This window comes from Exiguobacterium sp. s142 (genome assembly GCF_018618455.1).
GTDB lineage: Bacteria > Bacillota > Bacilli > Exiguobacteriales > Exiguobacteriaceae > Exiguobacterium > Exiguobacterium aurantiacum_A.
This window is the reverse complement of sequence record NZ_JACSMB010000001.1, coordinates 229,258-286,362: the sequence shown is the minus strand read 5'-3', so window position 1 is coordinate 286,362 and position 57,105 is coordinate 229,258. Positions and strand designations below refer to the sequence as shown.

Here is a 57,105-nt window from a genome sequence, read left to right as displayed (position 1 = left end):
GCTCGTCAGAAAAACTAGTAATGGGGGTGCCTCACATGGCAAAAGTAGCTGTCATTGGTGCAGGAAGCTGGGGAACGGCATTATCGCTCGTCCTCGCTGACAATGGACACGACGTCGTGCTCTACGGACGTGAGGAAGATCACGTCCATGAGATCAACACGTCGCATACGAATTCGACTTACTTGAAAGATGTGCCGCTTCCGGCGTCGATCCGGGCAACGACCGATTTGAAAGAGGCGGTTCTAGATTGCTCGATCATTTTCCTCGTCGTCCCGAGCTCGGCGATTCGTCCGGTTTCCCGTGAAGTGAACGATTTGCTCACGGAACCGGTCACGATCGTTCATGCCGCAAAAGGGATCGAACCGAAGACGCATAAGCGGTTGTCTGAGATCATCGCTGAAGAGATCGATCCGTCAAAACGTCGAGCCATCGGTGTATTGACAGGCCCGACCCACGCCGAGGAAGTGGCCGTCCGCAAACCGACGACGATCACCATCGCGTGTGAGGATTTATTTGTCGCTGATGAGATTCAAGAACTGCTCACAAACGATCAGTTCCGGGTCTATTTGAACTCTGACGTCATCGGAGCGGAATACGGGGGCGCGCTTAAAAACATTATCGCCCTTGCCGCCGGGATGACGGACGGGCTCGGATACGGCGACAATGCGAAAGCTGCCCTCATGACGCGCGGCATCGTCGAGATCGCTCGGCTCGGTGTCAAACTCGGCGCCAACCCGGCCTCGTTCTCGGGCTTGACCGGGATCGGTGATCTGATCGTGACCGCGACGTCACAGCACAGCCGAAACTGGCGAGCTGGTAACGCCATCGGACGTGGGGAGAAGCTTGAAGACGTACTCGATCAGATGGGTATGGTCGTCGAAGGTGTGCGTGCCTGTGAAGCAGCGCATACACTTGCCCGCGAAGCCGGCGTCGACATGCCGATCACGGAAGCGCTCTACAACGTGCTGTTCGAAGGAAAAAGTCCGCATGATGAAGTGAAAAAGTTGATGAGACGCCCGCAAAAACATGAAATGGAAGAAGTTTTCCATTTCGAGGGCGAATAACAGCAAAGGAACTGACGTTTTCGTTCAGTTCCTTTGTTTTTTTTGCTACACTAAATTACGGAGTAAGATTTATAGAGAAAGTCGAGGGGATAGACGTGACACCGTCACTCATCAAGATGTGGATTTCATTTGCGGGGATTGGGGCGTTTGCCGTCGCTGCGCTCATGGTGGCAGTCAGCCACACGAAACTTTCAGGCTGGTTTGCGGTGCTCATTCGAGTCGTCGCATTCGTGATTTTTCTATTCGGAACGATCATTATGATTTATGTGGTCGCTTCTGGACCGACAGGAGGGTAAACCGTGAAACGAATGTTTTTAGCCGTCAGTTTGGCGACGGCGACGCTGCTCGCCGGATGTATGTTCCCGGAAACAAATCGGGTCGACAACGTGCCTTATGAGGACCAGTTGCAATCGGTCCAGACGGCGGTCGACTCGTTCAAAGAGACGACCGGTGTCTTACCGATCAAAACAAAGCCGGCCGAGACGCCGCTGATGGAACGTTACCCGATCGAGTTTAGCCGCCTCGTCCCTGGTTATTTGGCAGATCCGCCGGCAAACAGTTTCGAAGGGGGCGGCTTGTTCTTGTACGTCCTTGTCGACGCCGAGACAGAGCCGACGGTCAAACTGATTGACTTGCGGGTGACCGAGCGCCTCCAACAACTGCAGACGAATATCAATTCGTTCAGAGTCAAAGAAGGGAAATATCCGTTCAAAGGATCGCTCGGAAAAAATCAGTTTACGATCGATTACGACCTCGTTTTCGTCTCCGAAGAACCGTTCATCCCGAGCCCATACACGGAAAACGAGTTGCCGATCTATGTGGATGGGACTGGTCAATTGTTCGTCGATTACCGGGCTGACATCGAAGCCGTGCTCGAGAACACGGATGCCGAGCCGAAAGTAGGAGAGGATATTCGTTATTTGCTCTACGATGACGCACCGTTCGCTCCGGCTTATTCGCAAGGGTATACGATTAATGACCAAGGTGAGGTCGAGTTTTTAAACAATTGAGTCGAGCAAGGTGTCCGCTTATGACCTTTTCGCTTAAAAAATGTTGTCATATCAACGTTTGTACGATATGATTAATCCCGTAAACTCTCTGTGAGAGGAGGTGAATCGTGATGAACAAAACTGAATTGATCAACGCAGTTGTCGAGAAAGCAGATGTGTCTAAAAAAGACGCAACGAAAATCGTAGAAGCAACGTTTGAATCAATCACTGAAGCACTCCAAAGCGGTGAGAAAATTCAATTGATCGGTTTTGGTACTTTTGAAGTTCGTGAACGTGCTGCCCGTAAAGGTCGCAACCCACGTACGAAAGAAGATATCGAAATCCCTGCAAGCAAAGTTCCTGCCTTCAAAGCAGGTAAAGCGCTTAAAGATGCGGTCAAATAATGAGCAATACATAAGTCGCCGAGAGGCGGCTTTTTTTGTAGTTGAAAGCAAGTTCACATGGCGTGAATGTGACAAAAATGTGCTATACTATGTCAGAATGACAACGAAGAGGACGAGGGGGGATAGCATGGAACAGTTGACAAACGAAAGCGTTGTCACCGACCTTGCTCGTCAAATCGAACAACGTATGACTCATCCGTATTTGACGAGACACGAGATTGTACCCGCAGTCGACATGCCTTTACTTCGTTGGATGATCGACATGATTGAACTCGAATCGCATCAACATCGACAGCTCGTGCTCGCGACTTATTTTGCCCATCAAGCACTCGAGCTGCACGATCAAGTGAAGGAGTGCCCGAACGGGTCCCTTGAACGGCAACTTAAAGTGCTCGCCGGAGATTACGCCTCGGCTCAATTTTATAAAATATTGGCGATGTTTCCAGCGGACTATAGCAACCGTTTCGGTCGAACCGTGCAGCTTGTGAACGGCGCGAAGTGCACACTCGCCTTGGGGACGGACGTCGCTGTTGTGACGTGGATGGAAGCGAACTTCGGATTAATCAAAACGTTTTCCGAACTGCTAGGTCAATCTTATTTGACATCGTACGGGAAAGAAATCATCGAACAGAAGGCAACAGAACTGCGCCAAGAAAAAAGAGAACAGCTATCGACACTACTCGCGCATGCTGTCGCTTAGAACGGAAAGGGTGTTACGTGTTGCAACCGAAAGAGAAAGAGCAAAAAGTATATGAAGTATTTCAAACGATCTCGCCAAGCTACGATACGATGAACTCGATCATCAGTTTCCGTCTGCATAAATGGTGGCGCAGAGCGACAATGCGGCGCATGCAAGTGTTCCCCGGCGCAAAATGTTTGGACGTTTGCTGCGGGACGGCCGATTGGACGATTCAACTCGCCGAGGCGGCCGGAAACACCGGGGTCGTCAAAGGACTCGATTTTTCTGAAAATATGCTCGCTGTCGGACACGAGAAAGTGGCTGATTATCCGATGATCGAACTCATTCACGGGAACGCGATGGAGTTGCCGTTCGGAGATCATTCATTCGACTATGTGACGATCGGATTTGGCCTTCGGAACGTACCGGATTATATGACGGTCCTCCGGGAGATGCACCGCGTCTTAAAACCGGGCGGGACAGTGGTCTGTCTCGAGACGAGCCAACCGACGGCACCACTATTCAGCGGGCTCTATAAATTTTACTTTGGATCAGTCATGCCGCTATTCGGCAAAGTGTTTGCCGGGTCGTATGATCAATACAAGTGGCTGCAAGAATCGACGGATCAGTTCCCTGACCGGTTGACGTTAAAGCGCATGTTTGAAGAAGCCGGGTTCGAGCAAGTCGAAGTCAAGGCGTTTTCCGGTGGTGCGTGCGCCATGCACCTAGGAAAGAAGTGGTGAACGATGTCTTTAAAGCGACTTTATCGCCACATGAACCGAGAAATCGAACAGATTGATCGGTTTTTGTCGACGCGGGTCCACACGGAACATCCGGTGATCGAAGCCGCATCGAAACAATTGCTAGATGCTGGGGGGAAGCGGATCCGTCCGGCGTTCGTATTGCTCAGTGCCGGATTTGGGACTGGGAATGATATTCGTCTGACGAAAGTTGCGGCGAGCCTCGAGCTGATTCATATGGCGTCACTCGTTCACGATGATGTGATCGATGACGCGACACTGCGCCGCGGAAAACCGACCGTGATGGAACGATATGACGAGAGCGTCGCCATGTATACCGGTAATACGTTGTTCGGGGAAGCGATTCGGCTCGTGTCCGAAGTCGATTCCCCGGAAGTGATGCAAATCATGGCGGAGACGATGGAACTGATCTGTATCGGCGAGATCAATCAAATTCAAGACCAATATGACTGGGCGCAATCCCCGAAGCGGTACTTGGACCGGATCGCCCGGAAGACGGCACTCTTGATCGAGACGAGTTGCGCGGCCGGGGCCGTCGTCTCCGGGGCGTCACCTGACGTCGTCAAACAACTTCGGTTGTTCGGCTACGATATCGGGATGGCGTTTCAGATGACGGATGATTTGCTCGATTTCACGGCGAAGAGTTATCAACTCGGTAAGCCCGTCGGTGAAGATTTGAAGCATGGGCATAAAACATTGCCGCTCTTCTATTCATCAGAAGATCCTGTGTTTTATGAGCGGTTGCAGCAAGTCACGAACGCCTCGAACGATGAGATGACCCGGACGCTCGTCCGCGAAGTGCAACGGAACGGTACGCTTGAACGAAGTCAACGCACGATCGACCGTTACGTGAACCGGGCGATTCAGCGACTCGATTCACTGCCGGATATTCAAGACAAACGGTCGTTGATTGAGATTGCCGAATATATCGGCAAACGAAAATGGTAGTTCACACCTTGTAAACCCTTTCAAAAATGAAGATGACCGTGTAAACTGATAAAGTACATGGTACACATATTGATTTAGGGGGACTAGGGGTATGGAAAAGACATTTTTAATGGTAAAACCTGACGGGGTGAAGCGTGGTTTGATTGGGGAAATCATCACACGTTTCGAGAACAAAGGGTACACGTTGAACCGTCTCGAAATGCTGACGCCGTCAGTTGAGGTTGCAAAATCGCACTATGCGGAACATAAGGAAAAACCGTTCTTTGGAGAACTCGTCGCATTCTTGACGTCAGGTCCGGTCGTCGCGATGGAGTGGGAAGGCGAGAACGTCGTCGCCGTGTCTCGGTTGATGATTGGCAAGACGAACCCACTCGACGCGCAGCCGGGAACGATTCGTGGCGACTTGGCCTCGACAATGTCACAAAACGTCATCCATGGTTCAGACAGCGTGGAAAGTGCCGAGAGAGAATTATCGCTCTGGTTCGCCACTGAAACATCACACGTTTGATGACGATAAAAGGGACGGGGCCTCCTGTCCCTTTTTCTATTTGCATTAAAGCGCTTTCGTATGTTCGGACACGACATGATCTAGGATAAGAGAAAGAATTGAGGTTAGAACTGGTGATAAATGATTATGCGATCTTCGTAAAAAAGTTTTATTTAAAGTCTGGAATCGACTTGAATTTATACAAAGAAGCACAAATGAAAAGACGAATGGTCGCGCTCCGCGAGAAGAAGGGCTACGCCACATTTATCGAGTATTTTAAAGCGATGGAGTCAGACCGAGGTTTGTACGACGAATTTTTAGACCGGATGACGATCAACGTCAGTGAGTTTTATCGAAACCCGGTCCGCTGGCAACAGCTCGAGACGGACGTGTTGCCTGAGCTCATTCGTAGAAGCCAAGGGAAACTCCGGGTCTGGAGCGCGGCTTGTTCGACGGGAGAAGAACCGTATTCACTTGCGATGTTATTGTCGAAGCATTTGTCACCCGCCCAGTTCACGATCACAGCGACTGACCTAGATGACTTGGTGATCGAAAAAGCGAAACAAGGCAAGTATCATGAACGGGCGCTCGTCGATTTGCCGCCTGAGTTTCGAGATCGTTATTTCACCCGTCGAGATGACGACTATTTTGTCTCGGACGAGATTAAAAAACTCGTGACGTTCAAAAAGCACAACTTGCTCGCTGACGTCTACGAACGTAACTTTGACTTGATCGTCTGTAGAAACGTTTTGATTTACTTTACGGAAGAGGCGAAAGAGAAAGTGTACAAGTCGTTCCACCGCTCGCTTCGTCCGGGCGGGGTCCTCTTCGTCGGAGGGACTGAACAAATCTTCCAGCCGAAGCGTTACGGATACAAGATGAAACAAAGTTTCTTCTACGAAAAATTTGAGGAGTGAGGTGGCGCATATGCGTTATTTGACAGCGGGAGAGTCACACGGACCGGGATTGACCGTCATCATCGAAGGAGTCCCGGCCGGCTTAAGCGTCGACGTCGAGGCAATCAACGGCGAGTTGGCGAAACGTCAGTCGGGCTATGGCCGTGGACGCCGAATGCAAATTGAATCAGACAAAATCGAGGTGAGGGCTGGGGTTCGTCATGGGATGACGACCGGAGCCCCTGTTTCGTTTTGGATTGAAAACAAAGACCATGCGCATTGGCGGAACGTCATGCAGGCAGAGCCGGTCGACGACGAGTTTGAAATCAAGCGCCGGGTCGTTCGGCCTCGTCCGGGACATGCTGACCTTGTCGGCGGTCTTAAGTATGACCACCGAGACCTTCGGGACGTGCTCGAACGTTCGAGTGCACGCGAGACGGCGGCCCGCGTCGCTGTCGGTGCGCTCAGCAAACAGTTGCTCGACGCAGTCGGCATGTCGCTCGTCAGCTATGTGAAAGTGATCGGCGGCATCGAGTCCGCGCCGAAGCACTACGCAGCACTCGAAGAACTACGGACCGTCATCGAGGCGTCACCCGTACGCACGACTGACGAAACGTCCGGTGAAGCGATGATGCGTTTGATTGATGAAGCGAAAGCGGCCGGAGATTCACTTGGCGGCGTCGTCTGCACCGAAGTGCATGGCGTCATCCCAGGGTTGGGTTCTTACGTTCAATATGATCGCAAGCTCGATGCGGCCATCGCTCGCGCCGTCATGAGCGTCAACGCCATCAAAGGGGTTGCCTTTGGCGATGGATTTGACATGGCGTACCGTCCAGGATCGGAAGTGATGGACCCGATCGCCTATGACGAGTCCGGGTATACGAGACTGAGCAACCATTTAGGCGGTTTTGAAGGAGGGATGACGACCGGGATGCCGATCGTCTGCAGTGCCGTGATGAAGCCGATTCCGACGCTCTACAAACCGTTGCAATCGGTCGATATCGATACGAAACAGCCGTTCCTCGCTCAAATCGAACGAAGTGACGCTTGTGCTGTCCCGGCTGCGTCACTTGTCGTCGAGGCGGTCGTCGCGTTCGAACTCGCGCGTGAGTTGTGTGAGACGTTCGGACACGACACCGTCAAACGAATTCAGTCGCGGGTCGAGTCGTATCGTGAGGAAATCCGGTCGTGGTGACGATTCATGTTGACGCATCAGTCCCTTATGACGTGTCGATTGAACACAGCGACGCCTGGTTGGACCGCGTGGATTATTTCCCGGCTTGCTCGACGGTATGGGTCATTACAGACCGGACGGTGGATGCGCTACACGGTAAGGTGTTCAAACAACGTCTAGCCGGCATCCATCCGCAGATCGTTTGGTCGGTCGTCACGCCGGGTGACGGCTCGAAATCACTCGAGACCGTTGAAAAACTCGTGACAGATGGGTTGACCGCACGTTGTGACCGCGACACGCTCGTCGTCGCTTTTGGCGGGGGCATGATCGGGGACTTGGCCGGTTTTCTTGCGAGTGTGTATATGCGAGGGGTCCGTTACATCCAAGTACCGACGACGGTGCTCGCCCATGATTCAGCGATCGGTGGCAAAGTCGCCGTCAACCACCCGCTGTCTAAAAATGCGATCGGTGCGTTTTATCAACCGATCGGTGTGCATTATAACGTGTCCCGTCTCGAGACGCTGAGCAATCGTGACGTCTTGAGCGGCCTCGGTGAGTTGATTAAACATGCTTACTTGTCACGTTACGTCCTCGCTGCTTCATTCGAGGACGAACTGTTTCAGGCGTTGTCAGTTGGTACGCTAGACTGGGAAATGTGGCTTGCGCGCGGGATTGAAGTGAAACGTGTCGTCGTCGAGGCAGACGAACGGGAACGCGGTGTCCGGGCGTGGCTCAATTTTGGTCATACGTTCGGGCACGCTTTAGAGTCGGTCGAACGGTATCGACTGTCACACGGGGAGGCGGTGCTGTACGGCATGGTATACGCCTTTCTCGTCGGAGGAGACACGGATCGGGCCAGTAAGCTCGCCGCTTGGATGCGGGCGCGCCGCGTCAGCCCGGTTGAATGGAAACCGTTCGAGACGTATTTGACGGTGATGGGGCTCGATAAGAAAAATCGGGATGGACAAGTCCGTTTCGTGTTGCTCGGTGAAGCGGCTACCGTTGAGGCGGTGCCGTCCGAGCGGCTTGCTGAAGCATACATACAGTTGAAAGGGTGGTTCTGATGGGGTTGAATGGATTGATTCGCGTACCGAGTGATAAGTCGATCACGCACCGCGCGATCTTATTCGGTGCGATAGCGAGCGGGGAGACGGTCGTCATGAATCCGCTCCTTGGGGCAGATTGCCGTTCGACGATCGATGCGGTCCGTAGTCTCGGGGCAAGCGTCGAAGAACTCGACGAGCGGCTCCGGATCGAAGGTGTCGCGTCAGTCGTTCCGGCCACGCTTGACTGCGGGAATTCGGGGACGACGATGCGCCTGCTCTCGGGTCTCGTCTCCGGATATTCGGGTGAGTTCACGCTCGTCGGAGACGACTCGCTCTCGAAACGGCCGATGCGTCGCATCACCGAACCGCTTCGACAGATGGGGGCCGACATCGACGGCGAATTCGCCCCTGTTCGGATCAAGGGGCGGCGCTTGAGCGGGATCGATTACACGTTACCGGTCGCGAGCGCGCAAGTGAAGTCGGCTATCCTATTGGCCGGTCTTCGCGCTGACGGGCCGACGATTGTCCGTGAACCGATGCTGTCACGCGACCATACGGAACGGATGCTGCCGCTGTTTGGTGGACGCGTCGAGATCACGAACGAAGATGGCGTGCGGACGATCCGGCTATCGTCAAGTCACCTCGACGGGGCGACGGTCGACGTGCCAGCCGACCCGTCGTCGGCTGCTTTCTTCTGGGCCGGGGCCGCCATCGTCCCAAACAGCCGCGTGACGACGACCGACGTCTGTTTGAACGAGACGAGAATCGGCTTTTTACGAACACTTGAGCGTATGGGAGCGAACGTCGAGATCACTCGGCTGCGACCACTCGGGGAAGAGACGGTCGGAGATGTGACGGTGACGACGAGCGAACTTCAAGGGGTGACGCTCGAAGGCGAGGCCATCCCACGACAAATCGATGAACTCCCACTCTTCGCTCTCGTCGCGTCGCAGGCGTCGAGCCCGTCAGTCGTAAAGGATGCGGGTGAACTGCGTGTGAAAGAGACCGATCGGATCAAGACGGTCGCGAGCGAGCTCGCGGCGCTCGGTGTCGATATCCGCGAGACCGAAGACGGGTTCAGCGTTTTCCCGAGCCGGCTTCAGGCTGGTCATGTGTCCTCGCATGCGGACCATCGTCTATCGATGATGCTACAAGTGGCAGCTTTACTGATCGACGAACCCGTCGTCATCGACGGGATCGAAGCCTCTGAAATCAGTTACCCTCATTTTCGTGACGATTTACAACGGCTCGGTCGTGAGATAGAATAACGGCAATACCTGAAAGTGGTAGGAGGAAATTAATTATGTTAGACGAATCAGTATTAAACCATATAATCGAGATGCTCGAAAAAGGTGAGACCGAGCACGCCTTGGCGCACCTTGAAGCGCTTGAGACAGAAGGTTCGGACGAAGATCGGTTGGCGATTGCCGACCTATATCTCGAACTGGGCCTCGCCGACCGGGCTGTGAATTTACTGGCAGCACTGTATGTCGACTACGCGGGCAACCCGCACGTGGCGCTGTCGCTCGCTGAAGCGTATCTCGACAGCGACCGGGAAGAAGAAGCGATCGCCGTCCTTGAAACGATCGATGCGAGCGACAAAGAGGCGCACATGAGAAGTCTCGTCTTATTAGCTGATTTGTATCAATCGCAAGGACTTGACGAAGTCGCGGTCAAGAAATTGATGGAAGCGTTACAGGCGAATCCGGACGAGCCGCTGCTCGTCTATGGGCTGGCCGAACTATACGCCTCGATCGGTTCGTTTGAACAGGCGGTACCGCTCTATGCGCGCTTACCGCACTTGCGATTGCCCGAAGAACTCGACTATCAAGCCGATTACGCTGAAGCACTGACGATGATCGGCTCGTTCGAAGAAGCGCTCGATGAATTCGAGAAGACAGAGAACCGCAATCTGAACACCGTGTTCGGACATGCGATGACGGCCCACCGTATCGGGCGTGATGAGGTCGCCATCAAACAGTTCGAAGAGCTCCGCTTGATGGACCCTGACTTTACATCGCTTTACTTGCCGTATACGGAAGCGCTCGAGGAACTCGGTCGCATCGATGAAGCGCTCGAAGTGATCGATCAAGGGATCGACCGTGACGACTATAACGATGAGCTGCGCACTGTCAAAGCGAAGCTGTTCTTGAAGCAAGGCCGCACAGACGAAGCGGTCAATGAACTCCGCGAAGCGCTCGCCTTGAACCCGGAATCGCTTCAAGCGACCGAACTGCTGTTGTCAATCTTGTTCGAAGCGGGAGACATGGAAGCCGTGCTCGAGACGATCGATGCGCTCGAGGAGCACTCGACGTCGACGCTCATGACGTGGTACAAGGCGAAAGCCGCCTATGAACTCGAGGACTATGAGCAGGCTGTCAATCTATACACCTCGATCGAACAAGTTTATAAAGAGGACGTGTCATTTTCGACTGAATGGGCTACACTATTGGTAGAAGAAGGACAGCGTGACAAGGCGCAGCGTGTGCTCGAGCAAACGCTTGCGCTCACCGTGGATATGATCGACCGCCAAATTCTCGAAGAGCGGATCGACTTGTTGACGGATCGCGATTAATCAATATAAAGGAGATGGGGTCATATGGTCGAGCGGAAAAAGAATTTTTTAAAGCGATTCCTCGCTCATCATACGCTTCGTAAGCGAGAGGCCAAATGGATCATTGATTATTGGCTTAGACATCCTGAAAAACTTGGGAACGTTCATTTCGTGACGAACGCCTCGGTTTCACCGCGCAGCCTCGTCATGACGGCGTACGGCTTCGAAGGGGAACCGTTCCGTTACCGACGAGGTGACCTCATCACGGTCAATCCGGAAAAGGCGTACCATGACATTCGGCTCCACGACGGGACGATTTATGTCGAACTAAACTTTCAAGGGATGATGATTGATGAGAGTTGGATCGACATCGTCGAGCTCAATCCGTTTGAGCCTGTCGCCGAGATTAAAGACGAAGTGACGAACTCGGCCCAGACGGTCATTCGAGCATCGGTCGCCCAGTTCGAGGAAGAGCGTCTGCTCGTCGAGATCGACGAGGCGCTTGATCGCCGGGACGAGAAGCTGTTTCGTAATTTGACGAGCAAACTTCATCAAGTGAGAGCATCGAAATTATTTTAGGAAAAACAAGCGCTTCCGTTATGGAAAGCGCTTGTTTTTTGGTATATTAATGACGTAGGAATACACAATAATTTCACATTTCGTTCATAACTTTCGAGAGGAAGCGAATGTAGGTACGCTACAATGGACATGATGATGTATGTCTTCTAAAGAGAGGAGGAGGAAGATGAGGTTCGATGGCATGGATGCGTTGAAATCGCTGACCGAACGCCAATACGTCGATACGCTCATCGTCCCACTCGTCGAACTGGCGTTTGATGAGGAGATGGTGCGTAAAGCCGAAAGCTACGAGGTCGTCCAAGCGGTGGCGCTTGAAACCGAACGACAGCTGTCTGGACGGACGATGCTGAATCCGACGCTTAGCTATCTCGATGTCGAGGCCGGGTACGAATTTGCATGCGCAGTCATGACAAAAGCAACGACGGCCGGGTTTGCCCACGTGTTGTTCATCTCTTCAGACGTTCGCTTCAAAGCGTTCGAGTTACCGGTCATATTCGTTCCGCCGCTTGCCTTGAAAGGCATGTCGGGGGAGCAGTCGCACACGATGGTCCAAAATTTTGCGACGCAAGTCATTACAGAGCTTTCGGGCCGTTGGATGGCGACATGAAGCGGTTGACGTAGAGGTTTTATTGATATACTATTTTGGTGAGTGAGAAATTTTTGTGAAGAATGCATAAAGAATTATGGGGTTATGCACACGAATGAGGGGGGAACCAAATGGCTCAAAATGGGTCAAAAGTCACGCGCCGTCAGTTCTTAACGTATACGTTAACTGGTGTAGGTGGCTTTATGGCGGCAACATTGATCAGTCCGATGGTCAACTTTGCGATCGATCCGGTCTTGAAAAAATCGGGTGCGGGCGACAAAGTGAAGGTCATGAGTCTTGACGACATCACGACTGAGCCGCAACGTGTCGACTTTAAAAAACAAACGCAAGACGCTTGGTATGAATTTGAAGAAACACTTTCAGCATGGGTGTTCAAAGACGAGAACGGTGAAGTAATCGCACTCTCTCCTATCTGTACGCATCTTGGCTGTCAAGTAGGTTATGGTGGAGATCCGACAAGACCGTCAGAATTTTTCTGTCCGTGTCACTTCGGGCGTTACGAAAAAGACGGAACGAACATTCCGGGTACACCTCCGACATCACCGCTGGCACGCTATGAAAAAGAAGAAAAAGACGGCTTCCTATACTTGGGCAGTCCAGTCGCACAGTTGTGAGAGGGGGAAATAGTCGATGTTACAAAAAATTTATGATTGGGTCGATGAACGCGTCGACATCACGCCGTTATGGCGCGACATCGCTGACCATGAAGTACCGGAACACGTCAACCCTGCCCATCACTTTTCAGCATTTGTTTATTGCTTCGGCGGTCTGACATTTTTCACGGTCGTGATTCAAATTCTGTCAGGGATGTTCTTGACGATGTACTACGTTCCAGATATCATCAATGCCCACGCATCAGTGTATTACTTACAGAACGAAATCGCACACGGACAAATCGTTCGTGGGATGCACCATTGGGGCGCATCGGTCGCGATCGTCATGTTGTTCTTACACACGCTCCGCGTGTTCTTCACCGGGTCGTATAAGAAACCACGCGAACTCAACTGGGTCGTCGGAGTCCTCTTGTTCTTCGTCGTCTTGGCGCTCGGTCTTACAGGTTACTTGTTACCTTGGGATATGAAAGCGTTGTTCGCAACGAAAGTTACGCTTCAAATTGCCGAAAGTGTTCCTGTCATTGGTGGAATCGCCAAGACCCTTCTCGCCGGTGGTGAGATCGTCGGGGCACGGACGCTCACGAACTTCTTCGCCATTCACGTCTTCTTCTTACCGGCGGCCTTGTTCGGACTCCTCGGAGCCCACTTCCTGATGATTCGTAAACAAGGAATATCTGGACCGCTATAAGCCGATTCGAAGACAAAAAGGAGGAGAAACGATATGCATCGCGGTAAAGGGATGAAATTTGTAACCGACTCTCGAGTAGGAATCGGGAATCGGAAACAAAATATTGCAAAAGACTATTCTGAATATCCAGGACGCACAGAAGCGTTCTGGCCGAACTTCTTGCTTAAAGAGTGGATGGTCGGTTCGGTCTTCTTGATCGGATTCATCGCCTTGACGATCGTCGAGGCAGCACCGCTCCAAAACATCGCCGATCCAACGAACACGTCATACATTCCGTTACCGGACTGGTATTTCTTGTTCTTGTATCAATTGCTCAAGTATCAATTCGCGGCGGGGGACTGGATCCTTCTTGGAACGGTCATCTTGCCTGGGGTCGCGTTCACGGCGCTCTTGATCGCACCGTGGCTCGACCAAGGAATCGAGCGCAGGCCGGCCAAACGACCGGTCGCGATCAGCTTCATGCTGCTCGGGATTCTCTCGATCATGTACTTGACGTGGGAATCTGTTCAAACGACGCATTGGGATCAAGTTCATGAGCAAGGAATCTTAGTCGTACCGGGTGAAGGTCCGGAAATCGATACAGCCGCACCTGGCTATGAGATTTATGCAGCCCAGTCTTGTGTGAACTGTCACGGTCAAAACCTCGAGGGCGGGGCGGCAGCTCCAGGACTCATCGGAACGGCCTACACGGCTGAAGAGATCGCGGAGATCGCGGTCAACGGTGTCGGCACGATGCCGGCCGGTCAGTGGGACGGTTCGGATGAAGACCTCCAAGCCATGTCCGAGTTCCTCGCCTCATACGGTGAAGGCGGCGAAAATAACCAGTAAGCAATCGAGTGTAGTCCCCTATGGGCTACACTCTTTTACTTATCGGTCACGCAAGCTACAATAAAGAAAAAAAGGACGGAATGATTTCATGAACTATACGATGTGGCTTCCCTTTCTAAAACATAAAGCCGTTTTAACATTCCTCTTCATCGTCAATCTGCTCGGCACGATTTACGGATACGTCTGGTATGAACCACAGCTTCGCGACACGCCGCTCATCTATTGGCCGTTCGTACCGGACAGCCCGACGGCGTCACTATTTTTCACAATCGTCCTGGCGCTGTGGCTGCTCAAGAAAAACTCACCGCTCATCGAGACACTCGCCTTCATCACACTCATCAAATACGGGGTCTGGGCCGTCGTCATGAACGTCTTGTTCCTCATGAAGCTAGGAGACGACGCGGACACGTTCATCGTGCTCATGGCCGTCATGCTCATGCTGTCTCACGGTGCGATGGCGGTCCAGGCGTTTCTATACGCCCCGTTCATGCGTTGGACCGTGTCGTCGTTCGTCTTGACGCTCATCTGGGTCATCCATAACGACGTCGTCGACTACGTGCTCGGACAATGGCCGCGTTATCCGTCGCTCGCCGAGCATATTATGTGGATCGGCTACGGGTCGTTCTGGTTGACGGGAATATGTTTTTTTGTGGGATACCGACTCATCCTGCGCGCTTCGCTTGATAATAAGTTCATAAGAATGTAAAATCGAGATATCAAATATACGCAGAGGTGATATAGAAAATGTCATTAGGTGGCTATATTTTCTATCTCGCGCTGATCATGCTCATCCCGTTATGGGCCCAGATGCGAGTGAAAAGTACGTACAAAAAGTTTTTACAACAACCACTTCAAAGCGGTGTCACCGGCGCTCAAGTCGCTGACTTCATCATGAAACAAAACGGTGTGCACGATGTCCGCATCGAGATGGTCGACGGTTTGATGAGTGACCATTACGACCCGACGCATAAAGTCGTCCGCTTGTCGCGCGAAGTGTATCAAGGATCAACGATCTCGTCGGCAGCGATCGCGGCCCATGAGATCGGTCACGTCGTCCAAGACGCGACGGACTATAAGATGATGCGTGTCCGCCATCGGCTCGTGCCGGTCGTGAACATCACGTCAAACTTGTCGTTCCCGCTGCTCATAGGAGGTTTCCTCTTAGGTGCGATGGGACTTGCCCAGCTCGGTGTCGTCATGATGCTCGGGGCGGTCTTGTTCCAACTCGTCACGCTCCCGGTCGAGTTTGACGCCTCGAAACGCGCCATGGCCGAACTGACGAGCCACGGGATCGTGACCGCGACGGAAGAGTCAGGTGCCCGTAAAGTGTTGAACGCGGCTGCTTGGACTTATGTCGCAGCGACACTTGTCGCGGTTGCCGAACTGATCCGTCTCGCACTGATCGTCTTTATGCCACGCGATGAATAGAATCGATCCCGTCGACTGACGGGATTTTTTTGTATGAGGAGGGGAATTGTATGGCAAAACCACAGTTGACGAAGTCAGGCCGTCTTCGTCTCATCGAACAGCTCGAGTCGCTCCGCGGAAACGGTCGGAGCGAGGCGCTCGAACGAGTGAAGACGGCGCGCAAATTTTGTGACTTTAGAGAAGACGTGACATACTTTGAGGCGATCCGGGAACAGGAGCGCATCGAGGCGAAAATTGTTGAACTCGAGCGCGTGCTTGCCGACGCGATGATCGAGGATGATGCGCCAACGGATCGCGTCGGTTTCGGAGTGGAGGTATGGATCAGGGAACTGCCGGACGGTGAGGACGAGACGTATCAGATCGTCGGTGAGCTCGAGGCTGATTTGGCGAACGGGACGATCTCGGTCTCGTCCCCGCTCGGAAGCGGCTTGCTCGGAAAACGAGTCGGGGAGACGGCTAGTATCGATTCGCCGGGCGGTGCCCTTTACTTTGAAATTAAACGGATCGAACGATAGAGAGGGCGTCCGCACAAAAAAGACGAACACATCTCCAAATTAGGGATGTGTTCGTCTTTTTTATTTGAGCGGGACGCGATTCTCGTCGAACGTGAACCCTTCGCCGCCGACTTCGTATACGTGATGGAACGTGACGAAAGCGTGCGGGTCGATCTGTTTGACGATCGTCTTGAGGCGGTTGACCTCGTTGCGTCCGACGACGACGTAAATCACTTCGAGCTCTTTATTCGAATAGCCGCCTTTCGCGAGCAGACGGGTCGTCCCGCGGTTCATCGTCGCGTGGATGCCGTCGGCGATGGCGGTCCGGTGGTCGCTGATGATCATCGCGGCCTTACCGGCATATGTGCCTTCCTGCATCGAATCGATGACGCGGGCGCCGATATAGACGGCAAGGAGCGTATACATCGCCTCGCGGATGTCGAGATAAGTCAAACTGAGGACGATGACGAAAAAGTCGAACACGAGGAACGTCTTGCCGATCGACCAACCGACGTAACGTTGGACGAGGCGAGCGATAATATCGATGCCCCCGGTCGTCCCGCCGTTGTTGAAAATGATACCGAGACCGACGCCGATGAACAGACCTGCGAATAAACTCGCGAGCACCATGTCATCGGTCAAATCGATGACGAGGTTCGAGTACTTAGCGATCAGCCCATACCAGAGCGAAAAGCTGAACGTCCCGACGAGCGTATAGATGAACGTCGTCCGCCCGAGCAGCTTGTAGCTGACGAAGAAGAGCGGCAGATTGAGCGCCAAGTTCGTGATCGATGGCGACCAACCGAACAAGCCGCGCAGAATCAACGTGATCCCGGTGAAACCGCCTTCGGCCAAGTTGTTTTGGACGTTAAAATGAAACACGCCGAATGCAAAAATGAATGAACCGATGAGAATAAAGAATATATTGCGAAACCGAATCGGTAATTGTACCGTCATGTGGTTCACCTCCCATCCATAAGCGTACTCGAAAAACCTGTGGATTGCCTACCCTGAACATATGACATTCGACAGTGAGTCCGATATACTTTTCACAGAAGAGGTGATTTTTTATGAAAATAGTAGCAATCGGGGCCCATCCGGACGATATCGAAATCGGCATCGCCGGCATGACGGCCCAGTGGACGGGTGATCGCATCCCAGTCCTGTACGTCGATTTGACGCGGGCCGAACTGTCGTCGAACGGCGATGTCGTCACGCGGGCACAGGAAGCGGCAACAGCCGATAGAATTCTCGGCGTCCGTCGCATCAATCTCGGTTTCCCTGACCGTGGCCTGCTCGGGACAGCCGACCAAATTGAAACGCTCGTCCGCTTGATCCGGACCGAACGACCGACGCATCTGCTCTATCCGTACGGCGTCGACCGCCATCCCGACCACGGGGCGTGCGCCCGTCTCGTCGAAGAGGCGCTGTTCAACGCCGGGATTCGCAAATATATGTCCGACGTCCCGGCTTACCGTCCGGACAGCGTCTATCAATACATGATCAACGCCCACGTGCGACCGGACGTCTGCATCGACATCACGGCGACGCTCGATAAAAAAGTGGACGCGTTGACGTCATACGCAAGTCAATTCACACCAGTTGACGGCGTCGACACACCATTGACCGATGCGTACGTCGACCGCGTCGTCGCGCGCGACCGTCACTTCGGTAGCTTGATCGGCACGGACTACGCCGAAGGGCTCATGACCGTCAAACCATACGTCGTCACGCAGGCGGGTGAGCTCGCATGAAGCTACGTATCGGAGTCCTCTGTTATCCGTCGGTCGGAGGTTCAGGCATCCTCGCGACCGAGCTCGGGATGAAACTCGCCGACCGGGGGCACGACGTCCATTTCATCACGTCGAGCATCCCGTTCCGGTTGAATGCGTATCATCCGAACATCACGTTCCACCAAGTCGAGATCAACCAGTACTCGGTGTTCCGCTATCCTCCGTACGATATCACGCTCGCCTCGAAGATCGCGAGCGTCATCCGTGCGTTCGGCCTCGACGTCATCCACGCGCACTATGCGGTGCCCCATGCGGTTTGTGCCGCGCTCGGACGCGAGATGGCCGAGAGTAAGACGCCGATCGTCTCGACGCTCCACGGCACCGATATTACGGTGCTCGGGGAAGATGAAGAGTTGAAACCGGCGATCCTGTACGGTTTACGTCAGTCGGACGCGATCACGGCCGTGTCCGACAGTTTGAAGCGCGAGACGCTTGAGCGGATCGATGCAGGCCTTGAGATCGATGTCATCCATAACTTTATCGACGAATCGGTTTATCAGCCGCAAGCCGAGCCGTCGCTCCGTGAACGTTACGGCTTGTCAGCAGCCGACCGCGTCGTCATCCATATCTCGAACTTCCGACAAGTGAAGCGGATCGACCTCGTGCTCGAGGCGTTCCAGCGGATGAGCGTCCCGGGCAAGAAGTTGCTCCTCGTCGGTGACGGACCGCTCATGGGGGCGATGCGTCGACTCGTGAGCGAGATGGCGCTCGAAGACAGTGTCATCTTCGCCGGGAAACAAGAGCAAGTCGCGGCGTTGTTATCGATCAGCGACGTCCATCTTCTGTTGTCGGACAAAGAGGCGTTCGGTCTCGTCGCTCTCGAGGCGTTAGCGACAGGCGTCCCATCGGTCGTCAGCGATGCCGGGGGCTTGCCGGAAGTGATCACGGACGGAGTGGACGGTTTTGTCGTCGCGCGCGGCGACGTCACAGCGGCCACGACCGCGCTCGAAGCGATCTTGCTCGACGATGCGCTCCATGCGAAACTGCGTGCCGGCGGTCTCGTGAAAGCGAGACAGTTCGCGTCTAAAGACATCGTCACGCAATATGAACGACTATACGAACAGGTGGTGCGCCGATGACAGAATGGGAGTATGCGAAACAAATCATAAAAAAAATCAACGACCACGGGGGCGAGGCGTACATCGTCGGCGGTGCCGTTCGTGACTACGTGCGCGGCACGCTTCCCGACGACATCGATATCGCGACGTCGTTGTTCCCGGAAGACGTCATGAAACTGTTCCCGAAATCGGTCCCGACCGGAATCGATCACGGGACGGTCACGGTCATCCTCGATCATCATCCGTTCGAGGTGACGACGTTCCGTTCGGAAGGGACGTATTCGGACTCGCGACGCCCCGACCACGTCTCGCTCGGCGTCACGCTCGAAGAGGACATGTTGCGCCGCGACTTCACGATGAACGCGATGGCGTTCCATGACGGCAACGTCGTCGACTTGTTCGGCGGCCGGCTTGACCTCGAGGCGCGGATTATCCGGACCGTCGGGAGCCCGTACGAACGGTTCGGGGAAGACGCGCTCCGGATCATGCGCGCGTTTCGGTTCATGTCCCAGCTCGACTTCACGCTCGCTGATGATGTGCGGAACGCGGCGAGGACGCTCGGCCACAAATTGCAAGACATCGCGATGGAACGCATCGCCATCGAGTTCGAGAAGTTGATGACGGGACCTGCTTACCGCCGAGCGCTGACCGACCTCGTCGAGCTCGGCATCCATCAGTACTTACCGGACGTGTCCAAACAGCTCGTCCATCGTGTTATCGCTGACAGACGGACACCAATCAACGCGGTCGGAGGCTGGGCGCTATTCGTCTATCACGCCGGAGACATCCGTTGGCTCTCGCCATGGAAGCGTTCGAACGCCTTGAAGCGGGAAGCGGGCGTATTGGCCAACCTGTTCGACTCCGGGCTCGATACGTTCACCGTATATGAGACGTCTCAAGCGACGCTCGAGACGTATTTGCGGATGACCGGGAGCACGGAATCGTCCGACGCCTTGAAACGTGTGCTCCCGATCCAGTCACGGCGGGAGCTCCGGTTCGACGGTCGCGATGCGCTTCAGGTCGGGGCGAGCGGCGCACGGATCAAGCACTTGCTCGCCGACCTCGAACGGCGCGTCGTCCTCGGCGAGTTAGCTAACGAGGAACAAACGTTACGAGAGGAGGCGGTCATGTGGCTTCAACGAGAGGAAAGGTCTTAAACTTGCTCCAAGACGGGGCGGTGTGGAGCGGACAGGAATTGGCCCGCCAATTAAATATTTCACGTACCGCCATTTGGAAACACATCGAGACGTTAAAACAAGACGGTTACGACATCGAAACGATCCCGCGTAAAGGGTATCAACTGTTCGGACGGACGGACCGGCTCGATGAACCGGCGTTCGTCTCGTTCCGGCACGGCCGGTTCGGGCAACACGTCTACGCCTACGACCAAGTCGACACGACGCAGCGCATCGCCCACGAACTCGCCCAAAAAGGGGCGCTTGAGGGGACGCTCGTCATCAGCGAAGAACAGACGGCAGGGCGCGGCCAACTCGGGCGCAGTTGGCACAACCCGAGCCACGTCAATATCGCGGCTAGTATCATCCTTCGTCCGGCGCTGCCGATTCGGGAAGCGTCGAAGCTGACGCTCATGGCGGCGAGCGCTTTCGCCCGGTCGTTAAGGCAACAAGGCGTCCCGGCATTTATCAAATGGCCGAACGACCTTCTCGTGAACGGGAAGAAGATCGGCGGGATTTTGACCGAGATGCAAACTGAAGGCGACCGCATCCAAGCCGTCATCCTCGGCTTCGGATTGAACGTCAATACGGAGTCGATCCCGACTGACCTGGTTCACCGGGCGACGTCGATCAAATTGGAGACGGGCGTCGCATTACGACGCAGTGAAGTGCTCGCCGATCTATTGGCCGAGCTCGAGACCGAATATGACGCGTTGCTCGAATCCGGGTTCGGCCCGGTCCGCGACAACTGGCTAGAGCACGCCGCTTATTTGAATGAAGAAGTGACGTTGACCGCCTCGGGGGAGTCTAAACGCGGTATCATGCGCGGCATCTCAGAACAGGGGGCGCTCCTGCTTGAGCGTCATGGTGCCGTCGAAGCCATCTATTCCGCTGAAATCGCAGTCTGGAATGATTGATGGAAACGTATTCGTGGTCTATAATGAACGTGTCGGACGCTATCGCAAGAAGTGTACCGGAATTGCAGACCGTCGTTTTAGTTAATTGTCTGCCTTGATCATTTTGACAGGGACAGAAGGACACTCAACCTTGAGTTCGTTTTCGTGCGCCTTCTTGCCAATCGTGTAAGAAGGCGTTTTTCCTTTCCTGTCTCCACATTTAGGAGGAGAGCATATGCATACGATGACTTCATTATTGAAAAAGATGAAGCAAGAAGAGAAGTTGGTCATGTTGACCGCTTACGATTATCCGTCGGCGAAATTGGCCGAAGCGGCGGGAGTGGACATCATTCTCGTCGGAGACTCACTAGGAATGGTCGTGCTCGGTTACGACTCGACGATCCCGGTGACGATTCATGATATGGTCCACCATGCCAAAGCGGTGCGCCGCGGGGCGAAGGACACGTTCGTCGTCGTCGATATGCCGTTCGCGACGTATCACGGTGATTTCGACCGAACGCTTCAAGCGGCGGCGACATTGTTCCAAGACGGACATGCCGACGCCATCAAACTTGAAGGGGCTGGTGAAGTGCTCGAGACGATCGAACGGTTGACGAAAGTCGGCATGCCGTGTGTCGCCCATCTCGGGCTCACGCCACAGTCGGTCGGCGTGCTCGAAGGCTATAAAGTCCAAGGGAAGTCGCTTGAGGATGCCGAGCAACTGATCAACGACAGCCTCGAGGCCGAACGGGTTGGGGCGAAAATGCTCGTCCTCGAGTGCGTGCCGCATCAACTCGCTAAAAAAATCGCCGAAGCGCTTCACATCCCGGTCATCGGGATCGGTGCCGGTGCCGACGTCGACGGCCAAGTGCTCGTCTACCATGACGTCTTGAAGTATGGCGTCGACCGTCTCCCGAAATTCGTCGAGGCGTACGCCGATGTGAACGCGGTCGCGACGAGTGCCATCGGCTCTTACGTCCAAGCGACGAAAGACGGCTCGTTCCCGCTCGAACGCCACACGTTCACGATGGATGAGACGCTGCTCGACACGTTGTACGGTGGCAAAGCATGAGGATCGTCACCGATCCGATGTCGTTACGTGAAACTCTGTCCGACGGGTTGACCGTCGGCTTTGTGCCGACGATGGGTTACCTGCATGAAGGACACTTGAGTCTCGTCGAGGCGGCCAAACGCGAGAATGATCGCGTCGTCATGAGCATCTTCGTCAATCCGACCCAATTTGGGCCGAATGAAGACCTCGATCGTTATCCGAGAGATTTTGAACGGGACGAACAGTTGGCGCGAGAAGCGGGGGTAGACGTACTATTTTATCCGGATACCGCGACGATGTATCCGCTCGATATGGCGCGCGTGACGGTGCGTACCGGAGCCGACGTCTTATGCGGCGCCAGCCGGCCCGGTCATTTTGACGGTGTGTTGACGGTCGTCTCAAAACTGTTCAACTTGGTGCGGCCGACGCGTGCTTACTTCGGCTTGAAGGACGCCCAACAAGTCGCACTGATCGAGGGATACGTCCGGGACTATTTCGTGCCGGTCGAGATTATCCGCTGTCCGATCATTCGTGAGGACTCGGGACTCGCCAAGTCGTCGCGTAACGTCTACTTGTCTGAAACGGAACGGATTGACGCGAGCGACATCAATCGAGCACTCATCGAGGCGCGTGACGCGTTGACTGAAGGGGACGCGATCACGTCGGTACAAGAACGACTCGTCGAACGGCTGTCGGCAATCCCGAACAGTACGATCGACTATGTCGAACTAGTCGACTATCCGACGCTTTCGCAAGTGACAGACTCGTCGACAGAACTGTTGATTGCAGTGGCGGTGCAGTTTGAACGCGCCCGCTTGATTGATAATACGATTTGGAAGAGAGGGTGAATCAAATGATTCGAACATTTATGCACGCCAAGCTACACAAGGCGACCGTGACCGAGGCGAATTTACACTACGTCGGCTCGATTACGATCGATGAGGATTTGATGGACGCGGTCGGGATTATGGAAAATGAGCACGTCCACATCACGAACAACCATAACGGCGCCCGCATTGAGACATACGTCATCAAGGGTGAGCGCGGTTCAGGCGTCATCTGCCTAAACGGGGCAGCGGCCCGCCATTTCCAAGTCGGCGATGTCGTCATCATCATGGCCTATGGTCAGATGACGGCTGAAGAGGCGAGATCGCATCGTCCGAAAGTTGCGGTGTTGAACGATCGCAACGAAGTCGATCAACTGTTGTACGAAGAAATCGCACATACGATTCTATGAACAGAGCGGGGATGCCCTTAGAGGCAACCCCGTTTTTTCGTGCATCGTTCTATGGTAAGATGAGACAGACAGAAAGAGACAGAAAGCACGAGCGTGCCGAAGATGGGATGGATGTTATGGACACTTATGTGATAGTGGATTTAGAGACGACCGGTCATTCCGTCAAATCCGGCGATGAACTGATTGAATTCGCGGCGGTGGTCGTACAAGGTAGTGAAGTGATTGAGCGCTACAGTACGTTGATTCGACCGAGTCGTCCAATCCCTCCTTTTATCACGCAGTTGACGACGATAACAGATCAGGATGTGGCGTCTGCTCCGGCGTTTGAAGACGTTATCCCTGATATTTGGAAGATGTTAGATGGGCGAGTGTTCGTTGCCCACAACGTTTCGTTTGATTTGAATTTTTTAAATGAGAGTTTAGAACTGGCAGGATATTTACCTTTCCAAGGGCGGGCCATCGATACGGTCGAACTCGCGCGCATCTTGTATCCGACACTTGAAAGCCACGCGCTCGAGTCACTCGCCGACACGTTCGACTTGGTGCACACGGACGCGCACCGCGCCCTCAGCGACGCCGAGGCGACCGCGGAGTTGTTTATTCAACAACTCGATCGTCTGCGGACGCTACCGGTCGTGACACTAAAACAGTTGCGCCGTCTGTCCGAGTCGTGGACGAGCAACATCGAGCCGTTGCTCGATGATCTCATCGTCGAGATCGGTATTCGGCCAGATGACGAGACGACGTACGATATCCACCGGAAAATCGCACTCCGTCGCCTGACTGATTCGTTTGAGCCGGCGATCGAGCGCGAACCGTTCGAACCGTTTCTTCATCGGACGATCGAAGAGACGCTTCCGTCACTGTTCGACCAATTCGAACCGAGACAAAGTCAATTCGAGATGATGCGGCACGTCTATAAGGCGCTCGACGATGAGGCGACGCTTCTCATCGAGGCCGGGACCGGCACAGGCAAGACGTTAGCCTACTTGATCCCGAGCGCGCATCACGCCCTTGAGACGAAACGCCCGGTCGTCGTCAGCACGCATACGATCCAATTACAAGAACAGCTGCTCAACCGGGACTTGCCGATCTTAAAAGCCATCTTCCCGGAAATCGAGTTCACGCTTTTGAAAGGAAGACGCAACTATATCGATCTCCGGAAGTTTGAGATGGTGCTCGAGGAGACGAATGACGGGATGCTCTCGGCGATGTGCAAGGCGATGGTGCTCGTCTGGTTGACCGAGACGGAGACAGGGGACTTGGAAGAGTTGTCACTCCCTGGAGCTGCGACACAAGGACCGGCTTCGTTCAAACGGCTCATTCAAGCCGACGCGGCAACGGACTTCGGCCGCTTCGATCCTTGGTATAGCCGTGACTTCTTCACGCGGGCCGTCCTGCGTTCGAAAGAGGCGGACATTATCGTCACGAATCACGCGTTGCTCTTCTCGGATCTGCAGCATCAGGCCGGGATTCTCCCGACCGACACGCCGCTCATCTTGGACGAGGCGCACCAAGTCGAAGAGGTCGCCTCGCATCATTTCGGCGTCACGTTCGACGCGATCCAGTTCGATCGCTTATTCAAATGGTTCGGCTACGGGGCCGACGGAAAGTTCCATTCCCGGCTGCTGCAACTTGCCGACTTGACGTCCGTGTCCGAAGAGACGGAAGCGTTCAGTAAAGAGACCGACCAGGCGTTAGCCCAAGTCGATGTCGAACTAGACGACCTGTTGACGGCGCTCCAGTCGCTCGGCAAGAAAAAAGATCAACGGCAAACCGTTCGCTTCGAACGGGAAGGTGACGTGTTCCGACCAATCCGTGAAGTGGCGAAGCGGCTTGAGAACCGTTTGCGGACGCTTAGGATGTCGCTCCGGCAGATGCTTCGTCTTCTCGATGAGCATAAAGAGCATATGACGTTCAAGCAACGCGCCGTGATCGGTGACTTGAAGGCGTTCATCGGTGACGTGCGGGAGATTGAGAGCGTGCTGTATGAAACGATGCTCACCCGCGACGATGACGCTGTCAGTTGGGTCGAGTTGAACTTGGCCAACCGCAAATTGACCTCGGTCTATACGCAACCGGTCGAAATCGGACCGTTGCTCCATGAGCGCTTGTTTGCGAAACGGCCGACGATTTTGACGTCGGCGACGATGACCGTGTCCGGTCGCTTCGGTTTTATCGAGCGCAGGCTCGGTCTCGACGGTCAGGATGTGAGACGGGTCGTCCTCGCTTCGCCGTTTGACTTCAAGAAACAGGCGAAATTGTTCGTCCCGTCAGACATCCCGTTGATCAACGAAGTGCCGTTACCGCATTTCGTCGATCAAATCGCCGCTTCGATTGCCCGGATTGCCAACGTGACGAAAGGACGCATGCTCGTCTTGTTCACGTCGAACGAGCTGTTACGTTTGACGCACGAGGCGGTGAGACATCAGCTAGACGACGCGTATACGTTGCTTGCCCAAGGCGTCAGCGGCGGCTCGCGCAGCCGTTTGACGAAGCAGTTCAAACGAATCGATCAGTCGATTTTGTTCGGGACGGCCAGCTTCTGGGAAGGGGTCGATATCCCGGGCGAAGCGCTCACCTGCCTCGTCATCGTGCGTCTCCCGTTCGCCCCGCCCGACCAACCGGTCATTCAGGCGCGGTCCGAAAAAATTGAAGCGACCGGGAAGTCGTCGTTTTTCGAACTGTCACTTCCGCAAGCGGTCATCCGCTTCAAACAAGGCGTCGGTCGCCTCATTCGCTCGAAAGAGGATTACGGCGCTATCTTCGTCTTCGACCGCCGTGTCGAGACGACGCGTTACGGGAAACAGTTTCTCAATAGTCTCCCGGCTGTCGACCGGATCGAAGGATCGCTCGAGACGTCACTGGCCGAGCTCGAACTGTTTTTAGATGAGAAAGAAGAGACGACTCTAGGAAATCAGAGATAACGCTAGGCAGCGTGAAATTATCGCTTTATAATGATGGGTATAGTGTTTTGAAGGAGGAGTAAACATGAATTCGAATATTGAGACGCTCGCGACCGTTCGGATCGAGCCGACGGCAGACGTGTACAAAATCGTCGACCTATTGAATCGTACACTGAAGAGCCAAGATTTGATGTTCGGTCTTGCACTAGAGAAAAAAGTGAATGATCCGAAGAAAGAAGAGATGGTGTTCACCATCTATCGGACAGAATGACGCGGAAGACAAAAGTAGTGGTTGCTCTTATGACGGCACTCATCGGTGTCGTCATCGTGTTTAGTGGGATTTATTGGTTCACGGTCGGTCATACGGAACGGACAAAACAAAACATGATCGCGGAAGCGCGCGATCGTCTTGAGGCCGAACAGCCGACGGTCCGGATCGAACGGGCTGAGCTCTTTAACGGGACGGAACCGTACGTCGTCTTCGAGGAGACGGACCGCGTCCTGTTCGTGCCGGTCGACAGTAAGCAACCGATCGAGACGCGTGAGATCGAGTCGGTCGACTTAGATAAAGTCTGTGCCGATTCGCTCGAGGAGACCGGTGGTACGCTTGTCAGTTGTAAGTACGGGTTTGACGAGCGTGCGCTCATCGAAGTCGTGACGAAATCAGGGGCGACGTATACGTATTCCTATTACACGCTTCAAACCGGAGACTTTATAAGACGGGTCCAACTGGCGGATTCGAACTGAACGAGATTAGAGGAGGATATCGATGGAACATCTATTGGCAAGACGTGTAAAACAGTTAACACCTTCGACGACGCTCGCGATCACGGCGAAAGCGAAAGCATTGAAAGCTTCGGGACAAGACGTCATCGGGCTCGGGGCCGGTGAGCCGGACTTCAATACGCCTGAACGAATTATTGAGGCCGCATGCAAGGCTGCACGTGACGGCGATACGAAGTATACGCCTTCAGGCGGAACGGTCGCTTTAAAAGATGCCATCATCGAGAAGACGAAACGCGACAGCGACCTTACGTTCGAGCGTAACGAGGTCATGGTCGCCTCAGGGGCGAAACATGCGTTATACGCCTTGTTCCAAGCGATTCTCGACGAAGGTGATGAAGTCATCATCCCGGTCCCGTATTGGGTGAGTTATCCGGAACAAGTGAAACTTGCCGACGGTGTCCCGGTCTATGTGGAGACGACCGAGGCGACGACGTTCAAACTGACGCCAGAATCACTTGAAGCCGCCATCACAGACCGGACGAAAGCGGTCATCTTGAACAGCCCGTCCAACCCGACCGGTATGATCTATACGGAGTCAGAGTTGGTCGCGCTCGCCGAAGTCGTCAAGCGCCACGACCTGCTCGTCGTCAGTGACGAGATCTATGAGAAGCTCATCTATGGCGATAGCGAGTTCGTCTCGATCGCCACGCTTCCTGACATGCGTGAGCGGACGATCATCATCAACGGGGTCTCGAAGTCACATGCGATGACCGGGTGGCGCATCGGGTACGCGATTGGAGACAAGACGATCATCGAAGCGATGACGAACCTCGCATCGCACTCGACGTCGAATCCGACGTCGATCGCCCAAGCGGCGGCCGTCGAGGCTTACAACGGCTCGCAAGATGATGTCGAGATGATGCGGGTCTCATTTGAAGAGCGCCTTGAGATCGTCTATGAGCGATTGATCAACATACCAGGCATCACGTGCCTAAAACCGCAAGGGGCATTCTACTTATACGCCAACGCCAAACAAGCCGCGTCGATGAGCGGCTACGACTCGGTCGACGCATGGTGCGAAGCAGTGCTCGGTGAAGCATTCGTCGCGCTCGTGCCGGGATCGGGCTTTGGGCAGGATGATTACGTCCGCTTGTCTTATGCAACAGAATTGAAGCGAGTACTAGAAGCGCTCGATCGAGTGGAAAACTTTATCAAGAGTAGCGCTCGATAAGCGAAAGGATGGATATGAACATGACAACTATTTCAATTAGCCAATTTAAAGATTATGAAGGACAATCGGTCCGGGTCGGTGCCTGGATCGCCAACAAACGTTCGAGTGGTAAAATCGCCTTCCTTCAACTCCGGGACGGGAGCGGGTTCGCCCAAGCCGTCGTCGTCAAAGCAGAAGTCGCGGAAGAACTGTTCGCCCTCGCAAAAGGCGTGACGCAAGAGACGTCAGTCTGGGTGACGGGTAACGTCAAATCGGACGGCGGCCGGACGCCGCTCGGCTTCGAACTCGAAGTGACAGCGATGGAAGTCATCTCGGAATCGATCGACTATCCGATCACGCCGAAAGAACACGGGACGGAGTTCTTGATGGACAACCGTCACCTCTGGCTCCGGTCGCGTCGCCAGCACGCGATCATGAAAGTCCGGAACGAATTGATCCGGGCCACATACGAGTTCTATAACCAAGAAGGATTCGTCAAGATCGATCCGCCGATCATCACGTCGAGCGCGCCGGAAGGGACGACGGAGTTGTTCGAGACGGACTACTTCGGTCAACCGGCCTACTTGTCGCAAACAGGTCAGTTATATATGGAAGCCGCAGCGATGGCGCTCGGCAAAGTGTTCTCGTTCGGTCCGACGTTCCGCGCTGAAAAATCGAAGACACGTCGCCACTTGATCGAGTTTTGGATGATCGAGCCGGAGATGGCATTCTTCGACCATGATATGAGTCTTGATCTGCAAGAGCGTTACGTATCGTACATCGCGAAGTCAGCGCTTGACCATTGCCGGAACGAGCTTGAGTTGCTCGGACGCGACTTGGAGAAACTTGAAAAAGTTCAAGCGCCGTTCCCACGTATTCGTTATACGGACGCGATCAAGTTCTTGAAAGAAGAAGGCTTCGATGACATCGAGTACGGGGATGACTTCGGGGCGCCGCACGAGACGGCGATCGCCAACGCGCATGATTTGCCGGTGTTCATCACCCATTGGCCGAAAGAAATCAAGCCGTTCTACATGAAAGTCGACCCAGAGAACCCTGAACTCGTCCTTTGTGCCGATTTGATCGCACCTGAAGGTTACGGCGAGATCATCGGCGGTTCGCAGCGTGAAGACGACTACGACCGCTTGAAAGAAGAGATCGTCAAAGAAGGACTTGATGAGACCGATGCGTATGACTGGTATCTTGAGTTGCGTAAGTACGGCTCGGTCCCACACTCGGGCTTCGGGCTCGGTCTTGAGCGGACCGTCGCTTGGATCAGCGGAATCGAACACATCCGTGAAGCGATTCCGTTCCCACGTCTATTGAACCGAATTCACCCATAATCGCCAATCGGGGATGACTAATTGTCTTCCCCGATTGATTTGTCTAGAAAGGATGTGCGACATGGATGCACATAATCTGATCAAGCTGTTTGAACAAAGTCCGGTCGTCGTTCCGAGGAAGCTGTTCACCGATGCACGTCGTCTCAATCTCAACCCGGTCGAGTTTTGTCTCGTCGTCCACTTGTTGGAGTTGACGGGAGAAGGCATCGAGATGCCGCTTCCGAGCGAGCTCGGCGACCGGATGAACGTTCCCGAGAGCGAGGCACGCTCTGTTCTGCTCGGGCTGCTGCAAAAAGAGCTCGTCGCCATCGATGCGTCGGCGGAAGTGGAGCGTTACAGTCTGCTCCCTCTTTTCCAAGCACTCGAAGAAGACGGCGCCCCTGAAAAAAATACGCAGTCGCTAAACGAGAACCTCATCCATACGTTCGAGCGGGAGTTCGGGACGATCACGCCGTTTGAGATCGAGCAAATCGTCGGCTGGTTGACCGAAGACGGTTTCAGTGAAGAACTCATCTTGGCCGCGCTCCGCGAGGCGAAACTACGTAACGTCCGCAACTTCAAGTACATGGATAAAATCTTGAGCGTCTGGCAAGACCATAAAGTCGAGTCACTTGAAGACTTGGTCGAGTATCAACGGAGGAAAAAGTGATGTTGACGAGAGCTCAATTGAACGAAATCTCGGAGACGATGCGGCAAATGTTCCCGGACGCCCATTGTGAGCTGACCCACCGCAACCCGTTCGAACTCGTCGTCGCCGTGGCGCTGTCCGCGCAGGCGACGGACGCGCTCGTCAACCAAGTGACGCCTGGACTGTTCGAGGCGTTCCCGACGGTCGAGGCGATGGCTGCGGCTGACGTAGCGGAAATCGAGTCGCTCATTAAACGAATCGGTCTGTTTCGAAACAAGGCCAAAAACGTCAAAGCGCTGTCGATGCGAATTCTTGATCTGCACGGAGGGATCGTCCCGGACGACCGGGAGTCACTCGAGGCGCTGCCTGGAGTCGGGCGCAAGACGGCGAACGTCGTGTTGTCGGTCGCCTTTCATGAACCGGCGTTCGCGGTCGATACCCACGTCGAGCGTGTGTCCAAACGGCTCGGCATCTGCCGTTGGAAAGACAACGTCCGTCAAGTCGAAGACACGCTCATGAAGAAGTTTCTCCGTGAAGACTGGTCGCAGCTCCACCACCAGTTTATCTTTTTCGGACGTTATCACTGCAAGGCACAACGGCCCGGCTGCGAGACGTGCCCGCTCTTGCATATGTGCCGCGAAGGCAAGAAGCGGATGAAGTCGCAACAAGCAACGAATTCATAAAAAAATCGCCTCGTAGATGGCTACGAGGCGATTTTTAATGGTTCCAGGGATGGTCGCTCCATTCGCGACGTTTTTTCGTGATCGGGACTTTTTTGAAGCCCCAGTTGCGGAAATCTTGGTCTGGACTGTCTTTACGAATGTAAATCTTGTCCTTGATGGCTTTGAAGATTCGGTTTTCATCCCCATAATGGACGAACCGTGGTTTCACTTCGATCACGCCGCGGCGCACGCGCGAGAGCGGCAGGCAGACGAGGTCAGCGATTTCAAGACCAGATTGATAGATCGTGCTTTGTTTCTCCGAGAAGATGAACCCTTTGATTTTTTGTCGGCTCTTCTCGACGTCGAGATGGACCGTCCCGGAATTGAAGATATCGAAAAATGCTTTTTGAATGAGCAGGTTCTGATAATCGTCGCGCGACTCGAGGACGACACGGGCGCTGACAGCTTCCGTCTCTTCCAAAAATGCATAAAACGATTTCATCAAATGGGCGAAAGCGACGACATAAGGGTCTTTCGGCGTCGAGTAGAAATCGTGAAGCTTCTGTTTATCGACCTCGACACTGACGATCGTGCAATTGATATCGCGCAAGAAGTCTGGGAGTTTGTTCCAAAAATCACGGAGCATATCGATTGTGATCCCATCGTCTTTTCCATATGGATGCTCGGCCTTTAAAATTTCTTTTAAATGCAGTGGGATATTTTCCGTTTTGAAGACATCTCGTTTGAACGCTTGTAAGCGTCGCTTCAATTCGCACGGCATTCCGGCCTCATCGGCGTCAATCGCATACTTGTATTCCATCAATACCCCGGTCAAGTTGAACTGGGTGTTGCCTTTTGGTGTACCGGTCTCATCGACGAACATGACATACTTCTTTTGTGTCTCCATCTTACTCCTCCAACAGAGCTTAGGGATGTAGATTCTAAGCCGCCTAGTTTATTTCCAGTCCTCGCGAAACGCTCTCGATCGCTTACTTTTTTAAAGTCTCGTCAATCAGCGTTTAGCCTGTTCACATTTCGGTTAATAAGTAGAGGACCTATTGTAGAAAAGTATTCAGTGACACCGTAACAAGGTCGTGTCAATTTGAATACACAATGTACTACACACTAGTTTAACATACGGGAGTTTGGTACGATATGGATTGCGGAAAATCCACGGAGGAGTCGAGCGACATAACTCGACAATCAGACTTCAGACGGAAGGAACGAGTGGATCAACCTGTTAAACTAGTAATTAGGGGTGACGACATTGTTCCATTATCCAAACGGGAAGAAACCGAGAGCGGCCGAGATGCCGGCAAAGTCCAGTCCACCAACGTATGCGAATCGAGGCATGAATTTAGAGACGCTTCTGAACGATACGAACGAGTTTTATCGACTCCACGGAAAAGCGGTCATCCATAAAAAACCGACCCCGCTTCAAATCGTCAAAGTCGATTACCCGAAACGGAGCGCGGCCAAAGTGACCGAGGCGTATTTTAGGCAAGCCTCGACGACCGACTACAACGGGGTCTATCGCGGGAAATACATTGATTTTGAAGCGAAAGAGACGAACAATAAAACGTCGTTCCCGCTCGGAAACTTTCATGATCATCAAATCAATCACATGCGCGAGTGTGAGCGTCACGGAGGGATTTGTTTTGTCATCATCCGGTTTAGCCGCTATAATACGCAATATGTGTTATCAACGGAGCAATTATTACATTGGTGGGAGCAGCGAGAGACGGGACGTAAGTCGATCCCGCTCGCATATATTGAACAAGAGGCAATCGAAGTTCCAACACGAGCCCTTCCAGCCATCGATTATTTGACGGCGATTGAAGCGTGGCTCGATTGAATAGAAGGAGTGAAGCGTGAATGGAACGAAGTCGGATGGCGCGTCGACAAGATACGACGAAAAAGCCAAAGCAACAAACGAAAAAATCAAAACAACAAACAAAGAAACCGATGTGGAGACGCATCCTACTTATTATAGGATTGTTGTTGATCGTCGGAGTGGTCGTCGGAGGAGCTTATACAGCCTACGCGATTGCGACCGCACCGCCGCTCGATGAGGAGAAATTAGTCGATACGTATCCGATTCAGCTACTGTCGGCTGAAGGTGAACCGCTTGAAGAAAGCGGTCAGATCCGTGAGTACGTGTCAATCGATGATATTTCAGAAGTGATGCAGCAAGCGGTCATCTCGATCGAGGACCGTCGCTTCTATGAGCATAACGGGATTGACTTGCGCCGCATCGGCGGTGCCGTGCTCGCGAACGTGACCGACGGTTTCGGGTCTGAAGGTGGTTCTACAATCACGCAACAGCTCGTCAAACAGTCGTTCTTGTCGACCGACAAGAAATTAAAACGTAAATTACAAGAGCAGTGGCTCGCCGTGAAACTCGAGCGCGAGTACACGAAAGAACAGATTCTCGAGATGTACTTGAATAAGAACTACTACGGTTCAGGGGCGTGGGGTGTGCAAGCGGCCTCGAAGACGTACTTCAATAAGCCGGTGTCAGAAGTGAACTATCAAGAAGCGGCTATCTTAGCGGGACTCCCGCAACGACCGAGCGCTTATGATCCGATTGCTGGCGACCAAGAACTCACGCGTTACCGTCAAGAACAAGTGCTGTCGGCAATGAAGCGGGACGGTCATATCACAGAACAACAGTATAACGAGGCGCTCGACGTCGAGATTGCCGACGTCATCTCGCCGGGTGCGCAGACAGAAGAAGAGTCTTACACCCGTTCGATTTACGCTCGTGTCCAAGCAGAGCTCGAAGAAGACTACGGCTTAGAGCAGTCTGATATTTACGGGACAGGTTTGAAAGTCTATACGTCGATCAATAAAGAGCTGCACGCGAAATTCAATAAAGATATTAAGACAGATAACGTGAACATTCCAAACGGTAAGTTCCCGAAAGATCTCCGCATGGGAGCGACCGTGTTGAACACGAAGACGGGTGAAATCGTCGCCGTCATCGACAGCCAACAGGCGGAACAAGGCGACAAGAACTACCGCGACTACTCGCGCGAGAAACGCCAAATCGGTTCGACGGCGAAGCCGTTCTTCGATTACGGCCCAGGGATTGAGAACGCGCAATGGTCGACCGGTAAAATTTTGATGGATAAAGAGTTTCCTAAAGGTGAGTTCAATCCAGGGAACTATTACGAAGGGTATCGCGGCGCCAACACGATGCGTTACTATTTGACGATTTCCGGCAACACGCCAGCCGTCCGCGCTTTCTATGAAGTACAGGACGAGTTCGGTCCTGAGGCGATCGAATCGTTCGTCGAGAACGTCGGCATCGAGCCGGCGCGTGCGGGTGACGAGATGGTGCCCGCGAACAGTCTCGGTGTAGCAGAAGCGAGCACGACGCAAATGGCGGCTGCTTACGCGACGCTCGGTGCGAACGGGATGTACACGAAGCCGCACTTAATTCAAAAGATTGAGTTCAACGACGGATCGACGATCAACTCACCTATTAAAGCGAAGCAAGCGATGGAAGACTATACCGCGTATATGTTGACCGACATGCTTCGTGACGTCGTCAGTGGTTCGAACGGGACTTACAAGCCAGGTGCGTTCCCGTGGGACGTCGCCGGTAAGACCGGGACGACGAACGATGATAAAGGTAATGAGAACGACAAGTGGTTCACGGGTTATACGACCGACTACTCGATTTCTGTCTGGACCGGAAAAGCAAGTGGGGCTGGCGATAATGCGCTTGCTGAGGACCACGCTCAGTACTACTTCGAGTATATGATGCAAGAAGTGACGAATGCGACGGGAAGTCCAGACCGCTTCCAGCAACCGGATTCTGTCTTGTCGCTCGGCAATGAACTATACGTCAAAGGGACGAAACCGAAAGATTTGGAACCGAAAAATCTACCGGCACCGACTGGCGCGTCGATCAATTACGACATTCCGGCTGACAGCGGGACGTTGACGTGGTCGTATAATCGAGAAGCGGTCGAAGCGGACGGTTATCAAGGTCTCTCGTTCACCGTGACGGAGAAACGTCCGGACGGCAGTGAACGTGTCGTCGGAACGACGGAAGACACGAGCATCGCTATTTCGGGTCTCGCGAACGGGACGACGACGTTCACAATCGTCGCGACTGCTTCGAACCAGCTCGTAGGGGAGCAACAGTCGAGTCCGGCCCAAACGCAATACACGGTCGAACGCAGTCAAGAACCGGCTGAAGAAGAGGAAGAACCGGCAACGGAAGAGACGCCTCCAGAAGAAGAGCCGGCTGAAGAAACGCCACCGAATGAGACTGACAATAATAACGGTAATGGCAACAACGAAAATGGAAATGGGAACAATGAAGGCGGTGAAGGAGAGACGACTGAAGAGCCGGCGACAGAAGAGACGCCTCCGGCTGAAGAAGAATCTTCGACCGAGCTCGAATCACAGTCCAACTCAGACACGTCTGAATCAAACCAAGACCGTGAAAATGACAATCGCGAATAAATTGGCTTACTTCAAACAGGGCGACATCAACGCCCTGTTTTTCTGTGTGGTTTGTTATAATGAAAAGAAAGCGAATAGGATGGTGACATATGGTTCAACTCTCTCTTAAGCGAAAGATGAAAGTGTTGTTTGTAATCGATCGACTGCAAGACGATGATCTTGGCCTACCCCTTCACGGCGTCAACGGATTGAAGATGGGACGCATTCTGTTAGAAGAATCGATCCCGTTCGGACGATTGATCGATGATTCGGCCGTGGCAGAGGCGATCGGCCATCCTTATTTGAAACGGATCGGCGTCGAGACGATGTTTCTCGGCGATGAATCTTTTTATCCAGAACTTCTTCGCGGCAAGCGCCAAGCGCTGACGACGCACGAGGATTATCATAAAGCGGTGCAACGTTACACGAAACATTTGCAAGCAGTCCATTCGAAATGCACGAAGTTACATACCATCGTCTTGTTCGGCCGTTCGACGCACCTGTTATACAACGATGCGATGGAGCGGCTTGAAGAAGAAAATGAGCATGTCGCCGAGGCGTTCAAAGCGATGGAGGTGCTACACTTGCCTGCGGTTCATCGTCTGTTGCGTGACGAACGAATCAGTCAAGTGAAGACGATCGTGGAGCGACTTGCACCTTCAAAATCATGAAATAAGTTGGTGAGCACTATGCGGAAAAAACGTTCCGTCGAAGAGATGATTAAGACATTAAAGACCGACCCGAGTTTTTCCGCCAATGTCACACACTGGCATACGGTCGAGGCACAACCTGCAAGATACGCGGCCATCCCGTCGAGCGTCCCAGACGATCTTGTCCGGGTGTTAAACAGTCGCGGCATCGAGCAATTGTACACGCATCAGGCCGAAGCGGTCGAACAGACGTCACGTGGGAACTCGACTGTCATCGTGACGCCGACAGCTTCTGGTAAAACGCTCTGCTATAACTTGCCCGTGCTGTCTAGAATGATTGAGAAACCGACGGCACGAGCCCTCTATCTGTATCCGACGAAAGCGCTCGCGCAAGACCAGAACAGCGATTTGATGGAGATGGTCGAGGCGCTCGAAGGCGACCTCCGATGCTTCACGTATGATGGGGACACGTCGCCGGCAGCGCGGACGAAAGTACGGGACGCCGGCAACATCGTTATCACGAACCCGGATATGCTTCACTCAGGAATTTTGCCGCATCACACGAAATGGATCCGGTTGTTTGAAAACCTCGAATATATCGTTGTCGATGAACTGCATACGTATCGCGGCGTATTCGGGAGCCATGTCGCCAACGTCTTTCGGCGGCTCAAACGAATCTGTGCCTACTATGGAAGTTATCCGAAATGGATCATGACGTCCGCGACAATCGCGAACCCGGTCGAGCTGGCCGAGCTGTTGACCGAGGAAGAAGTGACGCTCGTCAACAATAATGGAGCTCCGCAAGGGAGAAAACACCTCATTTTCTATAACCCTCCGGTCGTCAATGAAGCGCTCGGGATTCGTCGGAGCGCCACGCTCGAAACGAAGCGGATCGCATCAAAACTTGTCGAAGCCGATATTCAAACGATCGTCTTCGCTCGGTCACGGGTCCGTGTCGAGGTGCTATTGACGTATTTGCAAGAATTGACGAGACGTGAACTCGGACCGAAGTCGATCGTCGGTTATCGGGGCGGTTATCTTCCGTCAGAGCGGCGTGAGATTGAACGCAGGCTCCGGAACGGTGAAATCAAAGCCGTCGTTTCGACGAACGCGCTCGAACTCGGTGTTGACATCGGTCAACTCGAGGCGTGCGTATTGAACGGATATCCCGGCACCGTCGCCTCGCTCTGGCAGCAAGCAGGAAGAGCCGGCCGTCGCCAGTCGGAATCACTCGTCATCTTCGTCGCCTCGTCGTCATCACTCGACCAACTCGTCGTCGAGCAACCAGACCTGATTTTAGAGCGTTCGCCTGAGGCGGCCCGTCTTGACCCGAACAACTTGATCATTTTAGTCGACCATATGAAGTGCGCCGCCTTCGAGCTCCCGTTCCAAAAAGGAGAGCGCTTCGGTACGGTCGAGACCGAGGATATCCTTGATTTCTTGACGGACGCGCAAATCTTGCATGAGCGTGCCAATAAATACTATTGGATGACGGACGCCTTCCCGGCCCACGACATCTCGCTACGGACGAGCGATCAAGAGAACGTCGTCATCGTCGACCAAACGGCGAAACATCAAGTCATCGGCGAGATGGACACGTTCAGTGCGATGACGCTGCTTCACGACGAGGCGATCTATTTGCATGGGGCCGAGCAATATCAAGTCGAGAAACTCGATTTTGAAGAGAAGAAAGCGTACGTGCGGCGCGTCGATGTCGATTACTACACAGATGCGAACTTGGCCGTGGAGTTAAAAGTGCTAGAAGAAAACAAGACGAGCGGTGCCAAGACGTTCGGTGAAGTGTCAGTCATCGCGATGGCGACGCTGTTCAAGAAAATCAAGTTCGGGACGCACGAGAATATCGGATCTGGTCCGATCCACTTGCCGGAACGGGAGCTGCATACGACGTCGACGTGGTTCACGCTCGATGACCGGTTCGCTTACTCGGAAGCCGATATGGAAGATCAGCTCGAGGCCGTCAGCGACTTGTTGCGCCGGCTCGCCCCGCTCTACTTGATGTGCGACACGCTCGACTTGTTCACGACGATTCAAATGAAAGCGACCCATACGAATAAACCGACCGTCTACTTGTACGACCGCTATCCGGGCGGTATCGGCTTGAGCGAAGCGCTCTTCCGAGACGCCGCTGAAATTTTAGACGCAGCAATCCGCACGGTCGAGGATTGTCCGTGTGTGAGCGGATGCCCACGTTGCGTCGGGATGATCGGCTACGGTGACTTTAAAGACCAAGTTGTTAATCAGTTGACCGCATTGAAAGGAACGATATGAAAGCGAAGCTATCACGACTCATCAAAACAAATGAACCGAAACAAGCGACGGTCACACCAGATGACGCGGAGCAAGCCAAGTGGATTGCGCGAGGTGGCGAGATCTTGACGTTTGAAAGCGAGTGGTGCGTGCGCTTGAAAGAGATTTATCCGCTTGAAGCGACGTATCACGACTTTACGTTCGACGCGGCGAAACGTGCCCTCGGGACGGCAGACCATCCGTTCTTCACGGTCGACGTGCCGTATGACCAAGTGTTGTTCATGGATACGGAGACGACCGGGCTCCGTGGTGCCGGGACGTCCATCTTTTTGATCGGGTTCGCCCGCTTCAAGCCAGACCATCTCGAGATGATTCAGTACGTATTGCCACACCCGGCGTTTGAGACCGCGTTCTACTATCACTTTCTCAATGACATCGGCGACGAGGTCCGGTTCGTGACGTACAATGGAAAATCGTTCGATTGGCCGCAAATCAAGACGCGTCATACTTTCGTCCGGACGAAAGTGAAGGCGTTGCCCGCCGTCGGTCATGTCGATCTGTTGCATGCGTCAAGGCGTCTGTTGAAGCCGACACTCGAGTCGGTCTCGTTAAAAGCGGTCGAGGCCCATTTTGGACATGCCCGAACGGACGATCTGCCAGGTTTTCTCGCCCCGATGCATTACTTTCAATACGTCAAAGAGCGGGACCCTGATATTTTACAACCGGTCATCGAGCACCATCACGCCGATTGCTTGAGCCTCGTGTCGCTTTATAAGCGGCTCTGTCACCTCGTCGAAGCAGACGAGCCGACATTTGGAGAAGAGCGGGCCCATTGGTTGAACGATCTAGGGAGTACGGACGAGGCACTCAAACAGTATGAACGGATCGAGCAACCGACAAAACGAGCGAAAATGCGTCAAGCGCTGCTGTTAAAGCGGACCGGCCGCATCGTCGAAGCGCTTCCTCTTTTCAAAGAAGTCGGGACGATCGAGGCGTTGGTCGAGCTAGCCAAGTATGCAGAACATCAGCAAAAAGATATCGTGTCAGCCATTCGATATACCGAGCAGGCGATTGCGATCGTGGAACAGCAAAAGACGGTCTTGAAACAGACCGTCCAAAAACAGCAACACGCGCTCAACCATCGTCTAGCTCGGTTAGAAAGGAAGAGGTTATGAAAGTTGTTGCGATTACCGGGTATCGGCCCCATGAGCTTGGGATCTTTAAAGCCGACCATCCCGGCATCGAGATCATCCAAGAAGCGTACCGCCGAAAGATCACTGAAGCAATCGAACTCGGGGCCGAATGGTTCATCTTCAGTGGAACGAACGGTTGTGAATTGTGGGCAGGACAAGTATTGTTAGAGTTAAGAGAAACACATCCGATTAAAATCGCGGTGTTTCCGCCATTTTTAGAGATGGAAGAACGGTATAAGCCGTATGAACAAGAGTTGTTCAGCCAGTTGCGGCTCGAAGCCGATTTTTTTGAACCGCTCACGCAACGTCCTTATGAAGACCCGAGTCAGTTGCGCGCAAAAACGGCGTTCTTTTTAGACAAGGCAGCAGGATTAATTACGTTGTATGACGAAGAGACGGGAGGAAGCCCCCGTTTCCTCGTTGAAGGGGCTAAACGAAAACACCAGATGGAACTATTCATGATCACACAAGACGACCTGCGTGTGATCGAGGAAGAAAAACAGTGGGAACAACAGTGGGAGTGAAGACTATGCAAACCGAATTAACAGCCGAAGCAATCTATAAACAAGAATTCAAGACGGCCCTCCGCGGCTACTCGCAAGAAGAAGTCGACCAATTTTTAGACGTCGTCATCCGGGACTATGAGAAGATGGCGAAAGAGATCGAACGTTTGCGACAAGAGAACGAATCGTTGCGCCGCGGTTCAAGCGAACCGACCGAGCCGGTGAAACCGGCCCAACCTGTCGCCTCGAACTACGATATGTTGCGTCGGATTTCAAACTTAGAAAAGGCCGTCTTCGGAAAACAAGTCGGACCTAGCGAATAACGAGAGGAGGTGGAATAGATGTTACAAGTGTTGACGGCCGTCAAGAAAGAGCCGGTGAAACGACAGACGAAAGGATTGTTCCGAACGAAAGAAGAGGTCATCTTGCCGCCGAAATCGTATACGGATGAGATCGTAGAAATCATTCGGCACACGTGTCGCTTCGATTGGATGATGATTGAACGAGTCGAAATCGGTGACAACGTGCTCGACTACGTGCTCGTCGGACCGAAAGGCGTCTTTTTAGTCCAAATCAATCGGACGACGACGGCCGTCCATGTGACGAACCGAGAGTGTCGGTTAGAAACCTCACTCGGGTGGAAAAACATCTATCCGCATCCAGTCGAAGGGCTCGAGCAGATGACGAAACAAGTTCGGAGCCTATTAAAAAAAGAATGCGGCAAGGCCGTACCGGTCACGTCATTTTTAATTTTTCCAGAAGCGTCACGTCTTAAAGTCGAACGTGTTAAAGCGAACTGTGAAGACTCGTTTGAAGCAATCGACAAAGTCATCGCCAAGACGAAACTCGAGCTCCTATCAGAGGCGACAATCAAACAAATCGCTTATTATTGTTCAGAGCGCCAGTTACTAAAGTAAAAAAGGTGCCGCGGCACCTTTTTTACTTTAGTAGCTCTTTTGCTTTTTTTTCATCATTTCGGTGCACGAACAAGGCGACCCGGTCATCCAGGTTTTTGGCGAGCGGTTTAAACAAGCGCCCGGTCGGCAAGCCTTGTTCGATTCGGCACGTGACGCCTTTTTCCGTCAAATAGGTATAATCCTCGAGTAACTCCTCACCTTGTTTCCCGAACGCCTCACCAAAGCGGACCCATTGTAAGTTACGAATCGTTCGGATTGTCACGAGGATGACGAACAGCGCGCCAAGCGCGATAATCAATATAGTTTCCAACACATTCAACCCCTTCTTTACACAATTTTAAAGGGGGAAACGGTTGAAAGCAACAGCGGCGGACCGTATACTCGAAAAGAAGAGAGGGATGACTGTGAAAACGACGATACAATCACGGCGTGAAGCCGTAAATTTACTGCAAAGTGAGCACGTGCTCTACATTCGAATTCATAACGGACAGACGGGCATGATCAAATCGACGGTCGATGGCATCATCGTCGCGATACCGAACGAACAGACGGACAAAGTCGATTTTCGGAAATTAGAGGACGTGGAAGCGTTCGAGGCGTTTTATGACTTGACCCTCTCGAAACCGGGGACACTTTATTACAATGCACCATCCTGACAAAAGCTCCACTCTCACGAGTGGAGCTTTTGACTTAAGACGGTAACCAGACCGACAGTTTGTCACGTAGCGGTTCAGGTCGCATATGACGCTGTTTATGCAGCAAGTATCCGTCCGGTCGAATGACGAGGACACCCCGGCGCATGAACAAGGATTTCGCAAGTTCGTTGCCTTGGTCAAAGAAAGGACGGCTTGTTTTAGACAACGTGATGATTTGGAAGAATGATTGATGAGCGTTCAAGTATTCATATAACTCACTTGGGTCACGTTTGCCGTCATCGAGGACAAGTACTTGAAAGCGGCCATCGGCGACTTCTGAGATCTTTTGACGAAGGCCATCATCGGATCGGATCATCTCGATCTCGGGAAAGATCTTTCCTTCGGCGACCCGGATGAACGGTACACGTGAGTGCCCAGGGTAAGACAAGTGAAGCTGAGCGATTCGTTCGGTGATCTTTTCATTAATCAAATTGACGCGGGTGAACACGTCCGCTCCGACTGCTTGAAACGGCAATAAAATCGGTAGCGTCGTTTGGAGCACTTCGGTCGCGACGTTCGTCGTCTGCAAGACGTTTCTGGCGACGTGTTCACGCTCGTCCCGGTATGTGTCGACGACACTGAACGGCGCTCCTGCTTTCAGATGAAGCCAAAGCTTCCAGCCGAGGTTGAACGAGTCGGCGATGCCCGTATTCATCCCTTGGCCGCCGACGGGCGAATTGATATGCGCCGCGTCGCCCATTAAGATGACACGGTTATGGATGAACGAGTCGACCATGCGATTGTGCACCCTAAACAGCGAAAACCATTCGACCTCGTCGATTTCTACCGGCATGTGGCTCCGTTGCTCGACCAATTCGTGCAACTCGGCCTCGCTGAATGATTCGTCACTCGCGAGATTACCGGTAATCCGGATCGTGTCATCCGTCAGCGGGAATACTTCTAACACGCCACGGTCCGAGAAAAAGATGTGTACTTCTTCACGGGAGATGTTCCATTTCGCCTTCATATCGGCCAACACCCAAGACTCTTTGAACGACTTCCCGCTGAACGGGAGCGCGAGCATACGGCGAATCGAACTGTTGGCGCCATCGGCCGCAACGATATACTTGGCTTCGATCGTGCGGTTCGAGTCGGATTCGAGATGGGCGAGCACACGTGTCGGATAGTGGGTCAACGAGACGAGTGACTCGCCGCGCTTGACGTAGTGCCCGTGGTCGTTCAACGCCTGTTCTAAGATGGCCTCGGTCTCGTTTTGTCGCAATAGCGTGACGAACGGGTAAGGCGTGACGAGACGTGAGAACTCGAGTTTGGCCGTCCACTGCCCAGAAAAGTATAAGTTTCCTTTTTCGATTGTTCTGGCGCGACTGAGTACTTCTTTGGCGACATCAAGGCGTGAAAACACTTCGATTGTTCGCGGCTGAATCCCGATGGCCCGTGAGTTGTTCGAAGGCGTCGTTTTTCGATCGATGATTTCAAAAGAGATTCCATATCTGGCTAATGTCAAAGCGAGTGTGAGTCCTGTCGGCCCCGCCCCGACGATCAATATATCAACTTGTTGAACCAATTCCACCATCTCCTATCATTAATAATGATATTTCCGACATTTGCCACGTTTAAACGAGGAGACGCTGGTGGAACTGTAAAACAGAGAGAGCGAGGTTGAAAATCATGAAACAATCATGGGTTACTGAAGCGAAATTACGAGAAAGTTTCTCGATGGAAGAGAATTATGAACAGACCGCCGCCGTCTTGATCCCGTTGACGCGAATCGATGACGTCTGGCACGTCGTCTTTGAAGTCCGGGCCCATACGATGCGGCGCCAACCTGGAGAGATCTCGTTCCCGGGAGGTCGGCTCGAGCGAGGGGAGACACCTGTCGAGGCCGCGGTCCGAGAGACGAGTGAAGAACTCGAGGTACCGCTCGAGACGATCGAGGTCATCGGTCGCTTACAGCCGCTCGCCACGCCGCACCGTCAACTCATCTATCCGTTCGTCGGGATGATTCCGACAGTTCCGGACGTACGTCAAACGGATGAAGTCGATCATTTGTTCACCGTTCCCGTCGAAACGTTACTGTTAATTGATCCGTTTCACGGCGAGATGGAATGGACGATGAATCCGGATCAAAATATTCCGTTTGACCGAATGGCGAACGCTAAAGCGTATGAAAAACGGGTAATTAAAATGAGAGAACCTTTTTACGAACATGAAGACTACATTATTTGGGGATTGACTGGAAAAATTTTGTCACAATTCATCAAATGTACAAAAGAAAACGTATTCAAACCTATATAATTTAGTTATAATGATAAAAACAAATTTAAGATTGGAAGTGAATGGGTGTGTCTTTAGAATTCGCTGTGGGTGATATCGTCAAGTCAACTCGTGAAGGATGGGTCGCAGAAGTGACTGCCGTATTAACGAATACGGTCATCGGGGACGTTTCCATCATGGAGGAATATCAACAGCTCGGCCTCGAGTTTGAGAAACAAGTTTTGTTGAAAAAAGAATTGGAATTGATTGAACGCGCCAGCTGACCTTTTAACCGAAAGGGATGATTCAGGTGTCCATTGACAAAAAAGTTCGTGAATGGAAAGAGGCGGGTTTGCTAGATGAAACGACCGGTCAACGGTTGATTGATTTTGAATATAAGAAATTGGCGGTTAGTGACAAACGTGAGCACAAACCGCCAATTCTTGTCATTATCGGATCAATCCTGCTCGCCCTTAGTCTATTCAGTTTTGTCGCCGCCAACTGGCAAGCGATCCCAGACCTCGTCAAAGTATCCATATTCCTTGTCTTCATGCTCGGGATGTACGTAGCAGCGGAGCGGCTTCAAGTGAAAGCCCCTCGGTATGTGACGTTGTTCCGCGTCCTCGGCGTCGTTTTCTTCGTCGCCACGATGATTGTCATCTTCACAACGTATAATCTTTCCTCGCAACTACCGCTTCTGTTCTGGCTATTCTTTGCTGTCGCCGTCCTGCACAAGCTGATCTATAAGCACCCGATCTTCACGTTCATCGCAGCGCTAGCCGCTTTTTTAGCGGTCACGAACAGTTTTCAAGGAATCGGGATCACACTCATCCTGTTCGGCCTGCTCGTGACGTGGGTTTGGTTCCATTACGGTGATAACGAGCTCGACCGGATTTTCGCCTGGTTCAGCTTTTACGGACTGTTGCTCACGATCGGTCAGTATATCGATTACGAGGGACGGTTTTGGCCGCTTTGGGCACTCGCAGCACTGCATATCCTGTTCCTCGTCTACCGGGAGCGGGCTCAGTGGCAGTATCTCTACTTGTTCGTCGCTGCCATCTTGTCCATCGGTTACTTGGTCAATGCGACCGAGGGTTGGTTGTCTCAACGTCAGCCGTCCGTCATCGAGGCCACGCTGCTTTCCGTCGTCCTCGTGGCTGTGTACTTGACACATCGTCGCCCCGATTTGCTGTGGGTGAGCCTACTCGCGGTCATCCCGTTCTCGCTATTCGAAGATTCAGGTATCTTACTCGCGATCTTGCTTGAAGTGGTGGCGCTCGCTTACTTGATCATGCAAGACCATGAGCGGAAACCGATCGTTTTGGCGTTCATCTATTTCTTGCTTGTCCAAATGACGATCTACTTCATTTATGTTTGGGACCGGCTCGACATCTCGCTCTTCTTCTTGATCGGGGCGTTGATCGTATTCGCGTTGTCGCTCGCGTTGTGGTGGCGTAGCCGTACGAGAGGGGATGCTCGGACATGAAACGAATCACTCCTTGGCTTGTACCGATCGTACAAGTATTGATTGCCATCGGTTTTATCTTGCTCGTTTATGCGGTGTCTTGGTTCGGCCAGTCGTATACGTTCAAAGCGACGTCGTACGAGCCGTATGACCCATTTTTTGGGGATTACGTCTATCTCGAGTTCGATTCGTTGCAAGGGCGACAAGATGTCGATTCCGGGACGGTCTACGTCTCATTCAAAACGGATGACGCTGGTTTTGCCACAATCGACCGGGTCAGCTCCCGACCGTTCTTTGGTGGGACGCGGGCTGAATATTACGATCGCCAAGTCTTCATCACCGACATGAGTTCATACCGTGTCGCCGAGGACGAGAAAGCTGTGATCGAAGGTGCGAAAACGTTCGAAGTTGAAGTCGATGTGGCGCCTTGGGGGATGGTCCGGGCTCATGATTTACGTCCAATCGAAGCTGAAACAGAATGACAAAAAGATTACAGATTTGTTACGAGAACGTTTGTAACCGATCTGTAATTTTTTTGTTAGGTCGCTTGTATAGCAACGTTTTCGGCAATTGTTACAATCTGTAACTAAGCGTTCGCCCATATGTCAGCAATATTTCACTTCGTCAAAACCACTTCTCGGGTTCGAGACGGCATGGTAAATTTACTCCTGTTCGTTAGAAGACGAGAAAGGGATGACCTAATTTCAATGACATTCTTAAAATATATGATGACGCTTCTGTTTGTCCTAGCCGGTACGTTCGTGGTATCTACGACTGCCCACGCCGCTCAAATTGGAATCGGAACAGAACAGAAAATCGTACAAAACCCGCTTGAATTGGAACGGATTGCGATCGAGCTTGAACGCCAACAAAAAATCGAGCGTGAAAAGCGACTCGCGGAAGAGAAGCGCCTCGCTGAAGAGAAACGAGTGGCAGAAGAACAAGCCAAGCAGCAGGCAGAGCGGGAAGCGAAACGGTTGGCGGAAGCCAAGCGAATCGCGGCTGAGGAAGCGCGGCTTGCAGAAGCAGCGAAACGCCAGGCAGAAGCGACGGCAAAGCAAGCGAAAGCAGAGCAAGCCACGACAAACGCTGTGGCGACACCTGTCTCGACAAGCAGCGGGCGCGTCATTCAAGCCGAGTCGACAGCTTACACGAATGATGCGGCAGACAATGGCTCATACGGGGGCCGGGTGTTGACGGCGACGGGACACGACGTGACGGATTCGATTTTTTATAACGGCATGCGCATCATCGCCGTCGATCCGGGCGTCATCCCGCTCGGTACGGTCGTACAGATCGAAGGGATCGGTCAAGCGATCGCTCTCGATACAGGGGGACGCATTAAAGGCAACATCGTCGATCTACTCGTCGATACGAAGAGCGAGGCGATCAATTGGGGTCGTCGCCACGTTACCATCACACTTCCATAACGAAAAGGTTCTCCCGCGGGAGAACCTTTTGTTGTTTAACAATCGTTGGAAACGGGCAAACTAATATTTGACTTTCATATAACGTGAAAAGCCGAGGAGGGATTGTGTTGATTGAATTTCAAAATGTTTCCAAGCGTTATGATGATGGGACATTGGCCGTCGAAAACTTGAGTTTGACGGTACGAAAAGGAGAGATTTTCGTATTGATTGGGCCATCAGGTTGTGGCAAGACGACGACGATGAAGATGGTGAATCGTCTGATTGACCACACTGACGGGAAAATCCTGATTGATGAGCGCGAAATCTATCAGTTCGATATTTATGAACTGCGACGCAACATCGGCTATGTGCTCCAACAAATCGCATTGTTCCCGCATTTGACGGTCGAAGAGAACATCGCCGTCGTTCCGGACCTATTGAAATGGCCGAAGACGAAGACGAAAGACCGTGTGACCGAACTGATGAAAATCGCCGGTCTCGACCCTGTCCTCCGTTCTAAAAAACCGCCTGAACTGTCGGGTGGTCAACAACAACGAGTCGGCGTCCTGCGAGCGCTCGCGGCCGACCCGGAAGTCATTTTAATGGATGAACCGTTCTCGGCGCTCGATCCGATCAGTCGGGCCCAGCTCCAAGATGACATCAAACGGTTGAACGATGAGTTAGGGAAGACGATTCTGTTCGTCACTCATGACATTGAGGAGGCGATGAAACTCGGGGACCGGATCGCTCTCATGCGTGACGGGAAACTGGTCATCGTCGGCACGCCTGACGAGATTCGAGCGAGTGATGATCCGTTCGTGCTCGACTTTACACAACACGGAAGAGGTGAGGTAGATGCTTGAAACGTTCCAAAACCGACGCGGGGAATTGGTCGAAGCGCTAATCGAGCATTTACAACTTTCTGTCGTCTCCCTTTTGATTGCGGTGTTGATTGCGGTCCCGCTAGGTATCTGGCTGACGCGGCGTAAAAAAGTGGCTGAAACGGCAATCGGCTTCACCGCCATCATCCAAACGATTCCTTCTTTGGCTCTACTCGGTCTTATGATTCCGCTCGTTGGGATCGGTGCACTTCCTGCCACGATTGCGCTCGTTCTGTACGCGTTGTTGCCAATCCTTCGCAATACGTTCACAGGGTTGAACGAAGTCGATAAGTCACTGATCGAAGCCGCGCAAGGTTGCGGCATGAAACCGAACCAAAGTTTGATGAGAGTCGAACTACCGCTCGCACTACCGGTCATCATGGCCGGGATTCGAACGGCGATGGTGTTAATTGTCGGTACAGCCACGCTGGCGGCACTCGTCGGAGCAGGCGGACTCGGGACGTTGATCCTGCTTGGAATTAACCGAAACGACAACTATTTGATTTTGCTCGGAGCGATTCCAGCAGCCATTCTCGCATTACTGTTCGACTTCTTGCTCCGTCAAATGGAAGGTGCGACGGCGACCCGCAACAAGACGAAGCTGATCGCCGTATCGACCGTCTTGGCGTTAATTATCGCAGCACCGCTCGCATTGGGACGCACCCAACAGACCGACCTCGTCGTCGCCGGGAAGCTCGGTCCCGAGCCGGAGATCTTGATGAACATGTACAAACTGTTGATCGAAGAAGAGACGGATCTGACCGTATCGGTCCGTCCGAACTTCGGAGAGACGACGTTCGTATGGGGAGCGTTAAAATCCGGTGATGTCGATATTTATCCTGAATTCACCGGGACGGTACTCGCGAGTTTAGTGAAAGAAACACCGAATTCAAACGATGCCCGTGAAGTGTACGAACAAGCACGGGATGCGCTAGCAGACGACGGCTTCGCTTTACTTGAACCGATGCAGTTCAATAACACGTACGCCATCGCGATCCCGCGTGACTATGCGGAAACTGAAGGCGTCACGACGATTTCTGATTTACGTAGCGTGCAAAATGACATCCAGGCCGGGTTCACGCTCGAGTTCACGGACCGTGAAGACGGATATCCAGGACTTCAGCAAGCGTACGGACTTGATTTCCCTTCTGTCGTTTCGATGGAGCAGAAACTTCGTTACCGCGCCATCGCACGGGGCGACGTCAATCTTGTTGATGCGTATGCGACCGACCCGGATATCGCCGAAAACGACCTGCTCGTGTTAGAAGACGATCAACAGTTCTTCCCGCCTTATCAAGGTGCTCCACTCTTGAAAGCAGAAACGCTTGAAGAACATCCGGAAATCGAGGACGCGCTCAACCAGTTGGGCGGACTCATCACTGACGAAGAGATGTCTGAATTGAACCGTCGGGTCGCTTACGGGAAAGAACGGGCCTACGACGTGGCCGAAGACTTCTTGGAACAAGCGGGTCTATTATGAAGGCGATGATCATTTCGAACCCGAAGTCGGGTGCGAGCGAGACGATGCTCGGCGAAGTGGTCGGGACAATCGAGTCGATGTATCAAGAGATTCTCATCCGAAAGACGCTAGCTGAAGGGGATGCAGCGCACCTTGCTCGAACGAGCAGTGGGTTCGATCATTTGATCGTCATCGGTGGGGATGGGACGCTTCATGAAGTCGTCAACGGATTGATGGCGTTGCCTCGTGACGAACGTCCGAGCGTCGGTCTCGTACCGGCGGGGACGTGCAACGACTTCGCGAGGGCGATTGATCTGCCTGTCGAACCGATTGAGGCGGCTCGCCTGTTTAAAATGAGCGAGCAGCAATCGGTCGATGTGATGCGTGTCAACGATCGGTTCGGTCTCAACTTTGTCGGGGTCGGATTGATCGCGGACGCTTCCCGACAGATCGATCCGCTCCAAAAAGAAACGCTCGGCTCGATCGGATACTTTTTAGCGACGATCCGTCAGTTCCGCGAACTCGATCCGTTCAAGGTCCGTATCGAGCGGGCGGGCGAGGTCATCCACGATGGGGCCGTCAGTTTTCTATACGTCGGCAACGGTGCCTATCTCGGCACGGTCCCGACGAAGCTCGCGACGCAATCGTTCACGGACGGTCTCGTCGAAGTCGTCCATAGCTCGGCCATCGGCTTCCCGATGATTCGTCAGCTATTGACGCAACAGCTCGGACTCGAACAATCGTCGCCAGAATGGGTCCATCTCCAAATGGAGCAACTTGATGTGTTTTTACGTGAGCCACAAGTCATCGATGTGGACGGTGAACACTTTGAGACGGATCATTTACAGATTGAAGTGTTGCCGAATGAGCTGACATTTCTCGTCCCATAATCGTTTACGAAGGCAGAGGAAAGAATTCAGACTTTTCTCTGTTTTTTGTTGTTCTCGTTTCTGAACCGTGTTAGTATTTCACTATTATTATGAAAATGAAATGAAATTAGGAAGTAGGGATAGTAATGGCGCAAAATTCGTTCGCCTCAAAAATTGGATTCATTTTAGCGGCCGCAGGGTCCGCAATCGGTCTCGGTGCCATCTGGAAATTTCCATATGTCACGGGAACAAGTGGGGGCGGCGCCTTTTTACTCATGTTTTTAGCATTCACATTCTTACTCGGTCTGCCGCTTCTCATTGGTGAGTTCATCGTCGGGCGTTCGACGCAAAAGACGGCGCTCCTTGCCTTTAAAAAACTTGGCCATCGCCGTTGGACATTGGTCGGTTACCTCGGCGTAATCGCTTGCTTCTTACTGCTATCATTCTACAGTGTCATCGGTGGATGGGTGTTGATCTACGTCGGGCTCGGCTTGAGCGGGACGCTCAGCGGCCGGTCACCTGACGAGTTCGGGACCGTGTTCGCGGACGTCGTCGCATCTCCTGGGATTGCCGTCTTCGGACAATTTTTGTTCTTATTGATCACGCTACTCATCGTCTTGAAAGGGGTAGAAGGCGGAATCGAGCGGATGAGCAAGATTTTAATGCCGCTCCTGTTCGTCAGTTTCATCGTGCTCGTCATCCGCTCGTTGACACTTGACGGTGCCATGGAAGGGGTCCGTTTCTTCTTGCAGCCTGACTTCTCGGCACTGACCGGCGAGTCGGTCTTGTTCGCGCTCGGGCAAGCGTTCTTCTCGCTGTCGCTCGGGGTGGCGGCGATGCTCACATACGCCTCGTACATTCAAACGAAAGGGACGCTTAACCGCTCGGCAAATATGATCGTCTTGTTGAACGTCACCGTTTCAATTTTAGCGGGGCTCGCCATCTTCCCGGCCGTCTTCGCCTCGGGGCTCGATCCGGCAGAAGGCCCGGCGCTCCTGTTCGTCGTGTTGCCGGCCGTATTTAACCAAGTCCCACTCGGCGGCTTCTTCATGGTATTGTTCTTCTTATTGTTCACGTTCGCCTCGATTACGTCTTCGATCGCGATGCTCGAAGTCGTCGTCGCCGGTGTGACGGATAAATTGAACGAGAAGAAACAAACGATGTCGAAGCGTAACGTCACACTCCTCTCGGCGGCCATCGTGTTCGCTGTCGGGATCCCCTCGGCCTTATCGTTCGGACTGATGAGTGAGTTGCAGTTCTTGAACGGCCGTACGTTCTTTGACTCGATGGACTATGTCGTCAGTTACATCCTCATGCCGACAGGTGCGTTACTCACGTCGATCTTTGTCGGACATGTCGTCGATGAGCGTATTTTGCAAGACGAGATTAAAACGTCCGGGACAGGCGCTAAACTGTATCCGGTATGGCGTTTCCTCATTCGTTACGTCATCCCGGTGACGGTCGCAATCGTTATGGTCTCGACATGGGTAATCAGCTAAGCAAGGGGAACTTCCCCTTGCTTTTTTTCGTACTTGCGACCGAGAGAGTGAACGTCGTCATTATGCTAAGCTTATAAAGATGACGAAACTTTTGTTGACGGTTCACGTAAGGTACAATAGAAGTATCATGAGACGAGGTGACAAGGATGAAGACATGGATGAAATGGGCCCTGACTGGGGCGATCCTGTATTTTGCCATAAGTGTGTTTGATTTCTCCTGGCTGTTTATCATCGTCGGGGCGCTCGTATTGAACGAGGTGTGGTCGAGTAACAAACGGCGTAAGCGGGCACCCGCACCGGTAGCGAAACGGGCGAAGAAAAAACTGCTGCTCGATGAAGAAGAACCGTTCGTCGGTTCTCGCATCCTTAAGCCGATGGAAGATGTGGCACCGGTCCGTCAGTTCGAAGCGACAGACGACTTGGAACTACAATTTTTACAACGGACGATCGAGCAAGGGTACGAGAAACTCCAGCAGATCGATCGTATCTTGCCTGAAATAAAAGATGTCGAAGTTCGTCGTGAAATGAAGGCGGTCTCGAGAGAGGCCCACGAACTGTTTGCCGAATTGTTCGAGAACCCTCAAGACGCGAAGCACGTCAGAGATCTGTTCACGTTTTATTTGGACTCGCTCGTGTCCGTCGTCTTGAAATTTAAAGAACTAGAAGGAAAACGTGTCGTCATTCAAGAAGAGACACGAGAGCAACTGATCACCAATATGCGGCTTATCGTCGATAAGTTCAAAGAGCAACGGAGCCGTCTGCTCGAAGACGACGCTGTCGACTTCGAACGCGAATTGATCATGATGGAACGGGTATTGGCAGATCAACCGGAAGGGAGAAAAAAACATGACTTCATCGAATGAAACGAACTGGCAGTCATGGCCAGAAGAAGAGCTCACTTCACAGACAAAAACAAAGACCGAGACAGAGGAAATCTCTGACCCGTCTGTGGATTGGTCCGCGATGACAGAAAAACATGAGGTGCCGGCCATCCAACCGAAAGCCGACGTGCCGCAACAACACCGGGAACGAATCACCCGGATCGCCGAGTCGATCGATATTAAAAAAACAGACTCCGTCATGTTATTCGGATCGAACGTCCAACGGGAACTATCTCAATTCTCTGACCAGATCTTGACCGAGGTCCGCATGAAAGACGGTGGTGACGCAGGTAAGTTACTGTCCGATTTGATGCAAAACGTTCGGAAGATGGACCCGGATATGCTTCAACCGGAGAAGAAGAGTTTTATGGACAACTTGCCGCTCATCGGACGAGCGAAAAAGAAAGCTGAAAATTATAAGCTTCAATTTGAAAAAATGAACGTCTATTTGGAAGAAGTCATTCACAATCTCGACCGAGCCAAGTTCGGTCTGATGAAGGACATTACGATGCTCGATCAAATGTATGACAAGAACAAGCGCTACTTCGAAGAATTGAACGTCTATATCGCAGCCGGTGAGACGAAGCTCGACCACGTTCGCGATCACGAGATCACGCCGCTCCGTCAAGAAGTCGAAACGACGAGAGATCAAGTGAAGCTGCAACAGCTAAACGATATGATTCAACTGACAGACCGGTTCGAGAAGAAGTTGCATGATTTGAAGTTGAGTCGGACGATCAGTCTGCAGATGGCACCACAAATCCGTGTCATCCAACAAAATAACCAAATCTTAGCCGAGAAAATCGAGTCGGCTGTCGTCAACACGATACCGCTTTGGAAAAACCAAGTCGTCCTCGCTCTCAGCTTGACGCGCCAGAAAACGGCACTCCGGATGCAGCAAGACGTCACGAAGACGACGAACCAACTGCTCGAACAAAACTCGAAAATGTTAAAAGACTCGTCGATCGAGATCGCAACCGAGAACGAAAAAGGGATCGTTTCGGTCGAATCGCTCAAAGTCGCGCACGAGAATCTATTGTCAACGCTCGACGAAACGCTGCGTATCCAACAGGAAGGCAAGCAGAAGCGTCGTGAGGCTGAACGTGAGCTCGATCGGATGGAGCACGAACTGAAAGAAAAAGTCATCGAAATTGCCTCAAAGAATAAAGAGTTGCCAAAAGAGACTGGATACTAAAAAGAAAGTCTGAGCATTCAGACTTTCTTTTTCCATGAGGAGGATCAGGATGGAGAAACAACGATTGTGGGACGAGACGTGGTTGCAGTTCGCCGATATGATGGCGGAACGGCACTCGAAATGTGCCTCGAAGAGTGTCGCCTGTGTCATCGTCAAAGATGAGAAACCGATCTCGATCGGATTGAATGGGACACCGCCGGGACATACGAACTGTAATGAAATCTTTCTAAAACGGGAAGACGGATTTTACCAACGAGCTGAATATGTGACGGATGATACGGTCGACTTGACCGAGCCGTCTGTGCGCATCATCGAGCAAGGTGTGACATTTGTTAAATGTAGCGACCCGTTCGAACATCACAATTGGTCAAAACAACATGAGATCCATGCCGAGATCAATGCGATCGGGAAATTGGCCGCTGATTCGACGAACGCGTTCGGTGCTACGGCTTATGTGACCCATTCACCATGCCATTCTTGCTCGCTCGCGCTCATCGCGGCGCGCGTGGCCCGAGTCGTGTACGCTGTCGGTTATGAGCACGGGGATGGCCTTGATTTGATGCGGGAAAGCGGGATTGACGTCTTACATATGCCGCTTGAAAAAAGTTTCAAAAACACATTGTAAACGTTTACATTCGATGTTATATTATTAATGTACTGCCAATGGTGTTTTACTCTTCCATTATTTTCCCCTCCTCGGAGGGGCCTTTTTTTATCAAATCATGAAGTGAGACAAAGTTTACACATAATGTTCAATATTTCACAAACTATTCCGCCGAATCTTTTTTATAATAAGAGTAGATAAACGAGAGGGGATATGTCACATGGAAAAACTAGTTCGTTTCACAGATGGTGCCTATGATGTGGAAGCGTTGATCACACTTGAAGAGGTATGGGAAGATAAATTTGCAATTGGCACGCACAAAGAGCTGGCTGTAAAATCACTTAAAATTAATGGGAATGACGTCTCCGAGATGAAGCATGTTCGGGCGTTGCTCCGTTACTACCCGACGCTAGGTGTTTCAGGAATTCTACTCGCACTTGACGGTGCGGCTGCTGAAATCGTCGCCTTGTCAGGTGATACCGATCCAGCCCTGCGCTTCGTCGAGCTCGTCGCCCTTCAAATGGATGAAGCCGCGACGAAACAGTTAAAAGACATGTATGCCGAAATCGCAGTTTAAACGTTAGGATGACTTTCGGGTCATCCTTTTTAAGTTTGTCTTGCAACTCGTGACGAGTGTGGTAATATGGATAATAGATGAAGAAATGGAACGCCATATCGTTGTCGACAAACCAAACATGGGGATCTAGATAGCTAGATCGCTGTTAAGGAGCCACGTTCATAGGAACGTGGCTTTTTTTTGCATATTTTTAAAGTCGGCACCGACATCTGCCGCGATATGGGCGTCCGAACCGAGCACGAGTGGGATGCCGAGCCGGGTCGCTTCAGCGGCGACGGCCATGGCGTATGGCTGTCCGCAGGCGGCTTTACGGAGACCGGCGGTGTTGAAGTCTAGTCCGAACCCGCGTGAGGCGATTGTACGCAACAGTCGCGACTCGGCATCTTTGACGTTCGCACGGTCCCATGAGTAGTTCGTCTGATATTTAATCGGTAAATCGATATGCCCGATGCGCGCGACGTTCAGTCGCTCCCACGGGAACTGTAACCCGGTCTCGAGCGCTTCGTAATACCGGTGTAGCACTTCTTCGAACGACCCGATCCGGCTGACGAGCGCATCAAACGTCTCCGGTGAGAAGTCGACGGGCAGGAGCTCGCCTTCGACTTGTAGAAAGTGTTGAGACAAGATCGTCTCGTCGAGGTATGAGCGATAGGGCTCGAGCAAGGCGAGCGTCTCATCGACATATCCCGGCAAATAATCGATCTCGAGACCGATCCGGATCTCGAGTCTTTCGGCGTAATCTCGTTTCAACTGCCCGACCTCTTCTATATAACGGGGCAATAAGTCGAGCGCCATCGCCGAGTCTTGATCTGGCGTCGGATCAATGAAACGTGCCGGCAACGGGGCGTGCTCGGTGAACGTCAGCGTCCGAACGCCTTGAGCAAGTGCTTGTTCGACGTACGCGTTGAGTGAATCGGTCGATCCGTGCGGACAAAATGGGGTATGGACGTGGCCATCATGGGTATAATCAATCATCAAACATCGTTCCTTTCGAGTTCGCCGGTTGACAGCATTGGCTTGATTTGATAAATTTAACACACTACTTTAGTTTGGTAAAGTGATAATAAGGTAAAGGGTGATACTGATGATTTGGTTCAATAAAAAAGGATCCATCCCAGAAGGATGGCATGAGTTGCAAGGTGAGGACGTGCTGCGTCCGAAGCAATGGATAAAATCATTTTTAGAGCGGGCCGAGGGGGACGGCTATAGTGTGATCGAGCCGCCGCTCGTTGAATACTATTCCCATTATCAAGATCTCGCACTCTTCGATGAGTCGGCGTATTATCGCTTGTTCGGCAACGATGGGGAGTTGCTCGTCATGCGACCGGACTACACGCTCCAGATCGCAAGGAAGCTCGCCGACGGACATGAACCGATGCGCGTCGCTTACGCCGGTGCCGTCTATCGACGCACGCCGAAGCATTCGGGACAACCGCATGAACGTCAGCAACTCGGTCTTGAATGGATCGATGGGGATTCAAAAGATATGGAGTTGATCGAATCGTTCCTTAGTATGACGGAACGGGTCCTGCCGAAAGGAAGTTTACGCATCCAAGTCGGATCTGCTGCATTGATCGCGTTAGTGGCGAACGAGGCCGGTATCCCGGAACGGACGTTGCGTCAATACTTAGCACTCCGTAATTTGGAGTCACTTCGCGACCTCGCGGAATCGTATCAATACCCGTTGATTGCCAAGCTGCCGTTCTTGATCGGTGACTCGGCGCTAGCAGAGTTACGCGACCTCGCGGAACCGGGCTTAAAACCGGCCATCGACGAAGTGGAGCATGCGGTCGAACATCTACGTGCGATCGGATTGAACGTCTCGTACGACTTTGGACAGACCGGCGACTTTGATTATTATTCAGGTTTGACCGTGACCGGCAGCATCGACGGCAGACGCGTCCTCTCAGGTGGCCGTTACGACTCGTTATACGGGCATTTCGGACAGTCGCGACGTGCCTTCGGACTATCGCTCGACTTAGAACAGTTAGGTGAGGTGATCAAATGAAAGTCGCAATCGCGAAAGGGCGCATCGAAACAGCGGCCCGTGAGTATTTTGAACAAGTCGGTCTCACCGTTTGGCCGGAAAAGCGGGGCCGTGAGTTGACCGTCGAAGTAGACGGTCATGAATTCATCTTCGTCAAAGGCGATGACGTCTATAAATACGTTATGCATGGCGCAGCGGACGTCGGAGTCGTCGGCGGTGACATTTTACGCGAGAAGACACCAGGCGTCCTCGAAGTCGTCGATTTACCATTCGGCCGTTGTCGTATGGCGGTATGTGGTCCGAAAGAACGGAGAAACGGTACGAAGAAGCTGAAAGTTGCCAGCAAGTATCCGAATATCGCCATCTCGCACTTTGCCTCGAAACGTCAAAACGTCGAAGTGATCGCTTTGAACGGTTCGGTCGAACTCGCGCCGTTGACCGGTCTCGCCGACTGCA

Annotated in this window: 64 protein-coding genes and 1 pseudogene (2 of these 65 cut by a window edge); 60 read left to right on the top strand and 5 right to left on the bottom strand. The window is 52.7% G+C overall.

Going from position 1 to position 57,105, the window contains the following annotated elements:
- The 22 genes from der to KNP77_RS01370 all read left to right on the top strand — a co-directional run.
- Positions 1–18, top strand: partial view of a ribosome biogenesis GTPase Der gene (der, locus tag KNP77_RS01475; RefSeq protein ID WP_035386714.1) — the final stretch only. 1,293 nt of this gene lie to the left of the window's left edge; only the last 18 of its 1,311 coding nucleotides appear in the window; the start codon falls outside the window, past its left edge; the stop codon is at positions 16–18.
- Between the two features lie 17 nt (positions 19–35).
- Positions 36–1,064, top strand: a complete 1,029-nt coding sequence (locus KNP77_RS01470; RefSeq protein ID WP_131465240.1) for an NAD(P)H-dependent glycerol-3-phosphate dehydrogenase — start codon at positions 36–38, stop codon at positions 1,062–1,064.
- A 116-nt stretch (positions 1,065–1,180) separates the two neighbouring features.
- On the top strand, positions 1,181–1,360 hold the full coding sequence (locus tag KNP77_RS01465; protein ID WP_233589594.1) for a DUF2768 domain-containing protein: 180 nt from the start codon (positions 1,181–1,183) through the stop codon (positions 1,358–1,360).
- Between the two features lie 12 nt (positions 1,361–1,372).
- Positions 1,373–2,074, top strand: a complete 702-nt coding sequence (locus KNP77_RS01460; protein WP_131465367.1) for a hypothetical protein — start codon at positions 1,373–1,375, stop codon at positions 2,072–2,074.
- 107 nt (positions 2,075–2,181) lie between these two features.
- On the top strand, positions 2,182–2,457 hold the full coding sequence (locus KNP77_RS01455) for an HU family DNA-binding protein (RefSeq protein WP_198010937.1): 276 nt from the start codon (positions 2,182–2,184) through the stop codon (positions 2,455–2,457).
- A gap of 127 nt (positions 2,458–2,584) precedes the next feature.
- A complete protein-coding gene (locus KNP77_RS01450; protein ID WP_071399652.1) occupies positions 2,585–3,157 on the top strand; it encodes a heptaprenyl diphosphate synthase component 1 in 573 nt (190 codons plus the stop codon).
- Positions 3,158–3,177: 20 nt separating this feature from the next.
- Complete coding sequence (locus KNP77_RS01445; protein ID WP_035386712.1) at positions 3,178–3,879, top strand: demethylmenaquinone methyltransferase; 702 nt, start codon at positions 3,178–3,180, stop codon at positions 3,877–3,879.
- Positions 3,880–3,909: 30 nt separating this feature from the next.
- Positions 3,910–4,845 (top strand): polyprenyl synthetase family protein, encoded by a 936-nt coding sequence (locus tag KNP77_RS01440; protein WP_251138860.1) that lies wholly within the window; start codon positions 3,910–3,912, stop codon positions 4,843–4,845.
- A gap of 91 nt (positions 4,846–4,936) precedes the next feature.
- Entirely contained in the window at positions 4,937–5,353 is a 417-nt protein-coding gene (gene ndk / locus KNP77_RS01435; RefSeq protein WP_131489824.1) for a nucleoside-diphosphate kinase, read from the top strand.
- Between the two features lie 116 nt (positions 5,354–5,469).
- Entirely contained in the window at positions 5,470–6,249 is a 780-nt protein-coding gene (locus tag KNP77_RS01430) for a CheR family methyltransferase (protein WP_070327943.1), read from the top strand.
- A gap of 10 nt (positions 6,250–6,259) precedes the next feature.
- Positions 6,260–7,423: a chorismate synthase gene (gene aroC, locus KNP77_RS01425; RefSeq protein ID WP_131465238.1), complete on the top strand. Its 1,164-nt coding sequence runs from the start codon at positions 6,260–6,262 to the stop codon at positions 7,421–7,423.
- Positions 7,417–8,466 carry a 3-dehydroquinate synthase gene (locus KNP77_RS01420; RefSeq protein ID WP_131465236.1) on the top strand — a complete coding sequence of 350 codons (1,050 nt, stop codon included), beginning with the start codon at positions 7,417–7,419 and terminating at the stop codon, positions 8,464–8,466. Before aroC ends, KNP77_RS01420 begins: the two co-directional genes overlap by 7 nt.
- Complete coding sequence (gene aroA, locus KNP77_RS01415; protein WP_131465234.1) at positions 8,466–9,716, top strand: 3-phosphoshikimate 1-carboxyvinyltransferase; 1,251 nt, start codon at positions 8,466–8,468, stop codon at positions 9,714–9,716. The genes KNP77_RS01420 and aroA overlap by 1 nt, the downstream gene beginning before the upstream one ends.
- Before the next feature lie 35 nt (positions 9,717–9,751).
- On the top strand, positions 9,752–11,023 hold the full coding sequence (locus KNP77_RS01410; protein ID WP_070327427.1) for a tetratricopeptide repeat protein: 1,272 nt from the start codon (positions 9,752–9,754) through the stop codon (positions 11,021–11,023).
- Positions 11,024–11,047: 24 nt separating this feature from the next.
- Positions 11,048–11,581 carry a ReoY family proteolytic degradation factor gene (locus KNP77_RS01405; protein WP_016509965.1) on the top strand — a complete coding sequence of 178 codons (534 nt, stop codon included), beginning with the start codon at positions 11,048–11,050 and terminating at the stop codon, positions 11,579–11,581.
- A gap of 166 nt (positions 11,582–11,747) precedes the next feature.
- Positions 11,748–12,188, top strand: a complete 441-nt coding sequence (locus tag KNP77_RS01400) for a DUF2487 family protein (RefSeq protein WP_236633388.1) — start codon at positions 11,748–11,750, stop codon at positions 12,186–12,188.
- Between the two features lie 110 nt (positions 12,189–12,298).
- A complete protein-coding gene (locus KNP77_RS01395) occupies positions 12,299–12,802 on the top strand; it encodes a QcrA and Rieske domain-containing protein (protein WP_131465232.1) in 504 nt (167 codons plus the stop codon).
- 16 nt (positions 12,803–12,818) lie between these two features.
- Positions 12,819–13,490, top strand: coding sequence for a menaquinol-cytochrome c reductase cytochrome b subunit (gene qcrB / locus KNP77_RS01390; RefSeq protein ID WP_016509980.1), 672 nt, complete (start codon positions 12,819–12,821; stop codon positions 13,488–13,490).
- Between the two features lie 33 nt (positions 13,491–13,523).
- Positions 13,524–14,318: a menaquinol-cytochrome c reductase cytochrome b/c subunit gene (locus KNP77_RS01385; RefSeq protein ID WP_070327424.1), complete on the top strand. Its 795-nt coding sequence runs from the start codon at positions 13,524–13,526 to the stop codon at positions 14,316–14,318.
- A gap of 88 nt (positions 14,319–14,406) precedes the next feature.
- Entirely contained in the window at positions 14,407–15,024 is a 618-nt protein-coding gene (locus KNP77_RS01380) for a DUF1405 domain-containing protein (RefSeq protein ID WP_214887953.1), read from the top strand.
- Positions 15,025–15,062: 38 nt separating this feature from the next.
- On the top strand, positions 15,063–15,746 hold the full coding sequence (locus KNP77_RS01375; protein ID WP_070327422.1) for a zinc metallopeptidase: 684 nt from the start codon (positions 15,063–15,065) through the stop codon (positions 15,744–15,746).
- Between the two features lie 50 nt (positions 15,747–15,796).
- Positions 15,797–16,261 (top strand): GreA/GreB family elongation factor, encoded by a 465-nt coding sequence (locus KNP77_RS01370; RefSeq protein ID WP_214887950.1) that lies wholly within the window; start codon positions 15,797–15,799, stop codon positions 16,259–16,261.
- Positions 16,262–16,321: 60 nt separating this feature from the next.
- Here the strand turns inward: KNP77_RS01370 and KNP77_RS01365 are convergent, their stop codons facing one another.
- Positions 16,322–17,197, bottom strand: coding sequence for a YitT family protein (locus KNP77_RS01365; protein ID WP_016509982.1), 876 nt, complete (start codon positions 17,195–17,197; stop codon positions 16,322–16,324).
- Positions 17,198–17,310: 113 nt separating this feature from the next.
- Here KNP77_RS01365 and bshB1 point away from each other — a divergent pair, with 113 nt between their 5' ends.
- The 14 genes from bshB1 to nth all read left to right on the top strand — a co-directional run bounded on the left by bshB1 (position 17,311) and on the right by nth (position 30,946).
- A complete protein-coding gene (gene bshB1, locus KNP77_RS01360; RefSeq protein ID WP_131465226.1) occupies positions 17,311–17,994 on the top strand; it encodes a bacillithiol biosynthesis deacetylase BshB1 in 684 nt (227 codons plus the stop codon).
- The gene (gene bshA, locus KNP77_RS01355; RefSeq protein WP_131489819.1) at positions 17,991–19,112 is read left to right on the top strand and encodes an N-acetyl-alpha-D-glucosaminyl L-malate synthase BshA; all 1,122 of its coding nucleotides are present in this window, start codon (positions 17,991–17,993) and stop codon (positions 19,110–19,112) included. Before bshB1 ends, bshA begins: the two co-directional genes overlap by 4 nt.
- A complete protein-coding gene (locus KNP77_RS01350) occupies positions 19,109–20,248 on the top strand; it encodes a CCA tRNA nucleotidyltransferase (protein ID WP_214887947.1) in 1,140 nt (379 codons plus the stop codon). Before bshA ends, KNP77_RS01350 begins: the two co-directional genes overlap by 4 nt.
- Entirely contained in the window at positions 20,221–21,183 is a 963-nt protein-coding gene (locus tag KNP77_RS01345) for a biotin--[acetyl-CoA-carboxylase] ligase (RefSeq protein ID WP_131465220.1), read from the top strand. Before KNP77_RS01350 ends, KNP77_RS01345 begins: the two co-directional genes overlap by 28 nt.
- A 214-nt stretch (positions 21,184–21,397) precedes the next feature.
- Complete coding sequence (gene panB / locus KNP77_RS01340) at positions 21,398–22,234, top strand: 3-methyl-2-oxobutanoate hydroxymethyltransferase (RefSeq protein ID WP_070327416.1); 837 nt, start codon at positions 21,398–21,400, stop codon at positions 22,232–22,234.
- Complete coding sequence (panC, locus tag KNP77_RS01335; RefSeq protein ID WP_070327415.1) at positions 22,231–23,061, top strand: pantoate--beta-alanine ligase; 831 nt, start codon at positions 22,231–22,233, stop codon at positions 23,059–23,061. The genes panB and panC overlap by 4 nt, the downstream gene beginning before the upstream one ends.
- A 5-nt stretch (positions 23,062–23,066) precedes the next feature.
- Positions 23,067–23,450: an aspartate 1-decarboxylase gene (panD, locus tag KNP77_RS01330; protein WP_070327414.1), complete on the top strand. Its 384-nt coding sequence runs from the start codon at positions 23,067–23,069 to the stop codon at positions 23,448–23,450.
- Between the two features lie 59 nt (positions 23,451–23,509).
- Positions 23,510–26,377, top strand: coding sequence for an ATP-dependent DNA helicase DinG (gene dinG, locus KNP77_RS01325; RefSeq protein ID WP_251138859.1), 2,868 nt, complete (start codon positions 23,510–23,512; stop codon positions 26,375–26,377).
- Positions 26,378–26,441: 64 nt separating this feature from the next.
- Entirely contained in the window at positions 26,442–26,627 is a 186-nt protein-coding gene (locus KNP77_RS01320; protein ID WP_016509977.1) for a YpmA family protein, read from the top strand.
- Positions 26,624–27,103 carry a hypothetical protein gene (locus KNP77_RS01315; protein ID WP_070327412.1) on the top strand — a complete coding sequence of 160 codons (480 nt, stop codon included), beginning with the start codon at positions 26,624–26,626 and terminating at the stop codon, positions 27,101–27,103. Before KNP77_RS01320 ends, KNP77_RS01315 begins: the two co-directional genes overlap by 4 nt.
- 22 nt (positions 27,104–27,125) lie before the next feature.
- Positions 27,126–28,313 carry a pyridoxal phosphate-dependent aminotransferase gene (locus tag KNP77_RS01310; RefSeq protein ID WP_070327411.1) on the top strand — a complete coding sequence of 396 codons (1,188 nt, stop codon included), beginning with the start codon at positions 27,126–27,128 and terminating at the stop codon, positions 28,311–28,313.
- A 20-nt stretch (positions 28,314–28,333) separates the two neighbouring features.
- Complete coding sequence (asnS, locus tag KNP77_RS01305) at positions 28,334–29,635, top strand: asparagine--tRNA ligase (RefSeq protein ID WP_070327410.1); 1,302 nt, start codon at positions 28,334–28,336, stop codon at positions 29,633–29,635.
- A 61-nt stretch (positions 29,636–29,696) separates the two neighbouring features.
- Positions 29,697–30,284, top strand: coding sequence for a DnaD domain-containing protein (locus KNP77_RS01300; protein WP_070327409.1), 588 nt, complete (start codon positions 29,697–29,699; stop codon positions 30,282–30,284).
- Entirely contained in the window at positions 30,284–30,946 is a 663-nt protein-coding gene (nth, locus tag KNP77_RS01295; RefSeq protein WP_214887944.1) for an endonuclease III, read from the top strand. Before KNP77_RS01300 ends, nth begins: the two co-directional genes overlap by 1 nt.
- A 34-nt stretch (positions 30,947–30,980) precedes the next feature.
- Here nth and KNP77_RS01290 read toward each other — a convergent pair whose 3' ends face one another.
- A complete protein-coding gene (locus tag KNP77_RS01290) occupies positions 30,981–31,832 on the bottom strand; it encodes a DUF3800 domain-containing protein (RefSeq protein WP_083273962.1) in 852 nt (283 codons plus the stop codon).
- Between the two features lie 351 nt (positions 31,833–32,183).
- Between KNP77_RS01290 and recU the strand changes: the two genes are divergently transcribed.
- The 8 genes from recU to KNP77_RS01250 all read left to right on the top strand — a co-directional run bounded on the left by recU (position 32,184) and on the right by KNP77_RS01250 (position 40,914).
- A complete protein-coding gene (gene recU, locus KNP77_RS01285; protein ID WP_214887941.1) occupies positions 32,184–32,780 on the top strand; it encodes a Holliday junction resolvase RecU in 597 nt (198 codons plus the stop codon).
- Between the two features lie 20 nt (positions 32,781–32,800).
- A complete protein-coding gene (locus KNP77_RS01280) occupies positions 32,801–35,404 on the top strand; it encodes a transglycosylase domain-containing protein (RefSeq protein WP_214887938.1) in 2,604 nt (867 codons plus the stop codon).
- Positions 35,405–35,493: 89 nt separating this feature from the next.
- On the top strand, positions 35,494–36,054 hold the full coding sequence (locus KNP77_RS01275; protein ID WP_233589592.1) for a hypothetical protein: 561 nt from the start codon (positions 35,494–35,496) through the stop codon (positions 36,052–36,054).
- Positions 36,055–36,072: 18 nt separating this feature from the next.
- Positions 36,073–38,322 carry a DEAD/DEAH box helicase gene (locus KNP77_RS01270; protein ID WP_070327406.1) on the top strand — a complete coding sequence of 750 codons (2,250 nt, stop codon included), beginning with the start codon at positions 36,073–36,075 and terminating at the stop codon, positions 38,320–38,322.
- Positions 38,319–39,476 (top strand): ribonuclease H-like domain-containing protein, encoded by a 1,158-nt coding sequence (locus KNP77_RS01265; RefSeq protein WP_214887934.1) that lies wholly within the window; start codon positions 38,319–38,321, stop codon positions 39,474–39,476. Before KNP77_RS01270 ends, KNP77_RS01265 begins: the two co-directional genes overlap by 4 nt.
- On the top strand, positions 39,473–40,018 hold the full coding sequence (locus tag KNP77_RS01260; RefSeq protein ID WP_016509942.1) for an SLOG family protein: 546 nt from the start codon (positions 39,473–39,475) through the stop codon (positions 40,016–40,018). Before KNP77_RS01265 ends, KNP77_RS01260 begins: the two co-directional genes overlap by 4 nt.
- 5 nt (positions 40,019–40,023) lie before the next feature.
- Entirely contained in the window at positions 40,024–40,320 is a 297-nt protein-coding gene (gpsB, locus tag KNP77_RS01255; RefSeq protein ID WP_051121542.1) for a cell division regulator GpsB, read from the top strand.
- 18 nt (positions 40,321–40,338) lie between these two features.
- Positions 40,339–40,914: a nuclease-related domain-containing protein gene (locus KNP77_RS01250; RefSeq protein ID WP_214887931.1), complete on the top strand. Its 576-nt coding sequence runs from the start codon at positions 40,339–40,341 to the stop codon at positions 40,912–40,914.
- A 22-nt stretch (positions 40,915–40,936) separates the two neighbouring features.
- Here the strand turns inward: KNP77_RS01250 and KNP77_RS01245 are convergent, their stop codons facing one another.
- Entirely contained in the window at positions 40,937–41,227 is a 291-nt protein-coding gene (locus KNP77_RS01245) for a hypothetical protein (RefSeq protein WP_236633730.1), read from the bottom strand.
- 91 nt (positions 41,228–41,318) lie between these two features.
- Here KNP77_RS01245 and KNP77_RS01240 point away from each other — a divergent pair, with 91 nt between their 5' ends.
- A complete protein-coding gene (locus KNP77_RS01240; RefSeq protein ID WP_353048803.1) occupies positions 41,319–41,570 on the top strand; it encodes a hypothetical protein in 252 nt (83 codons plus the stop codon).
- 34 nt (positions 41,571–41,604) lie between these two features.
- On the opposite strand, the gene KNP77_RS01235 is transcribed toward KNP77_RS01240, so the two are convergent.
- On the bottom strand, positions 41,605–43,143 hold the full coding sequence (locus tag KNP77_RS01235; protein ID WP_083273960.1) for an FAD-dependent monooxygenase: 1,539 nt from the start codon (positions 43,141–43,143) through the stop codon (positions 41,605–41,607).
- A gap of 95 nt (positions 43,144–43,238) precedes the next feature.
- On the opposite strand from KNP77_RS01235, the gene KNP77_RS01230 reads away from it, so the two are divergent.
- From KNP77_RS01230 to KNP77_RS01170, 13 genes and pseudogenes are all read left to right on the top strand, one after another.
- A complete protein-coding gene (locus KNP77_RS01230) occupies positions 43,239–43,865 on the top strand; it encodes an NUDIX hydrolase (protein WP_083274014.1) in 627 nt (208 codons plus the stop codon).
- 65 nt (positions 43,866–43,930) lie between these two features.
- Positions 43,931–44,107, top strand: a complete 177-nt coding sequence (locus KNP77_RS01225; protein WP_016509936.1) for a DUF2187 family protein — start codon at positions 43,931–43,933, stop codon at positions 44,105–44,107.
- Between the two features lie 17 nt (positions 44,108–44,124).
- Entirely contained in the window at positions 44,125–45,309 is a 1,185-nt protein-coding gene (locus KNP77_RS01220) for a DUF2157 domain-containing protein (protein WP_070327402.1), read from the top strand.
- Positions 45,306–45,770, top strand: a complete 465-nt coding sequence (locus KNP77_RS01215) for a GDYXXLXY domain-containing protein (protein WP_016509950.1) — start codon at positions 45,306–45,308, stop codon at positions 45,768–45,770. Before KNP77_RS01220 ends, KNP77_RS01215 begins: the two co-directional genes overlap by 4 nt.
- Before the next feature lie 225 nt (positions 45,771–45,995).
- Positions 45,996–46,718 carry a 3D domain-containing protein gene (locus KNP77_RS01210; RefSeq protein ID WP_131465212.1) on the top strand — a complete coding sequence of 241 codons (723 nt, stop codon included), beginning with the start codon at positions 45,996–45,998 and terminating at the stop codon, positions 46,716–46,718.
- A 107-nt stretch (positions 46,719–46,825) separates the two neighbouring features.
- Positions 46,826–47,494: pseudogene (locus tag KNP77_RS01205) on the top strand (ABC transporter ATP-binding protein); the annotation flags it as partial.
- A gap of 58 nt (positions 47,495–47,552) precedes the next feature.
- Entirely contained in the window at positions 47,553–49,058 is a 1,506-nt protein-coding gene (locus KNP77_RS01200; protein ID WP_070327398.1) for an ABC transporter permease/substrate-binding protein, read from the top strand.
- Positions 49,055–49,927, top strand: a complete 873-nt coding sequence (locus KNP77_RS01195; protein WP_131440138.1) for a diacylglycerol/lipid kinase family protein — start codon at positions 49,055–49,057, stop codon at positions 49,925–49,927. The genes KNP77_RS01200 and KNP77_RS01195 overlap by 4 nt, the downstream gene beginning before the upstream one ends.
- A gap of 125 nt (positions 49,928–50,052) precedes the next feature.
- On the top strand, positions 50,053–51,405 hold the full coding sequence (locus KNP77_RS01190; protein ID WP_070327396.1) for a sodium-dependent transporter: 1,353 nt from the start codon (positions 50,053–50,055) through the stop codon (positions 51,403–51,405).
- A 146-nt stretch (positions 51,406–51,551) separates the two neighbouring features.
- Positions 51,552–52,268, top strand: a complete 717-nt coding sequence (locus KNP77_RS01185; RefSeq protein ID WP_016509957.1) for a 5-bromo-4-chloroindolyl phosphate hydrolysis family protein — start codon at positions 51,552–51,554, stop codon at positions 52,266–52,268.
- Entirely contained in the window at positions 52,252–53,481 is a 1,230-nt protein-coding gene (locus KNP77_RS01180; RefSeq protein ID WP_131465210.1) for a toxic anion resistance protein, read from the top strand. Before KNP77_RS01185 ends, KNP77_RS01180 begins: the two co-directional genes overlap by 17 nt.
- 49 nt (positions 53,482–53,530) lie before the next feature.
- Positions 53,531–54,106, top strand: coding sequence for a deoxycytidylate deaminase (locus KNP77_RS01175; protein WP_070327394.1), 576 nt, complete (start codon positions 53,531–53,533; stop codon positions 54,104–54,106).
- Between the two features lie 199 nt (positions 54,107–54,305).
- The gene (locus KNP77_RS01170) at positions 54,306–54,662 is read left to right on the top strand and encodes a hypothetical protein (RefSeq protein WP_070327393.1); all 357 of its coding nucleotides are present in this window, start codon (positions 54,306–54,308) and stop codon (positions 54,660–54,662) included.
- A gap of 159 nt (positions 54,663–54,821) precedes the next feature.
- On the opposite strand, the gene hisJ is transcribed toward KNP77_RS01170, so the two are convergent.
- Positions 54,822–55,637, bottom strand: a complete 816-nt coding sequence (hisJ, locus tag KNP77_RS01165) for a histidinol-phosphatase HisJ (RefSeq protein WP_070327391.1) — start codon at positions 55,635–55,637, stop codon at positions 54,822–54,824.
- A gap of 109 nt (positions 55,638–55,746) precedes the next feature.
- On the opposite strand from hisJ, the gene KNP77_RS01160 reads away from it, so the two are divergent.
- Together KNP77_RS01160 and hisG are read left to right on the top strand one after the other, a co-directional pair.
- Complete coding sequence (locus tag KNP77_RS01160) at positions 55,747–56,670, top strand: ATP phosphoribosyltransferase regulatory subunit (RefSeq protein WP_070327390.1); 924 nt, start codon at positions 55,747–55,749, stop codon at positions 56,668–56,670.
- Positions 56,667–57,105 carry the 5' portion of an ATP phosphoribosyltransferase gene (gene hisG / locus KNP77_RS01155; protein WP_214887927.1) on the top strand. It continues 170 nt past the right edge of the window, so 439 of the gene's 609 nt are visible here — the first part of the coding sequence; it begins with the start codon at positions 56,667–56,669; the stop codon falls past the right edge of the window. Before KNP77_RS01160 ends, hisG begins: the two co-directional genes overlap by 4 nt.

Coding starts and splice junctions, on each gene's coding strand:
- KNP77_RS01470 (WP_131465240.1), top strand. CDS start 36: ATGGCAAAAGTAGCTGTCATTGGTGCAGGAAGCTGGGGAACGGCATTA.
- KNP77_RS01465 (WP_233589594.1), top strand. CDS start 1,181: ATGTGGATTTCATTTGCGGGGATTGGGGCGTTTGCCGTCGCTGCGCTC.
- KNP77_RS01460 (WP_131465367.1), top strand. CDS start 1,373: ATGTTTTTAGCCGTCAGTTTGGCGACGGCGACGCTGCTCGCCGGATGT.
- KNP77_RS01450 (WP_071399652.1), top strand. CDS start 2,585: ATGGAACAGTTGACAAACGAAAGCGTTGTCACCGACCTTGCTCGTCAA.
- KNP77_RS01440 (WP_251138860.1), top strand. CDS start 3,910: ATGAACCGAGAAATCGAACAGATTGATCGGTTTTTGTCGACGCGGGTC.
- ndk (WP_131489824.1), top strand. CDS start 4,937: ATGGAAAAGACATTTTTAATGGTAAAACCTGACGGGGTGAAGCGTGGT.
- aroC (WP_131465238.1), top strand. CDS start 6,260: ATGCGTTATTTGACAGCGGGAGAGTCACACGGACCGGGATTGACCGTC.
- aroA (WP_131465234.1), top strand. CDS start 8,466: ATGGGGTTGAATGGATTGATTCGCGTACCGAGTGATAAGTCGATCACG.
- KNP77_RS01410 (WP_070327427.1), top strand. CDS start 9,752: ATGTTAGACGAATCAGTATTAAACCATATAATCGAGATGCTCGAAAAA.
- KNP77_RS01405 (WP_016509965.1), top strand. CDS start 11,048: ATGGTCGAGCGGAAAAAGAATTTTTTAAAGCGATTCCTCGCTCATCAT.
- KNP77_RS01400 (WP_236633388.1), top strand. CDS start 11,748: ATGAGGTTCGATGGCATGGATGCGTTGAAATCGCTGACCGAACGCCAA.
- KNP77_RS01395 (WP_131465232.1), top strand. CDS start 12,299: ATGGCTCAAAATGGGTCAAAAGTCACGCGCCGTCAGTTCTTAACGTAT.
- qcrB (WP_016509980.1), top strand. CDS start 12,819: ATGTTACAAAAAATTTATGATTGGGTCGATGAACGCGTCGACATCACG.
- KNP77_RS01385 (WP_070327424.1), top strand. CDS start 13,524: ATGCATCGCGGTAAAGGGATGAAATTTGTAACCGACTCTCGAGTAGGA.
- KNP77_RS01380 (WP_214887953.1), top strand. CDS start 14,407: ATGAACTATACGATGTGGCTTCCCTTTCTAAAACATAAAGCCGTTTTA.
- KNP77_RS01375 (WP_070327422.1), top strand. CDS start 15,063: ATGTCATTAGGTGGCTATATTTTCTATCTCGCGCTGATCATGCTCATC.
- KNP77_RS01370 (WP_214887950.1), top strand. CDS start 15,797: ATGGCAAAACCACAGTTGACGAAGTCAGGCCGTCTTCGTCTCATCGAA.
- KNP77_RS01365 (WP_016509982.1), bottom strand. CDS start 17,197: ATGACGGTACAATTACCGATTCGGTTTCGCAATATATTCTTTATTCTC.
- bshB1 (WP_131465226.1), top strand. CDS start 17,311: ATGAAAATAGTAGCAATCGGGGCCCATCCGGACGATATCGAAATCGGC.
- bshA (WP_131489819.1), top strand. CDS start 17,991: ATGAAGCTACGTATCGGAGTCCTCTGTTATCCGTCGGTCGGAGGTTCA.
- KNP77_RS01350 (WP_214887947.1), top strand. CDS start 19,109: ATGACAGAATGGGAGTATGCGAAACAAATCATAAAAAAAATCAACGAC.
- panB (WP_070327416.1), top strand. CDS start 21,398: ATGCATACGATGACTTCATTATTGAAAAAGATGAAGCAAGAAGAGAAG.
- panC (WP_070327415.1), top strand. CDS start 22,231: ATGAGGATCGTCACCGATCCGATGTCGTTACGTGAAACTCTGTCCGAC.
- panD (WP_070327414.1), top strand. CDS start 23,067: ATGATTCGAACATTTATGCACGCCAAGCTACACAAGGCGACCGTGACC.
- dinG (WP_251138859.1), top strand. CDS start 23,510: ATGAGACAGACAGAAAGAGACAGAAAGCACGAGCGTGCCGAAGATGGG.
- KNP77_RS01320 (WP_016509977.1), top strand. CDS start 26,442: ATGAATTCGAATATTGAGACGCTCGCGACCGTTCGGATCGAGCCGACG.
- KNP77_RS01315 (WP_070327412.1), top strand. CDS start 26,624: ATGACGCGGAAGACAAAAGTAGTGGTTGCTCTTATGACGGCACTCATC.
- KNP77_RS01310 (WP_070327411.1), top strand. CDS start 27,126: ATGGAACATCTATTGGCAAGACGTGTAAAACAGTTAACACCTTCGACG.
- asnS (WP_070327410.1), top strand. CDS start 28,334: ATGACAACTATTTCAATTAGCCAATTTAAAGATTATGAAGGACAATCG.
- KNP77_RS01300 (WP_070327409.1), top strand. CDS start 29,697: ATGGATGCACATAATCTGATCAAGCTGTTTGAACAAAGTCCGGTCGTC.
- nth (WP_214887944.1), top strand. CDS start 30,284: ATGTTGACGAGAGCTCAATTGAACGAAATCTCGGAGACGATGCGGCAA.
- KNP77_RS01290 (WP_083273962.1), bottom strand. CDS start 31,832: ATGGAGACACAAAAGAAGTATGTCATGTTCGTCGATGAGACCGGTACA.
- KNP77_RS01280 (WP_214887938.1), top strand. CDS start 32,801: ATGGAACGAAGTCGGATGGCGCGTCGACAAGATACGACGAAAAAGCCA.
- KNP77_RS01275 (WP_233589592.1), top strand. CDS start 35,494: ATGGTTCAACTCTCTCTTAAGCGAAAGATGAAAGTGTTGTTTGTAATC.
- KNP77_RS01270 (WP_070327406.1), top strand. CDS start 36,073: ATGCGGAAAAAACGTTCCGTCGAAGAGATGATTAAGACATTAAAGACC.
- KNP77_RS01265 (WP_214887934.1), top strand. CDS start 38,319: ATGAAAGCGAAGCTATCACGACTCATCAAAACAAATGAACCGAAACAA.
- KNP77_RS01260 (WP_016509942.1), top strand. CDS start 39,473: ATGAAAGTTGTTGCGATTACCGGGTATCGGCCCCATGAGCTTGGGATC.
- gpsB (WP_051121542.1), top strand. CDS start 40,024: ATGCAAACCGAATTAACAGCCGAAGCAATCTATAAACAAGAATTCAAG.
- KNP77_RS01250 (WP_214887931.1), top strand. CDS start 40,339: ATGTTACAAGTGTTGACGGCCGTCAAGAAAGAGCCGGTGAAACGACAG.
- KNP77_RS01235 (WP_083273960.1), bottom strand. CDS start 43,143: ATGGTGGAATTGGTTCAACAAGTTGATATATTGATCGTCGGGGCGGGG.
- KNP77_RS01230 (WP_083274014.1), top strand. CDS start 43,239: ATGAAACAATCATGGGTTACTGAAGCGAAATTACGAGAAAGTTTCTCG.
- KNP77_RS01220 (WP_070327402.1), top strand. CDS start 44,125: ATGATTCAGGTGTCCATTGACAAAAAAGTTCGTGAATGGAAAGAGGCG.
- KNP77_RS01215 (WP_016509950.1), top strand. CDS start 45,306: ATGAAACGAATCACTCCTTGGCTTGTACCGATCGTACAAGTATTGATT.
- KNP77_RS01210 (WP_131465212.1), top strand. CDS start 45,996: ATGACATTCTTAAAATATATGATGACGCTTCTGTTTGTCCTAGCCGGT.
- KNP77_RS01200 (WP_070327398.1), top strand. CDS start 47,553: ATGCTTGAAACGTTCCAAAACCGACGCGGGGAATTGGTCGAAGCGCTA.
- KNP77_RS01195 (WP_131440138.1), top strand. CDS start 49,055: ATGAAGGCGATGATCATTTCGAACCCGAAGTCGGGTGCGAGCGAGACG.
- KNP77_RS01190 (WP_070327396.1), top strand. CDS start 50,053: ATGGCGCAAAATTCGTTCGCCTCAAAAATTGGATTCATTTTAGCGGCC.
- KNP77_RS01185 (WP_016509957.1), top strand. CDS start 51,552: ATGAAGACATGGATGAAATGGGCCCTGACTGGGGCGATCCTGTATTTT.
- KNP77_RS01180 (WP_131465210.1), top strand. CDS start 52,252: ATGACTTCATCGAATGAAACGAACTGGCAGTCATGGCCAGAAGAAGAG.
- KNP77_RS01175 (WP_070327394.1), top strand. CDS start 53,531: ATGGAGAAACAACGATTGTGGGACGAGACGTGGTTGCAGTTCGCCGAT.
- KNP77_RS01170 (WP_070327393.1), top strand. CDS start 54,306: ATGGAAAAACTAGTTCGTTTCACAGATGGTGCCTATGATGTGGAAGCG.
- hisJ (WP_070327391.1), bottom strand. CDS start 55,637: ATGATTGATTATACCCATGATGGCCACGTCCATACCCCATTTTGTCCG.
- KNP77_RS01160 (WP_070327390.1), top strand. CDS start 55,747: ATGATTTGGTTCAATAAAAAAGGATCCATCCCAGAAGGATGGCATGAG.